Here is a 55,389-nt window from a genome sequence, read left to right on the forward strand (position 1 = left end):
GACGAAGCTGGCGGCGTCGTCGTGGGCTTCACGCACCACTTTCGAGTCGCGGATCGAGGTGGTGGTGTCGGAGGTGAAATCGATCGAACGGCCAAAGGCGCGGACGATGATGTTGCTGGTGGCCACCAGGGTGTGGGCCTGGGCCAGGTCGGCGAGCAGCAGCATGCCGAGGGTGGCGGCGATCAGCGGTTTACGCATGGAGCATCTCCGGAAATACAGGGGAGTCGAATGTAGTTATTGGACGAGAATCGCTTCGGCCAGTTCACGGTCGCCGACGCAAGGCCGGGCAAGGTCCTGGTGCAGCATGTCCAGCGCCGCCTGCAGGCGCGCGCCACGGATCTGGCCGTCGCTGGCGACGAATGCGGCGGCGTCGTCACGGGCGGCGGCGACCAGCTTGCGGTCGAACGGCGCGGCGGTGACCTGGCTGGTGACGTAGCCGCTGATGACCAGGCTCTGGGTGGTGGTATCCATGGCCTGGGCGCTGCTCATGCAGGCCAGGGCGAACAGTGAAGGCAACAGGTAACGCATGGGCGGTCTGGCGATGATCTCGGGCTGCGAAGGCTACCCCGGATCCACTGGCCGGGCCAGTGAATCCGGGCGGTGCGGGGCTCAGATGGCGAGGATGGCGCGGGCCAGCTGCGCGTCGCTGGCCTGCAGGTCCGGCAGTTGCTGGCGAATGTGCACGAACGCGCTCTCCAGCTTGGCGCCGCGGATGGCACCGTCGCTGCCGACGAAGCTGGCGGCATCGTCACGGGCGGCCTTGACGATCTTGTCGTCGCGGAACGAGGAGGAGATGTCGGAGGTGGCGTCGGTGGAGGCGGCTACCGCGCCCACCACGGCGTCGGTGGTGACGACGAAGCTGGTGGCATTGGCCGCGCCGGCGAGCGACAGCAGCAAGGCGGCGCCAAACAGGTGATAACGGGACATGGTCGGGGACTCCTGCACAGGGTCTGGATGGTTCTGCTTATCGGACGCTCGCTTGGCTCGTCACGGTACTTTTCTCTGCCAGGCGCGTAAGACAAGCGTAACACGCGCTGGTTCGGGCGTTTGGTTCGAGAAAAAGATCACAAATAGTAACTGTACCTGCCAATATGAGAATTTATAAAACTGTTATGGCTTGCTACGCAAGCGCTCTATTCCGGGCCTTGAAACAAAAAACCCGTTGCAGTTTCCTGCAACGGGTTCTTGTGAATTCGCGGTGCCGGCCTGGGCCGGCGACCGGCGCTTAGCGCCAGAAAGGCTTGCTCAGCTCTTCGTAGCGCTGCGACTCGCTGATACCGGCGTCGGCCAGCAGGCGGGAGTCCAGGCGCGCCAGTTGGCGGCGGCTGGCCATGCGGCGCTGCCACAGTACCAGGGTGGACAGGACGCGCAGCGGCAGGGCGGCGTTGGAAGCTTGGGCGTTTTCGAAAACCAGGTCGGAACTGAGGGTACGTTCCATGATGTGTCATCCTTCCGCTTGTGGCGGCATTAGGGAGTGATTTAACTGGTGGCCATCTTCCTCCTCTCTCGTCCAGAACAGTAGGTACAGTTCAGGTGTATTGTGAGGGGGCAGTTAACTGTTGGACGGGACTGTTGCACTGGTTATTGAGGGAACTGTACTGGTGCGCACTGGTTTGGTGCGATTTTGTGGTGTTGGTGGGGAAATGGTAAGCAGGAAGTGATGTTTTAGGCGGTACAGTAGTACAGTTTTAGATATGTTTTGGCTTGAAGTGTTCGACGACAGAGTTGCAGCGCCTATGAAATCGAGCGCCGCCCGCGCGGCGCATCGCGGCACAAGGCCGCTCCTACATCTGTTTCGGGCCAATCAATCCTGTGCCACTACCTGGTCCGCCTTGTTTGTACGACGCGATTTCAATGTAGGCACCAAGGCAGGCAACCATGGCCTGACAGGTTCGGTACGTTGCAACAAATGTAGGAGCGGGCTTGTCCCGCGATGCGCCGCGCGGGCGGCGCTCGATCTCAAGGGCCCTGCAAGACCATCGCCAGGCACCTGTCCGCCATTACGCGCCATCACGCGATCCCCAACCCCCTCAAACCGACACCGCCGCCCCCCGCGCCCGCTCGGCCTTGCCCAGCAACCGCTTCATCCGCCATTCAAAGCCGAACGTCAGCGCCACCGCCGCGCAAGCCAGGCCCAGCGCCAGCCCCCACCAGATTCCCTGCGCGCCGCCGCCGAGGTTGAAGGCGAACAGCCACGCGCTCGGCGCCCCCACCAGCCAGTAGCACACCAGGCCGATCAGGAAGGTGGTCTTGGCGTCCTTCAGACCACGGATCGAGCCCATGGCAATGGTCTGCACGCCATCGAACAGCTCGAACCAAGCCGCCACCATCACCAACTGTACCGCCAGCATGAAGATCGCCGCGAACGCTGGGTCGTTACGGTCGATGAACAGCCCGACCAAGGCGTCCGGCAGCAACCAGAACAGTGCGGCGAAGGCGAACATCAGCGAGGCACCGAAGCCGATCCCCACGCGCCCGGCGCTGCGGGCCGCCAACAGGTTGCCGGCACCATAGTAGAGGCCGACGCGCATGGTCACCGCGTACGAAAGGCCGGTCGGGACCATGAAAGCGGTCGAGACGATCTGCAGGGCAATCTGGTGCGCCGCCAGTTCCGTGCTGCCCAGCACGCCCATGCACAGGGCGGCGAAGGCGAACAGGCCCACTTCGACCATATAGGTGCCGCCGATAGGCAGGCCCAGCCGCCACAGCTCGCGCAGTGCCGGCAGGGAAGGGCGCGACAGCCCCTTGCGCAGCGGATAGGCGGCATAGGCCTTGTGCCAGCGAATATAAAGCGCGAGGGCGATGGCCATGCCCAGGGTCACCACCGCGGTGACCAGGCCGATGCCCATCAGCCCGAGCTTGGGCAGGCCGAACATGCCCTCGATCAGCGCATGGTTGAACAGGTAGTTGAACACCGTGCCCACCAGGCTGATGACCATCACCGGGGTCGAGTGGCCCAGGGCGCTGGTGAAGCCGCGCAGGGCCATGAAGGTCATGTAGCCGGGGAGGGCGAGCGGCAGCAGGGTGAGCAGTTGCATCGCCGAGTCGACGTTCTCCGGTTTCTGGCCGAACAGCAGCAGCACCGGCTTGAGGTTCCACATCACCAGTGCCGAGACCAGCGCCAGGCCCCAGGCCAGCCACAGGCCGCTCTGGGCCAGGCGGGTGACGCCCTCGGTGTCGTTGGCGCCTTTGCGGATCGCCACCAGCGTGCCGACCGCGGCGATCACGCCCAGGCAGAAGATCGACACGAACGAATAGCTCGCCGCGCCCAGGCCGCCACCGGCCAGGGCCTGCGGGCTGATGCGGGCCATCATCAGGGTGTCGGTGAGCACCATCAGCATGTGCGCCAACTGCGAGGCGATCAGCGGCCCGGCCAGGCGCAGCAAAGCCTTGAGTTCGGTGGTGGGCGCGACATGCATGGGGGCGGTCCTTCTGGATGATTCGGGGAAGCGAGCGGTCGATTCTGAGGCCTCGGTCAGCTTTGCACAAAAGGATAAATGCGATCACTGACATGAGTCTGACTCATGGATGTATGATCCTGTGCATCCGACCTACGCCCCGCCTGACAGGTGCGCCATGACCCGCCAACTGCCTCCGCTCTATGCGCTGCGCGCATTTGAAGCCGCCGCCCGGCTCAGTTCCTTCACCCGTGCTGGTGAAGAGCTTTCGATTACCCAGAGCGCGGTCAGCCGGCATATCCGCACCCTCGAGGAGCATTTCGCCTGTCGCCTGTTCGTGCGCAGCGGGCGCAGCCTGCAACTGACCGAAGCCGCGCGCATGCTGCTGCCCGGTGTGCGCGACGGCTTCGCCTCGCTGGAGCGGGCCTGCGAGGCCTTGCGTGGCGAGGACGACATCCTGCGCATGAAGGCGCCCTCGACCCTGACCATGCGCTGGCTGCTGGCGCGCCTGAGCCGTTTTCGCCACCTGCAGCCGGGCAACGAGGTGCAGCTGACCAGCGCCTGGATGGATGTCGATCATGTCGACTTCAATCAGGAGCCGTTCGACTGCGCGGTGCTGCTCAGCGATGGCAGCTTCCCGGCGGACTGGGAGGTGCGCCGGCTGTTCTCCGAGCTGCTGATCCCTGTGGGCGCGCCGGACCTGCTCGACGACGCACCGTGGGACGAGCGGCGCCTGGCGGGCATCGAACTGCTGCACCCCACGCCGGACAAGCGCGACTGGCGCGCCTGGCTGGCGCGCATGGGGCTGACCGACAAGGTTTCGCTCAAGGGCGGGCAGGTGTTCGACACCCTGGAACTGGGCATGATCGCCGCGGCACGGGGCTACGGGATCTCCATGGGCGACCTGCTGATGGTGGCCGAGGACGTGGCCCAGCGCCGGCTGAGCCTGCCCTGGCCGACCGCGGTGGCCAGTGGCATGGACTACTACCTGGTGTGGCCGCGGACCCGGCCGGGCGGGGAGCGGCTGCGCAGGTTGAGTGTATTCCTGCAGGAGGAGGCGGCGGCGATGGACCTGCCGGCGGTGCAGGTGCTGTCGGCGCAAGGTTGATGATCATCGTGGGCGAGCCCGCTCCCACGCAGAGCCACAGGACACAGCGGCAAGAAAACGTTTGCGAATATCCCGGTCCCGCACTCAAGTATTTCCTACAGACGCCGATCAACTTGCACCAGCGTCCCGGAAGAGGACGCGATTCCCCGTCGATATGCAGCGGGCGGTCAGCGTGATCAGGACGATCCCGGCCTCTTGCCAGGAGCCTTGCCATGTCTCAACCGCGTGCCCGAATCGCCTCGCAGCTCGGGATCGCCCTCGCCATCGTGCTGGCGCTGGTGATCACCGGTAGCACCCTGTTCGCCCTGCGTTCGCTGGACGACGCCAACCTCACCACCCGCCAGGCGCACCTGGCCAGCGAGGCGCGGCTGCTGGCCGACCAGCTCGACACCTTCCACGGCTCGCTCAAGGACAATACCCAGCGCCTGAGCGGCCTGTTCGAGCGCCGATTCGCCTCGGGGCTGGCGCTGCACGCCGGGGAGACGGTCAACGTCGCCGGTGCCGCGACACCGGCGCTGTACCTGGGCGACCACCTGCTGAACAACGATTTCCGCCAGGTCGACGAGTTCCAGCAGATGACCGCCGGGGTCGCGACCCTGTTCGTGCGCAGCGGCGACGACTTCGTGCGCATCAGCACCAGCCTGACCAAGCAGGACGGCAGCCGCGCCATCGGCACCCAGCTCGATCGCCAGCATCCGGCCTACGCCAAGCTGATGGCTGGGCAGACCTACGTCGGCCGCGCCGTGCTGTTCGAGCGCAACTACATGACCCGCTATGTGCCGGTGCGTGACGGCGGTGGTCGGGTGATCGCGGTGCTGTTCGTCGGCTTCGACTACACCGACGCGCAGAACGCCCAGTTCGCCAACCTCAAGCGCTTCCGCATCGGCCAGACCGGCTCGCTTGCGTTGCTGGACGAGCAGGGCAAGTGGCTGGTGCCGCCGGCCGAGGTACGTGACGGCGAGGCGGCGGCCCAGGCGGTCAAGGCGATCAAGCCGGGAGTAGGGCAGTTCTGGGCCGGTGCCGGCGAGCCGTTGTTCAGCGTCACCGAGCCGTTCGCCGAGGGCCCGTGGACCGTGGTGGCAAGCATGCCCGAGGGCGAGATCCGCGAAGTGACCTGGAGCGTCGGCCTGCGGCTGGCCATCGGCAGCGTGCTGGCGATGCTGCTGGCCGTGGCCGCCACCCTCTGGCTGCTGCGGCGCAAACTGCGCCCGCTGGGCGACCTGGTGCGCCAGGCCGAGGCCCTTGGCGCCGGCGACCTGAATGCCCGCCTGAGCGTCACCAGCCATGACGAAATCGGCCAGCTGGCCCGCAGCTTCAACCAGATGGGCGAGGCCCTGGCGACCATGGTCGAGCATATTCGCGCCGCTTCCGACCAGGTCAGTGGCCGTGCCCGCTCGTTGTCGGGCCTGTCGTCCGGCGCCTGCGAGGGCATGGACCAGCAGTCCGGCGAGATCACCAGCATGGCCGGCGCGGTGGAGGAGTTCAGCGCCACCTCGATGAACATCGCCGACAACATGGCCGGTACCGAACGTATGGCCCGCGACAATGCCCAGCAGACCCGCATCGGCCGCAGCGCCATGGACGAAGCTTCGGTTTCCCTGCGGCAGATTGCCGAGGCCTTGGGCGGCACCGCCAGTGTGATGGACACCCTGGGTGCCCGTTCGCAGGAGATCGGCGGGATTGTCGGCGTGATTACCTCGATCGCCGAGCAGACCAACCTGCTGGCGCTGAACGCCGCCATCGAGGCGGCGCGCGCCGGCGAGCAGGGCCGTGGATTCGCCGTGGTTGCCGACGAGGTCCGTGGCCTGGCCGCGCGCACCCGCCAGGCCACCGACGAGATCTCGGGCATGATCGCCAGCATCCAGCAGCAGACCGGCCATGCCATCAGCACCCTGGAGCAGGGCAACCAGCTGATGCAGGAAGGCCTGGCGCGCAACGACAAGGTGGCCGAGGCCCTGGCCCGGATCGACGAGCAGAGCAGGGTGGCGGGCGAGCAGTTCGCCGTGATCAGCACCGCGACCCAGGAACAGAGCAGCACCGCGACGGTGCTCAGCCGCAACCTGCAGAGCATCGCCCAGGCCAACAGCGAGCAGCGCGATGTGGCCAATGAGTTGGCCATGACCGCCCGCGAGCTGGAAGGGTTGGCGGGGCAGTTGCGCCAGGAAGTGGATCGGTTCCGCGTTGGGCGCTGATTGAGCAAACAACATCATCGCGGGGCAAGCCCGCTCCCACGAGCGCACCAAGGCCTCCGTGGGAGCGGGCTTGCCCCGCGATAGCGATCGACGTTCTACATCGCCCCCAAGCCCAACGCCTGCGCACACGCCTGCAACGACCTGCGCTCGCTCTGCGCATACAGCGCCAGTTCATCCTGCACCTGCAACCCCAGCGCCTGCTCGAAGGCCTCGCGGTTGGCGTTGCTGCCGTAGTCGGCCTGCCCATCGTCCCCCAGGTTGGACTGGAAGATCCCCGCCGCACTCACCGGCAGGAAATCCTCATACACCAGCGCCTCGAAATGCACGTGCCCGGCGTCGATCAACCCCTGCAAGGTGGTCGGGCGATCCTGTTGCCCGCGCTCGGCCAGGCCTTTCTCGGTGGCGAAGTAGCGAAAGTACGCCAGCCCCTGCTCGCGCATCTGCCCCAGGTCATCCGGAAACTCGGCGAAGTGCTCCGCGAGCAGCGCCATATATCGCTCGGCATTGGCCTCCGCCGGCGCGCCGCCCAAGGCTTCACGGGTCGCATCCAGCAGCCGGTCGTACAGCTGGCGCCCCTTGGGCGTCAGCGCCGCGCCGCGCTGTTCGATCTCGCCGAAACGCGCCGTGTGGCTGCCCTGGGCATCGCTGAAAGCGACCTTCTCCTGCAGGGCCTTGAAGCTGGTCTGACGCAGCAGGATCGGCTGGCGCCGGGTGGGCGGCCCCTCGACCACGGCCTTGGGTGGAATACCCTTGGCCGGCATGCCGAGCTGGATCGCGTCGATGTCCAGGGTGCGCGGGGTCAGGTGGTTGATATGCGGGCCTTTGAACGCCACCACGTCGGCGATCAGCCGGTGCTGGTCGTGCAACTGCTGGTACTGCTCGGCGCTGACCGTGGCGTCCTGGTGCCAGCGGAAGGTGTGCAATGCCTCCTGGACGAAGGCCTCGGCATCGCTAGTGTCCAGGCCGCCGTCGCGTTCGCATTGGGCGATCAGCTCGAGCACGCGGGGGGTGAAGATCTGCCGTTTCTCCAGGATGCCCCGGGCCAGTGCGCGCAGTTGCGGGTTGTCGATCAGCTCCAGGCGCAGCAGCGAGGTGAACACGCGGAACGGGCTGATGTGCAGCGACTGTTCATGCACGGCGCGAAACGCGGTGGAGTGCACCGGCACGCCAGCCGAGCTCAGGTCGTAGTAGCCGACCGGGTGCATGCCCATGACCGCGAACAGGCGGGCGATGGTGGCCAGTTCCTCGGCGGTGCCCACGCGGATGGCGCCGTGGCGTTCCTGGTCGAGGCGTTCGATCTCGCCGGTCCAGCGCAAGGCCTCGGCCACCTTGGGCTGTGCGGCCATGACCTGCTGGTTGGTCTCGCTCACCAGCTCGAGCAGCGTGCCGTACAGGGGGACTTCCTGCTTGTACATGAGCGACATGGCGGCAGAGAACTGCGCGCGGATGCTGTCGGGGCTGACGAAATCATGGGCGGGCATCGCAAGCTTCCTGGGTTAGTGGAGGACACTTACATGAAAACTGGGAATGGAGCTGGCGTACAAGCGAAAAAAAGTGCGGGTTTCATTCCTTTTTTGATCGACCATGAGGGCCATGGGGCTGCTTTGCAGCCCTTTCGCGGCACAAGGCCGCTCCTACATGGGAACGCGCTCGCCTGTAGGAGCGGCCTTGTGCCGCGAAAGGGCCGCAAAGCGGCCCCGGCGATCTCAAGCCTGCAGTTGTTCGCGAACCCACTCCACCAACGCCCGCACCTTCGGCACTTCCGCCGCATGCTCGGCATACGCCAGGTAATGCGCGCCATTGCTCTTCATCGCATGGTCCCAGGCCAGCACCAGGCTGCCCTCGGCCAGCTCCCGGGCCACCAGGTACCGCGGCACCAGCGCCACCCCGCACCCCGCCTGGGCCGCGCTCAAGGCCATGTAGAAGGTGTCGAAGCGCGGCCCGTGGTAGCTGTTGTCGGTGTGCAGCCCTTGCTCCAGGAACCACGCGTGCCAGGCCTCCGGGCGCGAGGTGCTCTGCAGCAATACCAGCTCCGCCACCGCGCCCGCGTCAGGCAGCGTGCGGCCTTGCAACAGCTCCGGCGCGCACACAGGCACCACTTCTTCGCCGAACAGCTCGACGCAGGTCGCCCCCGGCCAGGTGCCCTGGCCATAGAAGAACACCACGTCGGCCGAGCCCTGCAGCAGGGCGAACGGCTCCATCTCGTTGCGGATATCCAGGTGGATGTTCGGGTGGCGCTTGCCAAAGCCTTTTAGGTGCGGAATCAGCCAGCGCACGCCGAAACTCGGTTGAGTGGCTACCTTCAATACTTCGGTCTGCGAGCCATAGCTCAGGACATAGCGGCTGGACATGTCCACCTGGGTGAGGATCTTGTTCACCTCGGCCAGGTACAGGCTGCCGGCGGGGGTCAGTTGCAGGCGTCGGCGGATGCGCAGGAACAGGTGGTGACGCAGCATCTCCTCGAGCTGCGCCACCTGCTTGCTCACCGCGCTCTGGGTCAGGTGCAACTCCTCGGCGGCGCGGGTGAAGCTCAGGTGGCGGGCTGCGGCCTCGAAGCACTGCAGGGCGGTCATGGACGGAACCAGGCGTTTGGACATAAGCGGTCTCGGCGGCTGAAATCATTACCTGGTGGAATGATATGCGGAATAAAGGTCGTTTGTTGCACCTGTGTAATCGGATTAATACTGACCCCTATCCTTTTCCACCCCTTCACCCGATGAAAGGAGAAGCACAATGGTTGCTGCATTGCTCGAGCGTCTTGGCGTTGCCGCCGCGGCTCACACCCAGGGCGACTACCCTGTTCACACCCCGATCGACGGCAGCCGCATCGCTTCGGTGAAGCTGCTCGGCAAGGCTGACACCGTTGCCCGCATCGACCAGGCGCAACAGGCCTTCGAAACCTGGCGCAGCGTGCCGGCCCCGCGTCGTGGCGAGCTGGTGCGCCTGTTCGGCGAGGTGCTGCGCGAACACAAGGCCGACCTCGGCGAACTGGTCTCCATCGAAGCCGGCAAGATCACCCAGGAAGGCCTGGGCGAAGTGCAGGAAATGATCGACATCTGCGACTTCGCCGTTGGCCTGTCGCGCCAGCTGTACGGCCTGACCATCGCCTCCGAGCGCCCGGGCCACCATATGCGTGAAACCTGGCACCCGCTGGGCGTGGTCGGGGTGATCAGCGCCTTCAACTTCCCGGTGGCGGTATGGGCGTGGAACACCGCGCTGGCGCTGGTGGCCGGCAATGCCGTGGTGTGGAAACCGTCCGAGAAGACCCCGCTGACCGCCCTGGCCTGCCAGGCACTGTTCGACAAGGCAGTGAAAGCCTTCGGCGATGCGCCGGCTGGCCTGGCGCAACTGGTGATCGGTGGCCGCGAAGCCGGCGAAGCCCTGGTCGACGACCCACGCGTGCCACTGGTCAGCGCCACCGGCAGCACCCGCATGGGCCGCGAAGTCGGCCCGCGTGTCGCGGCGCGATTCGGCCGCAGCATTCTCGAGCTGGGCGGCAACAACGCCATGATCCTGGCCCCGAGCGCCGATCTGGACCTGGCCGTGCGCGGCATCCTGTTCTCCGCCGTCGGCACCGCCGGCCAGCGCTGCACCACCCTGCGCCGTCTTATCGTTCACCGTTCGATCAAGGACGAAGTGGTCGCCCGCGTCAAAGCCGCCTACGGCAAGGTGCGCATCGGTGACCCGCGCAAGGACAACCTGGTCGGCCCGCTGATCGACAAGCAGTCGTTCGATGCCATGCAGGGCGCGCTGGCCAAGGCCCGCGACGAGGGCGGCCAGGTGTTCGGTGGCGAGCGCCAGCTGGCCGAGCAGTATCCGAACGCCTACTACGTGTCGCCGGCCATTGCCGAGATGCCGGCCCAGAGCGACGTGGTGCGCCACGAGACCTTCGCGCCGATCCTCTACGTGCTGGCCTACGACGACTTCGAAGAGGCCCTGCGCCTGAACAACGAGGTGCCGCAAGGCCTGTCGTCGTGCATCTTTACCACCGACATTCGCGAGGCCGAGCGCTTCCAGAGCGCCTCGGGCAGCGATTGCGGCATCGCCAACGTCAACATCGGCACCAGCGGCGCGGAGATCGGCGGGGCGTTCGGGGGCGAGAAGGAGACCGGGGGCGGGCGTGAGTCCGGGTCGGATGCGTGGAAGGGTTACATGCGCCGACAGACCAATACCGTGAACTATTCGCGGGAACTGCCGCTGGCCCAAGGCATCGTCTTCGATTGAACCTCGTGGGAGCGGGCTTGCCCCGCGATAGCGTACGATCAGACGACGCCATCGCGGGGCAAGCCCGCTCCCACGAAGACCGCTTCACGCTGCTTTCACCTGCAACAAGAATAATATCGCTGGAGCCGGGCCATGTCCGAACTGCGTCAAGAATGTCTGTGGGAACACATTACCCAGCCGACCGTCGCCGCCCAGGCCCTGGCCGGCGAGCACAAGGCCGATGTCTGCGTGATCGGCGGCGGCATTACCGGCCTGTCCGCGGCGATCCACCTGCTGGAGCAGGGCAAGTCGGTGATCCTGCTGGAAGCCTGGAAGATCGGCCACGGCGGCTCCGGGCGCAACGTTGGCCTGGTCAATGCCGGCACCTGGATCCGCCCCGACGACGTCGAGGCCACCCTCGGCCACAAGCAGGGCGGCCGCCTGAACAAGGTGCTCGGCGAGGCCCCGGCTGAAGTGTTCGCCATGATCGAGCGCCTGGGCATCGACTGCCAGGCCCGGCACCAGGGCACCTTGCACATGGCGCACAACGCCACCGGCATCGCCGATCTCGAGGCCCGCCACCAGCAATGGACCCGGCGCGGCGCCGACGTCGAGCTGCTGACCGGCGCGCAATGCCAGGAATACTGCGGCACCGACAAGATTTCCGCCGCGCTGCTCGACCGCCGCGCCGGCACCATCAACCCCATGGGCTATACACAAGGCCTGGCCGCCGCCGTGAACCGACTGGGCGGCAAGCTGTTCCAGCAGTCCTCGGTCGAGGGCCTGGAGCGTGACGGCGACGCCTGGCGAGTGAAGACCGCACGCGGCGCGGTGCGCGCCGACAAGGTGGTGATCTCTACCGGCGCCTACACCGAAGGCGACTGGAGCAACCTGCAGAAGCACTTCTTCCGCGGCTATTACTACCAGGTCGCCTCCAAGCCCCTGCACGGCGCCGCCGCCGACAAGGTCCTGCCCCATGGCCAGGGCTCGTGGGACACCCGCACCGTGCTCAGCAGCATCCGCCGCGACGACCAGGGCCGCCTGTTGCTCGGCAGCCTCGGCCGGGTCGACAACAAGCCGGCGTGGTTCGTGCGCAGCTGGGCCGACCGTATCCAGAGCCACTACTACCCGGCGCTGGGTAAGGTCGAGTGGGAGATGCACTGGACCGGCTGCATCGACTTCACCCCGGATCACCTGATGCGCCTGTTCGAACCGGCGCCGGGGCTGGTGGCGGTGACCGGCTACAACGGGCGCGGCAACACCACCGGCACGGTGATTGGCCGGGCGTTTGCCGAGTTCCTGCTCAAGGATGACCCGGACAGCCTGCCGATTCCGTTCTCGCCGATGAGGCCGGTGAGCGCGCCGTCCTTGCGCACGGCGTTCTACGAGTCGGGGTTCTCGCTGTATCACGCAGGGCAGTGTCTGCGGGTGGTGTTGTAGGCTTTGGCGCACCTGTAGGAGCGGCCTTGTGCCGCGAATGGGCCGCAAAGCGGCCCCAGCGATTCTTGCTTCAACGCTGAAACCCTGGGGCTGCTGCGCAGCCCTTTCGCGGCACAAGGCCGCTTCTACAGGGGCAGGCGGTGCTTGGCTATTTGTGAAGCCAGCTGAGGAACCCACCTTTCTTCACCACCGTCGGTTTCTGCAGCAGCAGTGACTCGCGTTTCTGCCGCCTGAACCGCTGAAGCTTGGTCAGCGCCGACTTCACATCCCCGCTCTCGGCCAGGCAACCGCGCACCTGTTCCTTGTCGATGCGATAGAGCATGCAGCCGCTCAGGGCGCGGAACTCGACCGGCGATGCCTCGTCGTCCACCAGCCCCTCCAGCCCCAGCACCTCCCCAGGCCCCATGCGCCCGCCTTCGATCAACCGCTCGCCATCGCGCACCGAGGCCAGCACCACGCCACGGCTGATCAGCAGCACATGCTCAGAGCGCTCGCCGATGCCGAGGATGACTTGGTCGGCCAGGTACTCCACCGTGGTCATGCGCTGGCTGAGGGCATCGCGCTCTTCGTTGCTCAGTGAGCGGAATACCCGCACTTCCTCCAGCAGCTCGCGCTGGCGACTGCGCACGGGGGCGCCAAGCTCGGTGTTCCAGGTCACGCCGCTGGCCTCCAGGTGGCGGTGGGCCAGGTCGAACAGCTGGTTGCGCACCTCGGTCTTGCGCGACATCTCGGCGATGAAGCCGCTGGCCTCGTACTCCACCGACTCCAGGCTCGAAGCCTTCACCGTGACCTTGGGCGCCGGCTTGTCGAGCAGGATGCTGGTGCCCTGCAGGGTCTTTTCCAGCGCATCGAACACCCGCTGCGGACGCACCTTGGCCGGAACCACCACGCTGATCGACACCCCATGCACCTCGGCCGGGCGGCTGAAATTGAGGATCTTGGCCTTGGCCGCCACCGAGTTGGGGATCACCGCCAGGCTGCTGTTGCCGGTGATCAGGCGGGTGGCGCGCCAGTCGATGTCGACCACCTTGCCCTCGGTGCCGTCGATCGAGATCGCGTCGCCGATCTGGTAGGGCCGCGTGGTGTTCAGCACGATGCCGGAGAACACGTCGGCCAGGGTGCTCTGCAACGCCAGGCCGATGACGATGGCCATCACCCCGGAGGTCGCCAGCAGGCCCTTGACCGGCAGTTGCATCACATAGGCCGCCGCTGCCACCGCCGCGACCAGGAAGATCAGCGCCCCGACCACATCCTGCAACAGGCGTCCGCCGTGGCTGCCGCGTGCCACCAGCAACAGGCCGAACACCACTGTCACCGTGCGTGCGCCGAACAGCCACCAGCCGATCGCCAGCACTGTGGCCATCAGGTTGCGCGGCACATCGTCGGCCCAGGGCGGCGGTTGCAGCGGGCTCATGCCCGCCGTCAGCAGCACCGTGCTGAACACCAGGAAGCACACCAGCCGCGTGGCGATGCGCCAGGCCCGGTGGTGCAGCGGAATCAGCTGCCAGAGCAGCAGGTCGAGCAGGATCAGCAAGGTGCCGAGCAACAGCGGGTATGACTGGATGAACGCCAGCATGGTGGTCTCGGTGCGGGGGAGGGCTGTGGGTAGTAATAGAGTAGGTTGCGGTGGCGGGCAATGACTGTCTGCGGTATCGCAATCGCGGGGCAAGCCCGCTCCCACGCAAACGACATGGCTTGCGTGGGAGCGGGCTTGCCCCGCGATAAGGCCAGTACAGGCAACGCTTATCAATCGTTCGTAAAATAGAACGCTACAGCCAAATTTCACTATCTACCGCCACAAAGGTTCCGGATTTAATCTTCTCCCATCAACGCGAAACACCCCACCCACTGAAGATCGAAACCCAAGGAGCACCGGCAATGAACAACTTCAAATACAACCGCCTGAACAAAGACGACGCCGCCGTACTGCTGGTCGACCACCAGGCCGGCCTGCTGTCCCTGGTCCGCGACATCGAGCCGGACCGCTTCAAGAACAACGTGCTGGCCCTGGCGGACCTGGCCAAGTACTTCAACCTGCCAACCATCCTCACCACCAGCTTCGAGCAAGGCCCCAACGGCCCGCTGGTGCCGGAACTCAAGGAAATGTTCCCGGATGCCCCGTACATCGCCCGCCCCGGCCAGATCAACGCCTGGGACAACGAAGACTTCGTCAAGGCAGTGAAGGCCACCGGCAAGAAGCAACTGATCATCGCCGGCGTGGTGACCGAAGTGTGCGTGGCCTTCCCGGCGCTGGCGGCCCTGGAGGAAGAGTTCGAGGTGTTCGTGGTGACCGATGCCTCCGGTACTTTCAACGAAATGACCCGCGACGCCGCCCACGACCGCATGAGCCAGGCCGGCGCCCAGCTGATGACCTGGTTCGGCGTGGCCTGTGAGCTGCACCGCGACTGGCGCAACGACGTCGAAGGGCTGGCGGCGCTGTTCTCCAACCACATCCCGGACTACCGCAACCTGATCACCAGCTACAACGCCCTGACCGCCGGCAAGTAAGCCGCCGCCAGCCTGGCACCCGCGAGGTGCCAGGCAAGGCAGCACATCCATCCAATCCAGCGCTCGTCTGCTGTTGCACAGTGGATGCAGGCCAGCTCATCTCCAGGGAATGTCAGCGATGAACACCGCAACCGAAGGCAACCGCAGCGTCGTCACGCTGGTGATCCAGCACAAGGTCCGTGCCCAGGCGCTGGCGCACTACGAAACCTGGCTCAAGCGCACCGTGACTACCGCTCGCCGACAGCCCGGTCATCTGGACGTCAATGTCATCCGCCCGGACGACGGCGGCCGCCATTTCACCACTGTGGTGCGCTTCGCCGACGCCGACCTGCTGCAGGCCTGGGTCAACTCCGCCGAGCGCCAGGCGTTGATCAGCGAAGTGCTGCCACTGCTGGAAGACGGCGATCAGACCCAAGTGCACGATGACCCGGAATTCTGGTTCACCCCGCCCAGCGTGGGCGCCGCGCAACCGCCGCGCTGGAAGCAGGCCCTGCTGACCTACCTGGTGATCTGCCCGATGACCCTGGTCATTCCGCAGTTGCTGGCGCCACTGTTTGCCCGCTATCCGCTGCTGGGTGGCCCGATCACCGGCAACTTGATCACCAACCTGTTCGTCATCCTGCCCGTGGTGTTCTACATCATGCCCTGGGTGACGCGCCGCTGTGCCGGCTGGTTGCGCCGCTGAGCGCCCGCCGTGATCCATTGCTAGCCTTCAACCGCCTGCCGATCACCCACCCGGACGGAGAGCACCATGAGCCAGGACCCTACCGATCAGAGCCGCCGCAAGTTCCTCGCCACCAGCACCGTGCTCGGTGCCGCCGGCGCGCTGTGGAGCGCATTGCCGTTCACCTCTTCCGCCCATGCCGCTATTTCAGGAGATCCCATGACCGCCGACCTCATCCTGTTCAATGGCCGACTGCACACCGTCGACCGCGAGAAACCCCAGGCCAGCGCCGTCGCCATCAAGGACGGCAAGTTCATCGCCGTGGGCAGCGACGCCGAGGCCATGGCCCATAAAGGCGCCAGCACGCAGATCATCGACCTCAAGCAGCGCACGGTGATTCCGGGCCTGAACGACTCGCACCTGCACCTGATCCGCGGCGGCCTGAATTACAACCTGGAGCTGCGCTGGGAAGGCGTGCCATCGCTGGCCGACGCTATGCGCATGCTCAAGGAGCAGGCCGACCGCACGCCGAGCCCGCAGTGGGTGCGGGTGGTCGGGGGCTGGAACGAGTTCCAGTTCGCCGAAAAACGCCTGCCGACCCTGGAAGAGATCAACCAGGCCGCGCCAGACACCCCGGTTTTCATCCTCCACCTTTACGACCGTGCGCTGCTCAACCGCGCCGCGCTCAGGGCAGTCGGCTACACCAAGGACACGCCCAACCCACCCGGTGGCGAGATCCAGCGCGACAAGTTCGGCAACCCCACCGGCATGCTCATCGCCCGGCCCAATGCCGCGATCCTCTACGCCACCTTGGCCAAGGGCCCGAAGCTGCCGCTGGAGTACCAGGTCAATTCCACCCGCCAGTTCATGCGTGAACTCAACCGCCTGGGGCTGACCAGTGCCATCGATGCCGGCGGCGGCTACCAGAACTACCCGGATGACTATCAGGTGATCCAGGAGCTGGCAGATAACGGTCAGCTGACCGTACGCATCGCCTACAACCTGTTCACCCAGAAGCCCAAGGAAGAACTGGCCGACTTCAAGAACTGGACGCAGAAGGTCAAGCCCGGTGACGGCAGCGACTTCCTGCGCCACAACGGCGCCGGCGAGATGCTGGTGTTCTCTGCGGCCGACTTCGAGGACTTCCTCGAGCCGCGTCCGGACCTGCCGCAGACCATGGAGCAGGAGCTGGAACCGGTGGTGCGCCACCTGGTCGAGCAGCGCTGGCCGTTCCGCCTGCACGCCACCTACGACGAGTCCATCTCGCGCATGCTCGACGTGTTCGAGAAGGTCAACCGCGATATCCCGTTCAATGGCCTGCCGTGGTTCTTCGACCACTGCGAGACCATCACGCCGAAGAACATCGAGCGGGTGAGGGCGCTGGGCGGCGGCATCGCGATCCAGGACCGCATGGCGTTCCAGGGCGAGTACTTCGTCGAGCGCTATGGCGCCAAGGCCGCCGAGGCGACCCCGCCGATCAAGCGCATGCTGGCCGAGGGCGTGCCGGTGGGCGCGGGCACCGACGCTACCCGGGTGTCCAGTTACAACCCCTGGACCTCGCTGTACTGGATGGTCAGCGGCAAGACCGTCGGTGGGCTGGAGCTGTATCCGGACGGTGGCTTGAGCCGTGATGTTGCCCTGCAACTGTTCACCCACGGCAGCGCCTGGTTCTCCAGCGAGCAGGGCAAGAAAGGGCAGATCAAGGTGGGCCAGCTGGCCGACCTGGCGGCGCTGTCGGCGGACTTCTTCAGCGTCGAGGAAGAGGCGATCAAGTGGATCGAGTCGGTGCTGACCGTGGTCGACGGCAAGGTGGTGTATGGCGCCGGCGACTTCGAGAAGCTGGGGCCGGCGCAGATCCCGGTGGTGCCGGAGTGGTCGCCGGTGGTGAAGGTGCCGGGGCACTGGCGGGCCGGCGCGCCGCTGGCCGCGGCGGTGCACCAGTGTGTCGGGCCTTGCGGGGTGCATGCGCACAGCCATGAGAAGGCGCGGCATTCCAGTGTGCCGGTGAGCGACTTCCAGGGGTTCTGGGGGGCGTTGGGTTGTTCCTGCTTCGCGTTCTGATGGCCTGATCGCGGGGCGAGCCCGCTCCCACCGAGACTACAGGGCTTCGTGGGAGCGGCGATGCGGCGGCCCGACTTGCCCCGCGATGACGTGCTACGCCATGTCGCTGATGGCGAACTCCTCCGCCAGATGATCGATCAACGACCGCACCGACGGCAGCAACCCCCGCCGCGACGGGAAGATCGCATGCACGATGCCGCAACGCGGATGCCAGCCTGGCAGCATCTCCACCAGCCGCCCCGCCGCCAGGTCCTCGCGCACCGCCACCCTGGGCAGGTGCGCGATCCCCACGCCCGCCACCACGAAATGCCGCAGCGCGAACAGGTCGTCGGTGACCATCCGTGGTTTGTGCGGGATCACCAGGCTGCGGCTCATGTCCTCACCCTGGAACAGCTCCCACTGGTATTCACGCTGGGCGCCGCCCCAATGGACGCTGGGTAGCTCGCTGAGCTGCTGCGGATCAAAGCCTTGCGCAAGCTGTTCGAGAAACGACGGGTGGCCGACCAGGCATTGGGTGCTGTTGCTCAGCACCTTCATCACCATGTCGGTGTTCTCCAGCGGCGGGAAACGCACCCGCAGTGCCACGTCGAAGCCCTCATGCAGCAGGTCGACGCGGCGGTTGGTGCTCTCGATGAACAGCTCCACCTGCGGGTACTTGAGCATGTAGCGGGTCAGCATCGGCCCGACCCAGGAGTTGAGCAGGGTGGTCGGGCAGCTGATGCGCACCAGCCCGCGTGGCTCACTGCGGTTGCGCTCGATGATCTCGGCGGCGCCCTCGGCCTCCACGCGCATGGCCAGGCAGCGGTTGTAGTAGGCCTGGCCGATCTCGGTCAGCGAGCAGTGCCGGCTGGTGCGGTGCAGCAGGCGCACGCCGAGGCGCTCCTCCAGGTCGGCGATGCGCCGGCTGAGCTTGGACTTGGGCATGTCCAGCGCCCGCCCGGCCGGGGCGAAGCCACCGTGCTCGACCACCTGGGTGAAGTAGTAGAGGGAGTTGAGGTCTTCCAAGGAGCACTGTCCATGCGATGGGCGGATTGTGGGGGCGGGCTTGCCCTCTATCGATTAAAAAAACAGAACGAGAAGGCCAATTTTCGCAGCCTACCGTGTCAAAGGTGATGAATCCACCCTCCCTGTTAGCGGGTTAGGTAAGAATATGTGAGCCCTGGCCCCATCAAAAGCATCCAGGTCGAGGTGTTAAGGCGCTTTTTTATATGGCGGGGAAGTCGTTTGATATCGTCGGGATCAAGTAATCCACGTCTGATAAAGTGCTGGGGGAAGAAGGCGAGCGGGGCAATGCCGCATACCAATGAAAGCCGAGAGCAGAAACCGCTTTCTCCCCATATTTTTTCGAGACGCTCGAGGGCGACACTTCTGTCCAGTGATTCAATTAGTGTCGGATAGTGCCTCGAGCACGCAAGTTGGATGTCAAGGACTACACCTGAAAGCCCAATCAGAAAAGGAAAGGCTTTAAGTGATAATTCCCATGCGAATTGCCAGGAGTCACTCATTGCTCAATGTGCTCGTAGATTACTTTGCCTTGGCAGTCCAATAAGAGGAGTAGAAGCCGATAGGTATGGTCATGATAAGCGATTTTGTAACTAAAACGAGATGAAAGTGTGGTCGATGGGATGAATTATGGTTGTTAGTGAGTACGTTCTCGATCATGTTGCATTCTCTGTTTTTATTGGTTGATTTTTATTGTTCGATTATTTATTTGGCGGACTAAATTATTGAGTATGTAACTGTGCCCCAGCATAGGCCGATGATGGCAAGCCAGCATGAGCCAATCATCCGTCTGCGCAAAAAGCTTGGAAGTGAATAGTATTCTTTCTGGTCGAGTATGTTGTTTCTGATGCTGAATGTTGGAAATAGTATGACTGCGCACAGCCTATATATAAGGCGGAGCCTGAATTTCAAAAAACGCAGGTTGAAGTTCTTAGCTGCTGTGTCCAGCTCTATTGTTTTCGGTAAAGCGGCTGTGAGCATGGAAAAGTTTTTTCCAACTGCCAAATGGCCACTCATGAAAATGCTCGTAAAACACAAGATTATGGGGCCTAGGGTGAAAGTTATTCTCAGCCCGAGCGATAGACTAGAGAATTCAGTCGGTGGTGAAATCATAAATCACCTCCCCCAAAGCCTCACCTGTGCCACCAATACTTGTAGCCCCTAGAAAAGATCCGGTACCCACTATGCCAATCATGCAAATAGAGCTACCAGCTCCTTTGGTTATTATTTTGGCAGCTATAGTACAGACTATGCGGCCGGTCATCTCTCCAACTTTCGCCCCGGCCCCGCCGCCTGCCATGCCGCCGATAAAACTACCCGTTTCTTTGAGTCGGACCTTCTTGCAGCTTTCGGTTTCGCCAGCTCTACATGCCTCATAGATTTTAAGTATGCTATTGCTGAAGCCTAGTCCGATACCGACATGGCCGCCATATTGAAGGAACTTAGAGGTTTTTGCTACTTCGTTCAAGTGCGACGCGTACCCGGGGATCTGTCCAGGAGCTCCTGCTTTTGACCAGTGATGCACGAGGCTCTTCGTCGATATTCCCAACCCTCTCTTCAATGACGAGTGATCGCCCAAACTCAGGTGTCTATTGAGAAATGCACTGCGCAGCTGCGATTCAAGCTGGTGGTAAAGTTTTTTGCGGGAGGCGAAGAACTGCGAGCTATTAAGATGCCCATGTTTCATAAACTCTTGTTGGTGGAGCCGTTCAATACCTTTTAGCGTATCCTCCACTCGCCCCAAACTGTAGGCCAGCATATCCTTACCTACGCCCATCGACTGGCTAGCACCATTGAGTAAACCGGCGATTTCACCGATGTGCTGCATCATGAAATCCGCTTCGCTCTCGTCCAGCCCAGTCAGTGCCACTCGCGCCCGCTCGGCGGCAGTCATCAATTCAGCCTCTTCACGCGTACAAGCATGCCCGTTGTCCGGATCACCGATCACGAAGATCTCGCCCGCCTTGAACCCTTGTGCAAAGGTCGGATTGAGGCGTTGCAACCGGGCGATGGGGGCTGCGTTGCCAGCGTCGAACAGTTTCATGAGCAGCTGTGCAAAGGTGCTGTGACGCTGGACGATGTGGAAGCCTGGCTCGAGGCTCCCCGGCATCGCCGAGACGGAGGACCTGGAGTTGGCAAAGGCTTGCGCTGGCGAAGGCGAGGGCCTTTGCGCTGGTCGTGCCGTGGCTGCTTCGGGTGGAGGTGCGGTGGCAGCCTGTGGCGCGGCTTGATGTTGTGATGGGGCGATGACGTAATTGCTGCCGGGTGGGCAACCACACTTTACCGGTGTGCCATCGACCACGCTGGGGATACCGTCCTGTCGCCAGCGTGTTTCGCCGTTGACGAGCGTACCTTCTTCGCCGCAGCGGGGGCAGGCGGTGGTCTTGTCGCCTTGCAGCAGCCAGCGGCGGCCACCGACCTTGCCTCTGGCCTGGCTGGCGATGCAGATGGCGCCAGTGCTGGTGAGGTCGCCATCCAGGCCTTGGCCTTTGCCGAAGATGCTGACGCGTGTGTTCATGGGTTACTTCCTTGATAGGGAAGCACTGCACGCTAGCAGCTGGAAACAGGGTATTTTCGCGGGCTGGCCAGTTAGGGAAATGTCCTACGCAGGTTGCAGATGTGGACTGCCGGAGCTTTACAAGGTTTGTCGAGAGTAATGCTCTGTTGGTGGGGACCGACCGTGTGTAGGGCGGTCCCTTTCAAGGCATTGGTTGTTGTGCGATCAGTTGGACGATTGGCTCTCGATACCTTCGAGCATCGCTTCGGTCAGCCCTTCGGCCATCTCCACTGCATGCAGGCTGGCCCACAAAAGACTCTTGCCCGTGTCGTCCATGTGGTCGAGGGCTTTGTAGCCGACATCGTAGGCACTGCGCAGGTACTCGGCGACATGCACCAGGGCATCGTGGGCGTTGATGTTGGGGTTGACCGCGAACAGCGGTGGGTGGCCGGCGTCGCATTTGCCGAAGGGGTGGTGGCGGGTGTCGGGGAGGGGTGGGTCGGGGACGATTTTTTTCATTGCAGTGATCCTCTAAGGGTTGAACCGCAACCGTCCGTTTCCACACAGAGGGTGGCAGTCGTACGCGGGGTGGAAACCGGTTAGAGGTCAACCCGGCAGGCCAGAAGGCCTCCCGCGCACAACTGCCATTGAAGGCAATAACCCTAACCGGATTTCCACGTCCGATCGCTGAACCGACAGCGACCCGGTCAGCCTAGAGGGCATGATTTCCCCGGACAATCAGAAGGGGATCGACAGACTTTGTAGGGTATTTCTTGGGCTGCAGGCTGCCCAGTAGGAAAGGTTTTCAGAACACGTAGGACTTGGCTGAGTTCAGCAGATTCGAGCGTTTTTTGAACACGTTCATTCGAGTTTGTCGGAAGCTTCTCGATTGATCTGCACTGCCGCTGTTGTATGGTTTCAGGCGAGCGCGAAACCAGTTGCTATCCAGTGGCGAGAACTGGCGTAGGAACCCCGTTGGTGGCTGGATCATCAGCGTAGGGTGAGACCTCGATCTGCCGTTTGAACTGGGGGCCGCTTTGCGGCCCTTTCGCGACACAAGGCCGCTCCCACAGGGATCGCGACCTCCTGTGGGAGCAACTGTCTTGCTCATGCCCCTCGATCTGGCGCGATCGCTGTGGGAGCGGCCTTGTGTCGCGAAAGGGCTGCGTAGCAGCCCCAAGATTTCAAGACGAAGTGACAACTATGCACAACCCACCCCACCCCGGCGAAGCCCTGCGCGAAGACGTCCTGCCCGCCATCGGCATGAACGTCTCCTCCCTGGCCCGCCACCTTGGCTATTCACGTGGTCAGTTATCCACAGTGCTCAACGGCCATGCAGCCATTTCAGCCGACCTGGCCTATCGCCTCGAACTGGCCGGTCTTGGCAGTGCTCGGCAGTATCTGGCCGAGCAGGCGGCTTACGACCTGTGGCAGGCCGCGCACCGCGAGCATCCACCCATCGAGCGGCTGGCGTTCGTCTGAGCGTCAATCCTCATCCGACGCAAACAACCGCTCCAGCTCCACCCGCGCCTCCTTGGCCGTCTGCATCACCTTGGCCCGGTCGTCGCGCACATGCCCCTGGGCCTCCAGCACCTGCTCGTCATGCTCGGTGAAGCGGGCGATGCGATCCGCCGCCTGCGCTTCCGTCAGCCCCAGCCCGACCAGCGCCCGGCGGCTCATCTCCAGACTGGAATGGTAAGTCTCGCGAATCGGCTCGGCGCCCACGTCCACCAGCTTGTGCACATGCTGGCGGTTGCGCGCCCGGGCGATGACCTTCAGGTGCGGGTACAGGCGCTTGACCCGCTCCGCGGTGCGGGTCGCGGCCTCGGGGTCGTCGATGGTGATGATCACGTACTCGGCTTCGGCGACCTTGGCCGCATGCAACACCTCGGTGCGCGACGGATCGCCGTAGAACACCGGCACCTGCTCGAACATGCGGGTCATCTCGATGGTGTCCACCGAGGTTTCCAGGGCGACGAAGGGGATCTTCTGCGCCCGCAGGATGCGCGCCACGATCTGACCCATGCGGCCCATGCCGACGATCACCACCCGTGGCGTGCCGGCGTCGATCTGCGTGTACTGCTCGGGCACTTCCCGGGCGGGTTGCGGACGCTTGAGGGCGCGGGCGCAGCCAATCATCAGCAGCGGGGTGAGGGCCATCGACAGGGTGATGGTCATCAGCAGCAGGTCGTAGGTCAGGGTGTCGAACAGGCTCTGGTCCTTGCCCAGCTTGAACACCACGAAGGCAAATTCGCCTCCGGCGGCCAGCACCATGCCCAGGCGCAGGGCGCTGGCGCTGTTGAGGCCCCCGGCGATGCGGCCGACGCCGATCAGCAGCACCAGTTTCACCGCGATCAACAGCACGGTCATGCCCAGCAGCACCAGCGGCATCTCCAGCAGCAGACGCAGGTTGGCGCCCATGCCGACGCTGATGAAGAACAGCCCAAGAAGCAGGCCCTTGAACGGTTCGATCTGCGCTTCCAGTTCGTGGCGGTATTCGGAGTCGGCCAGCAACAGGCCGGCGAGGAAGGCGCCCAGGGCCATGGAAATACCGGCCTCCTCCATCAGCCAGGCAGTGCCGATCACCACCAGCAACGCGGTGGCGGTGGACACCTCCGGCAGGCCGGTGCGGGCAACGGTGCGAAACAGCGGGCGCAGCAGGTAGCGGCCGCCGACGATGACGATGGCAATGCTGGCGAATACCTTCAGGCCATGCTCGAAGCTGTCGCCTTGGCTGGTGTCCGGGCCGCTGGCGGCCAGCAGCGGCACCAGGGCGATCAGCGGGATCGCGGCGATGTCCTGGAACAGCAGGATGGCGAAGGCCAGGCGGCCGTGGGGCGCGTTGAGCTGCTTGCTCTCGGCCAGGCTCTGCAGGCCCAGGGCGGTGGACGACAGCGCCAGGCCCAGGCCGAGCACGATGGCCGCCGGCAGGCTTTGGCTGAAGCCGAACAGGGCGATGGCGCCGAGCGCCGCGCCGGTCAGGACCACCTGCGCGGTGCCGACGCCGAACACCGACTTGCGCATCAGCCACAGGCGCCGGGGCGACAGCTCCAGGCCAATGATGAACAGCAGCAGGACAACGCCCAGCTCGGAGATGTGCGCGACGCTCTCGGTGTCGCGGATCAGCCCCAGGGCCTGCGGGCCGATGGCCACGCCGGCCAGCAGGTAGCCGAGCACGGCGCCCAGTTGCAGGCGCTTGGCCAGGGGCACGGCGACCACGGCGGCGAGGAGGAAGATGACGGCGGTTTGTAGAAGGCTGCCTTCGTGTGGCATTGCTCGGACTCCTTGAACTGCGTGCGGCAGCGTTTGATGCAACAGCTTATGTCATCGATGAAAGAGGCGGGCATTTTCGGGTGAGATGGGAAACAGGACAATCCCGGGGTTACAGGAAGCAGCGTTCTGAAAGTGGGACCTTTGTTGGGCCCATCGCGGGGCAAGTCGGGCCGCCGCATCGCCGCTCCCACGCAAGGTATAAAACCTTCGTGGGAGCGGGCTTGCCCCGCGATGGTGATCGGCCACTTACTGCAGATGGGTTTTCAAGGCCTGTGCCGCCTGGTCCATGGCACTGCGCACACTGGGCACGCTGCTCAGCACGTTGAGCAGGCCGTAGTCATGGATCAGGCCGTTGTAGCGCACGGCGGTCACCGGTACCCCGGCGGCGTCCAGCTTGCGGGCATAGGCTTCGCCTTCGTCGCGCAGCACGTCCATCTCGGCGGTCTGCACCAGGGCCGGCGGCAGGCCTTTCAGCTGCTCGAGGCTGGCGCGCAGCGGCGAGGCGTGGATATCGTCGCGCTGGCGCGGGTCGGTGGTGTAGTTGTTCCAGAACCACTGCATCATGTTGCGGGTCAGGAAGTGGCCTTCGGCGAACTGGTTATACGACGCGTTGTTGAAGTTGGCGTCGGTCACCGGCCACAGCAGGGCCTGGAAGCGCAGCTTGGGCGTGCCGGCCTCCTTGGCCTTCAGTGCCACCACCGCGGCCATGTTGCCGCCGACGCTGTTGCCGGCCACCGCCAGGCGGCTGCCGTCCACGCCGATCTCCTTGCCGTGTTCGGCGACCCAGCGGGTGGCGGCATAGGCCTGGTTGATCGCGGTGGGGAACCTGGCTTCCGGCGATGGCGTGTAGTCGACGTAGACCGCCGCAGCACCGGAGCCCACCACCAGGTCACGGATCAGGCGTTCGTGGGTGGGGTAGTCGCCCAGCACCCAGCCGCCGCCGTGGAAGAACATGAACACTGGCAGTTCACCCTTGGCGCCTTCGGGCCGCACAACGCGGATCTCCAGCGGCTGGCCATCGGCCTGGATGGTCCGGCGTTCGACGCGGATCCCCGACAGGTCGACCTTCACCCCGGCCTGGGCACCGCTCAGCACCGCACGGGCATCCTTGGGCGCGAGGGTTTCAAGCGGCTTGCCGCCACCAGCGGCCAGGGCCTCGAGGAAGCCCTGGGTGGTGTGCTCGACGCCAGGGCTGCCAGCGGCGAAGGCGCTGTTCACGGCGAGGGCCAGCAGGCCGGCGGTCAGGGTATGGGACAGTTTCATGTTCTAGCTCCTTTAGGGTTCGAGCCGTGGCTCAGTTCTGGTTGGCGAGGACGGTGGGTTGCACGTAGCTCACGGCGCGCAGCTGGCCGCTGCTGTCGCGGTAGGTCAGGGTGGCGGTGCTGGCCTGGCCCTGGGCGCTGGAGGGTGCATCGATGCTGATGACCTTGGCGATGTCCAGTTCCATGCCGTAGCGGTACGGGGTGGCTTCGCTGGCGAAGCTGCCGGCGCTGGTGCCGAGGGCCAGGGTGGTGACGGTGAGGGCGAAGGCTTTGCGAAGGGTCATGATCGTTCTCCGGGTTTTGCTGAGTGGGGTTGGCGACTGCTTGCTGCTTGAGATGAATATTGCGCGCAAATATTTAGCGCGCAAAATATATTTCCGCTATGGCGCTGATTGAGTGCGTCTTGGCAAGCTTCTGTGGGAGCGGACGGGCAGCCTCAGGCGCTGGGTCGGTACTGCAATGCTTCCGCCAGGTGCGCCCTGGCGATGGATTGCGCGCCCTCCAGGTCCGCCAGCGTGCGGGCTACCTTCAGTAGCCGGTGCGCCGCCCGCAACGACAGCGTCAGCCGTTCGCAGGCCTGCTCCAGCCAGGCCTGGTCAACCGGTTCCAGCGGGCAATGCCGGCGCAGCCCCTTGAGGTCGAGGAAGGCGTTGGCGCAGCCCTGCCGACGCTGCTGCAGCGCCCGTGCCTCGGCCACTCTCTGGCCAACGCTGGCGCTGGTCTCGCCACTGGGCTGGTGGGTCAGCACGGTACTTTCCCGAGCCACCGTCAGGTGCAGGTCGATGCGGTCGAGCAGCGGGCCGGACAGCTTGTTGCGGTAGCGCTGGACCTGCTCGCTGCTGCACCGGCAGCGGCCGGTGGGGTCGCCCAGGTAGCCGCAGGGGCAGGGGTTCATGGCCGCCACCAGCTGGAAGCGCGCCGGAAAACGCACCCGGTCCTTGGCCCGGGCCACCACGATCTCGCCGGACTCCAGCGGCTCGCGCAGCACCTCCAGCACGCGCCGTTCGAACTCGGGTAGCTCGTCGAGAAACAGCACGCCGTGGTGCGCCAGGGTGATCTCACCGGGTTGCGGCCGGCTGCCACCGCCCACCAATGCCGGGCCGGATGCGGAATGATGGGGGTGACGAAAGGGTCTCTGCGGCCAGCTGTCGAGCGGTGCATGGCCACTGACCGAGCGGATCGCCGCCACCTCCAGCGCTTCACGCTCGTCCAGCGGCGGCAGCAGCCCGGGAAGACGACTGGCAAGCAAGGTTTTGCCGGTTCCCGGCGGGCCGGTGAACAACAGGTTATGCGCCCCGGCCGCGGCTACCAGCAGGGCGCGCTTGGCCGCGATCTGGCCCTGGACGTCGCTGAGATCCGGATAGGGGCGCTGTTCCAGCAGCAGGCCATTGGCCGCGTAGGGAGACAGCGCTGGCTGGCCGTTCAGGTGGGCCACCAGCTCGCGCAGGTGCCCCATCGCATACACCACCAGGCCGCTGGCCAGGCTGGCCTCCTCGGCATTCTCCCGCGGCACCACCAACGCTCGGCCCGCATCCCGGGCCGCCAATGCCGCAGGCAGCACGCCCTGTACCGGGCGCAAGGCGCCCGACAGGGCCAGCTCACCCAGGCATTCGATATCGTCGAGGGTGGCTACCGGCACCTGGCCATTGGCGGCGAGGATGCCCAGGGCGATGGCCAGGTCGTAGCGGCCTCCGTCCTTGGGCAGGTCGGCGGGGGCGAGGCTCTGGGTGATGCGTCGGGCCGGGTAGTCCAGGCCGGAGTTGACGATGGCGCTGCGTACCCGGTCCTTGCTCTCCTTGACCGTGGTTTCCGGCAGGCCGACCAGGGTAAGCGTGGGCAGGCCGTTGGCCAGGTGGGTTTCGACGCTGACAGCGGGGGCCTGCACGCCCACTTGGGCGCGGCTGTGGACGAGGGCGAGGGACATGGGCACTCCGTGTTTGCAGGTGATGGCCGCATCCTGCGGCCTGGCAAAGCTTAGTGGTGCTCCTGGGCGGGTGGACGAGAAGAGTGCGTCGAGGTTTTTCCGGGTCAGCCCGGCTTTCTGACTGTTGTATCTGGACAGGGCGAGGCTAAGGTCTAGAATGTGGTTACAACGTAGCTACAAAGTGCTTTAGTAGGCAGGGCTTTCAAGTGTTCTACGTTAGAGTTGCAGCGCCTATCAGATCGAGCGCCGCCCGCGCGGCGCATCGCGACGCAAGGCCGCTCCTACATTTGTTTCGGGCCAATCCCTCCTGGGCCATCACCTGGTCCGCCTTGTTTGCTCGACGCGGTTTCAGCATGGGCACCACTGACGCTCCACCTGTCTCAAGACATGCACCAAGGCGGGCAACCATGGCCTGACAGGTTCGGCACGTTGCAACAAATGTAGGAGCGGCCTTGCGTCGCGACGCGCCGCGCGGGCGGCGCTCGATCTCATAGGCGCTGCAAGGCATTCGGCGGACACCTGGAGGCCCTCACTCGGTCAATAGCCTCGCGCCCAAAGACCTTGAATGCGATGGTTTTAAGGAGGAATTTCATGGCCCACACCGAAGTCGTTCGCACGCGCATCGATAGCGAACTTAAGACCAACGCGACAAGAATCCTGGAGGAAATGGGCATCACCGTTTCCCAGGCCATCCGCATGATGCTGGTCCAGGTCGTACAGACCAAGGCGCTGCCGTTCGAAGTGAAGGCCTTGTCGTTGAATGATAGAGCCCTTCAGGTAATGGAAGCCCAGGACCGTGAGCGTACCGTGCAGACGCATGACAACGCCGAGGCGTTGTTCAAGGACCTGGGTATTTGAACCCAGGACCTACTCGAACAGGTAGTTGTGTGGGTCAGCCTAGTCCCCAAGACTGTGGACGCCTGCCGCCCGAGGCTGCCTGCCGCAGATCACCGGAATCCCCGAACCCCGCGCCCGTGCCAGCAGCTCCTCGGTGTCGTCGCCGCCCGGCAGCGCCAGCACCAGGTCGGGCCGGCTGTCACGCAGCATGAAGACGTTGCGCAGGCGCTCGGCCAGCTTGCCGTGCAGCTGCCAGTTGGGCGGGTAGCGCACGATGTCGGCGCCCTGTTCGCGGGCCCAGCCTTCGATCTCGCCACCCAGGTGCTGGCTGCCGCCGTGGATCAGCACCCGGATCGGTTGCTGGCGCTGGAGGGCGTCCAGCGCCTGGCGGCAGCGTTGGCTGTCGGCGTAGTTGCGCCCTGCGCAGATCAGTACGCGCATGCCCACCCCCTCAGAACCACTGGCCGAAGCGGCGGATGTACAGGGTCTTCATGCCCTGGGCCACCAGGCAGTAGCCCAGCAGGGTGGCGGCCAGCCACGGGAAGTATTCCCAAGGCAGCGGCACCAGCCCGACCATCGCCCCCAGCGGCGAGAACGGGATGTAGATGCCCAGGCACATCACCAGGCCTGTGGCCAGGATCACCGGCAGCGCCGCGGTGCTCTGGAAGAACGGCACCTTGCGGGTGCGCAGCATGTGCACCACCAGCGTTTGCGACAGCAGCCCCTCGATGAACCAGCCGGACTGGAACAGCGCCTGCATTTCCACGCTGTTGGCGGCGAACACGTACCACATCAGGGCGAAGGTGGTGATGTCGAAGATCGACGAAGTGGGGCCGATCCACAGCATGAAACGGCCGATGTTGCGGGCATCCCACTTGCGCGGCTCGCGCAGGAATTCCTTGTCCATGCGATCCCACGGCAGCGACAGCTGGGAGAAGTCGTACATCAGGTTCTGCAGCAGCAGGTGGATCGCCAGCATCGGCATGAACGGGATGAACGCGCTGGCCACCAGCACCGAGAACACGTTGCCGAAGTTGGAGCTGGCGGTCATGCACAGGTACTTCATGATGTTGCCGAAGGTTTCGCGGCCCTTGAGCACGCCTTCTTCCAGCACCATCAGGCTCTTTTCCAGGAGGATGATGTCGGCCGACTCCTTGGCGATGTCGGTGCCGCTGTCCACCGAGATGCCCACGTCGGCATCGCGCAGCGCCGGGGCGTCGTTGATGCCGTCGCCGAGGAAGCCCACGGTGTGGCCGTTGGCCTGCAGCGCCTTGAGCACCCGCGACTTCTGCAACGGGGTGAGCTTGGCGAACACCGTGCGCTCCTCGACCAGCGCCTTGAGCTGGGTGTCGTCCAGGCGCTCGATGTCCTGGCCGAGCAGCGGCTGGCCGGGTTCCAGCCCCACTTCGCGGCAGACCTTGCAGGTGACCACCGGGTTGTCGCCGGTCAGCACCTTGACCTTCACCCCCATCTCGCGCAGGGCGGCGATGGCCGGGCCGGCGGTTTCCTTGGGCGGGTCGAGGAAGGTCAGGAAGCCGCGGATCACCAGCTCGCGCTCGTCATCGGTGTGGTATTGGGGCTTGCCGGCGGCGGCCGGAATGTCGCGGGTGCCGACCAGCAGCACGCGAAAGCCTTCCTGGTTGTAGGCGCTGGCGGTGGCCAGCAGCTGCTGGCGTCGCCCGGCGTCCAGGGCGACCCGCTGGCCGCCTTCTTCCACATGGGTGGCGATGGCCAGCATTTCCTCGACGGCGCCCTTGCTCACCAGCAGGTGATCGCCCAGGGCATCCTTGACGATCACCGACAGGCGCCGGCGGACGAAGTCGAAGGGCAGCTCGTCGACCTTGGCGTAGGCGTAGGGAGGCTGGAAGCGCTGGTCTTCGCCGGCAAAGCGCAGCACGGCCTGGTCCATCAGGTTCTTCACGCCGCTCTGGTGGTGGCTGTTGAGCCAGGCCAGTTCCAGCAGGCGCGGGTCCTTGTGGCCGCTGGGGTCGACGTGGTGCTCGAGGATGATACGGTCCTGGGTCAGGGTGCCGGTCTTGTCGGTGCACAGCACGTCCATCGAACCGAAGTTCTGGATGGCGTTGAGGCGTTTGACCACCACCTTGCGCCGGGCCATGGCCACGGCGCCCTTGGCCAGGTTGGCGCTGACGATCATCGGCAGCATTTCCGGGGTCAGGCCCACGGCCACGGCCAGGGCGAACAGGAAGGCGTCGCTCCAGTCGCCCTTGACCACGCCGTTGAGCATGAACACCACCGGCACCATCACCAGCATGAAGCGGATCAACAGGCGGCTGACGCTGTTCACGCCACGGTCGAAGGCGGTCTGGCTGCGCGAGCCGACGATGGCCTTGGCCAGCGAACCGAAGTAGGTGCGCTTGCCGGTGGCCACCACCACGGCGCGGGCGCGGCCGCTGACCACGTTGGTGCCCATGAAGCCGATGTTGGGCAGATCCAGCAGGCCGCTTTCATCGTTGGCGCTGTCGGCGGCGGACTTCTGCGCGACATGGCCGAGGGTGTCGTACTTCTCCACCGGCAGCGCTTCGCCGGTCAGCACCGCCTGGCTGATGAACAGGTCGCGGGACTCGATCAGGCGGATATCGGCGGGGATCATGTCGCCAGCGGCCAGTTGCACGATATCGCCGGCCACCAGTTCGTTCATCGGCACTTCGCGCAGGCGCGCCGGCTGGTCATGGCGCTCGCGGCGCAGCACGGTGGCGGTGGTACGGACCATGGCCTTGAGCGCATCGGCGGCCTTGCCCGAGCGGTACTCCTGCCAGAAGCGCAGCAGGCTGCTGAGGCTGACCATGGTCATGATGATGATGACCTTGGTCAGGTCCGCTTCTTCCAGGTCGCCTGCGCGTACCGGCAGCCAGTAGTCGGTGACGAAGCTGATGCCGGCGAGGGTGAGCAGCACGTAGATGAAGGGGTTGTGCAGGGCCTTGAGCAGTTGCACGAGGGCCGGTTGCGGCTTGTCGTGGGCAACCTGGTTGGCGCCGTCGCGCTGCAGGCGCTTGGCGGCTTCGTGCTCGGTCAGGCCCAGCTCGCTGGCGTCGAGGTTGGCCAGGGTCACGGCCAAGCCGTTGCGTGCCTCGCGGGCGGCGCGCATGGAGAGGCGGGTATCTTCGCCTGCTTTGCTGCGGGTGTTGCGGTCTTTTACGGTCATTTGGCTGTGCTCCTGCCGCAGGAGGCGGCACGACACACAGTCGACTCACGGTGGGGAAGGTGAGTGAACGTGTCCCGTGTCGCAATGATTCAAACAATGAAAAACGTGGTTTTTCCGACGTTTACGTGTTCGCTGGCGAATGCCGGAAATTAGATCGGCAGCGAACTTTCGACTGGCTGTTTCCATGGTCGGTTAATTCCTTTGCTAAATAGCGGGCAATAGAACTCCAACGAACTTTAATTATTTAAAATTCGGAAGTTTCTGACGATTTATATGGCGTCGGTTCAGCGAACGGACAGCCTCGCGCGCGTCACTGCAGGCAGTAACGGGCGCGCTATCGACTGGGCGGTTCCAGGGACGAGGACAGGCCCCAGCCGAGGACAGGACGGTGCGGGGCCTTGTGCGCACAGGCGCGCAGGCGTGGGATGGCGATATCGAGGTTCATGAGCTTGCCTCCGACCGGGCGGGCACCCGGGGCGGCAAGCTACGGCGGAGCAACAGGCTCTGGCGCGGCTTGCCCGACCTAGGGGCGGGCCCGGAGTTCCGGTTCAAGTGCCTGGCGGCCAAAGGCCGCCAGACAGCGACTAGATACTGTGTCCATTGAATTCTTCGTGAGTTGAAATAAAGGCCCGCTTTTCGGGGCGGGTGAACTTTATGCAAAGCATAGCGGGGAAGTCAACCGGGAAGGCGTAACTTAAATATGTTTCATCTGCTGCAAGGTGAATTAATCCAGCGTGGTGCTCAAGTGCAATCGCGGGGCAAGCCCGCTCCCACGCTGGTCATGCTATCAACTCGGCGCTCTGTGCAACGCATCATCGGTTTTCAGGGTTTGGCGCCCAGGATGACGTGCGAGGCCTTGATCAGCGCGGTGGCCTTCACGCCCGGCTTCAGGCCGAGCTCCTGCACCGCTTCGCGAGTGACGATGGCATACACCTCGGTGCCGGTACCTTCGAAGACATTGCGCGCACTGACTTTCATGGGGAAGCACTCCGTGTGATCAATCACCACGCACGAGGCATTCAGGCGCGTACGTAAACCCAGGCGGTCAGCCCCGAGGCGAGGCCGACGGCGATACGCTTGTAGTCCGACACTTCGTAGCGGTCGGCGGCGGCCAGCTCTTGTTCGCTGATCTGGAAGACCATGCCGGCGACGCTGTCTTCGGCCCGCTCGCTGGGGGAGACGATGGGGTGGTGGCTCTTGCCGCTGGTGGCCAGCACTTGCGGGTCGGTGATCTGCACCCAGTCCCGGCGATAGCCCGGCATGCGGTCGGCCTGGCCGGTCAGTTCACGGCCGAAGTTGGCCAGTTGCACGGCCTTGTCCTGCAAGGTGCCGTAGGAGAACAGCAATACCGGGTAATCGCTGGACGGCTGCATGGCTTATTCCTGAGTAGGCGGGGCGATCCTTGCTTCCAGCTCGGCGAACTGCCGCTCGAGGGCTTCGAGGCGGGCGCGGGTGCGGGCCAGCACCACCATCTGGCTGTCGAACTCCTCGCGGCTGACCAGGTCGAGCTTGCTGAAGGCACCCTGCATCAGCACCTTGAACTGGCTTTCCAGTTCGGCGCGGGGCGCGGCGGTGTCACCGCTGAACAGGCGCGAGGCCTGGTCGCTCAGGGCATCGAGGAAGGCTTTGGGCGCGAGCATGTCTGGTATCCGCTGATCACTGAAAGGGCAGCAGTGTAGCACGGGGCTCCGGGCCACTTGCGTTGCACGCTTTTCGCGCAGGGCGGCCAAAGGTCGCGCACCGATTTTGTGCGCTTTTTCCCTGCTGGCGATTGGCCAATCCCTGCCGGTTCACGCAACTACCTGTTTTCCCGTGAATTGCGCCAACTGGCAAGGTTTCTGCAAAGACCTGACTGAGCCATGCACTGATGCAGTCCCTTGTGACCAGGCAGTGCGCAGGCGGAGCCGGAAGGTTCTTCGTCACAGCCGGATCGTGCGTCGGCGGGGAGGATGGAGCCGACGACGCGTTACAAAGCCAGGCGCTGCGCTTAGACTTGAGACGGGTTTGTTTTCCTGGGGCAAGTCCACCAAATCGGGAGAGAGTTTCATGAAGCTAGTCACTGCCATCATCAAGCCGTTCAAGCTGGACGACGTGCGCGAGTCGCTGTCGGAAATCGGCGTGCAGGGCATCACCGTGACCGAAGTCAAAGGCTTCGGCCGGCAGAAGGGTCACACCGAGCTGTATCGCGGCGCTGAATATGTGGTCGATTTCCTGCCCAAGGTGAAGATCGATGTCGCCATCGACGACAAGGACCTCGATCGGGTGATCGAAGCCATCACCAAGGCGGCCAACACCGGCAAGATCGGCGACGGCAAGATCTTCGTGGTCAATCTGGAGCAGGCGATCCGCATCCGTACCGGCGAGACCGATACCGACGCGATCTAAGCGCCAAACCAAGCCTCACCAAACCCAACGCCCCAGGAGAAAACAACATGACTCTGCGCAAGATCGCAGGGCTAGGAGCCCTATTGTCCCTCGTAATGCCAGGGCTGGCCCTGGCCGAGGAAACTGCCGCCCCCGTGCTGAACTCCGGCGACACCGCCTGGATGCTCACCTCGACGGCACTGGTCCTGTTCATGACCATCCCGGGCCTGGCCCTGTTCTACGGCGGCATGGTGCGCTCGAAGAACGTGCTGTCGGTGATGATGCAGTGTTTCGCCATCACCGGGTTGATCAGCATCCTGTGGGTCATCTACGGCTACAGCCTGGCTTTCGATACCGCCGGTATGGAAAAGGGCGTGCTCAACTTCAATTCCTTCATCGGTGGCTTCTCCAAGGCCTTCCTCAACGGCGTTACGCCGTCGGGCCTGACCTCGGCCGCCGCGCTGTTCCCCGAGGCGGTGTTCATCACCTTCCAGATGACCTTCGCCATCATCACCCCGGCGCTGATCGTCGGTGCGTTCGCCGAACGCATGAAGTTCTCGGCGATGCTGATCTTCATGGGCGTGTGGTTCACCCTGGTCTATGCGCCGATCGCGCACATGGTCTGGAGCGGTGACGGCGCGCTGATGTGGGACTGGGGCGTGCTGGACTTCGCCGGCGGCACCGTGGTGCACATCAACGCCGGTATCGCCGGCCTGGTCTGCTGCCTGGTGCTGGGCAAGCGCAAGGGCTACCCGACCACGCCGATGGCCCCGCACAACCTGGGCTACACCCTGATGGGCGCGGCCATGCTGTGGATCGGCTGGTTCGGCTTCAACGCAGGTTCCGCTGCCGCGGCCAACGGCACCGCCGGCATGGCCATGCTGGTGACCCAGATCGCCACCGCCGCCGCCGCCCTGGGCTGGATGTTCGCCGAGTGGATCTTCCACGGCAAGCCAAGCGCCCTAGGCATTGCTTCGGGCGTGGTCGCCGGCCTGGTCGCCATCACCCCGGCCGCCGGCACCGTCGGCCCGATGGGCGCCCTGGTGATCGGCTTGGTGTCCGGCGTGGTCTGCTACTTCTGTGCCACCAGCCTCAAGCGCAAGCTGGGCTACGACGACTCTCTGGACGCCTTCGGCGTGCACGGCATCGGCGGCATCATCGGCGCCCTGCTCACCGGCGTGTTCGCGGCGCCTGCCCTGGGCGGCTTCGGCGCGGTCACCGACATCGCCGCGCAGTTCTGGATCCAGGCCAAGGGCGTGATCTTCACCGTGGTCTACACCGCCATCGTCACCTACGTGATCCTCAAGGTCCTCGACCTGGTGATGGGGCTGCGGGTCAGCGAAGAAGAAGAGTCGGTCGGCCTCGACCTGGCTCAACACAACGAGCGCGGCTACAACCTGTAACCGCGATGCTGGAAAACTTGCCCGGTTCGCCGGGCATTTTTTTGCCTGTAATTTGCCGTTTGGCCTGGGGCAAACGGTTTCCCTGCGCTGATCGCGACCCGGGGTTAAAACTTACAAGCCATCGGGTGTTTCTGGTGCTTTGCTTTTTCTGCGAGCGCGCTAGAATGCGCGCCGAAGGAAGCTGGACGAGTAGTCCACACACTTCGCTACCCTTTGCTAGGCTTGCCAATAGCCTGTGGCCAGCAAGGGCTCAAAAATTTTGTCAGGCCTTGCCAGGAGCAGGGCCTGCAGGGTGCCGGGCCCCCCATGAGGGGGTGGACACCCAGGGCAGTGGCCAATCCACGGCCAGTTGAATTTTCACTGGTGGCTGCCGGTCTACGGCTGCACCGGTCTATAACTAACCTGCTTTTCGCAAGTCATGAGGTAGAACATGAGCGACGACGATCTGGAAAATGATGACCTCGAGGTAGGCGACGAAGACGAGGCTGATGACGGCCTTGAAGCGGCTGCTGACGACGGCGCGGAAGACGCCGGCGACGACGACAGCAGCCCGGCTCCGGCGGCCAAGGGCAAGTCCAAGGCGGCGGTCTCGGTAGACGAGATGCCGAGCATGGAAGCCAAGCAGAAAGAGCGCGATGCGCTGGCCAAGGCGATGGAAGAATTCCTGTCGCGCGGTGGCAAGGTGCAGGAAGTGGAGGCCAACGTGGTCGCCGATCCGCCCAAGAAGCCGGACAACAAGTACGGCAGCCGCCCTATCTGAGTGGCTGAACGCAAAAAAGCCCGCCGTCGCTGCGGGCTTTTTTGTGGGCGACTGTTAGTCAGACCAACGTGGGAGCGGGCTTGCCCCGCGATGGCGGTTTGGCGCTGATACCGCCATCGCGGGGCAAGCCCGCTCCCACGAACAACCTATTTGGCTGCAGAGTGCAAAGCCCGGTCAGCGCCAGCGCGCCAGCACGTCGGGCAACTGCGACAGCCGCTGGATCTCCGCATCCGGCGCCTGCTCGCCACTCCAGGGCTTGTGCTGTGGGTTGAACCACACCGCGCGCAAGCCGGCGCGCTGGGCGCCGGCGATGTCGTCGCCCGGGTGGTCGCCGACGTGCACCGCCGCCCCGGCGTCCACCTCGCCGCGCTTCAGCGCTTCGAGGAACGGTGCCGGGTCCGGTTTGCCGATGCCCAGGTCCTCGGCGCACAGGGCGAAGCGGAAGTAGTCCGCCAGCCCCAGGCGGCGCACGTCGGCATTGCCATTGGTGACCACGCCGAGGGTGTAGTGGTGGCGCAGGATCTCCAGCACCGGCTGTACCTCGGGGAACACCTCCACCTGGTGCCGGGCATGCAGGAACACCTCGAAGCCCTCGTTGGCCAGCTCCTGGGCGTGTTTCTCGCTGTAGCCGACTTCTTCCAGGGCGTGGAACAGCACCCGCCGGCGCAGGGCGCTGATGCGGTGCTTGAGGCCCGGTTCGGCCTGCACCAGGCGCTCGCGGATGGCGAACAGGTGCTCCACCGGCACGCCGCCGAGGATCGGCGCGTTGGCTTCGAGCCAGTCGCGCAGGACGACTTCGGCGCTGGCGATGACCGGCGCGGTGTCCCAGAGGGTGTCGTCCAGGTCGAAGGTGATCAGCTTGATGCTCATGAGTCCGTGTCCTTGCTGCGTTTGGCCCGAGGGTGGGCGCTGTCGTACACCGCGGCCAGGTGCTGGAAGTCCAGGTGGGTGTAGATCTGCGTGGTGCTGATGTCGGCGTGGCCGAGCATCTCCTGCACCGCGCGCAGGTCCTGGGACGACTCCAGCAGGTGGCTGGCGAAGGAATGGCGAAGCATGTGCGGGTGCAGGTGCTGGCCGAGCTCGCGCTCGCCGGCGGCCTTGACCCGCAGCTGGATGGCGCGGGGGCCGAGGCGCTTGCCCTGGCGGCTGAGGAACACCGCGCCGTCCCGTGGGCCGGCAATGCCACGCAGCTTGAGCCACGCCTGCAGCGCCTCACGGGCCTTGCGGCCGACCGGCAGCACGCGGCTCTTGCCGCCCTTGCCGTGCACCTGCACCAGCCCGGCGGCCAGGTCCAGGTGTTCGAGGTCGAGCCCGGTCAGTTCCGACAGGCGCAGGCCGGACGAGTAGAACAGTTCGAGGATCGCCTGGTCGCGGCGGGCGATGAATTCATCGTCGACGCCGCCATCGAGCAGTTGCAGGGCGCGGTCGGTGTCCAGCACCTTGGGCAGGCGCCGCTCACCTTTGGGCGGCGCCAGGCCGTTGGCCGGGTCGTGCTGGCAATGGCCTTCGCGGTTGAGGTAGCGGTACAGGCCGCGCACCGCCGAAAGCAGGCGCGCCAGGCTGCGCGAGGACTGGCCGTGGTGGTGCTGGCGGGCGACCAGCTGGCGCAGTTGCTGGACCTGCAGGGCGCCCCAGCCGGCGATACCCTGGGTGTTGCAGAATTCGATGACTTTCTCAAGGTCGCGACGGTAGGCCAGCAGGGTGTGCTCGGACACCTGGCGCTCGTTGCGCAGGTGAGCGCAATAAGCCTCCAGCTGGCGTTCCATCAGCGCACCGAGCGCAGCGTCTGGGTGAAGCGCGGCACCACGCGGCCGAGCACTTCGGCGATGTAGCTGAGGAACAGAGTGCCGACACTGCTCTTGTAGTGCTGCGGGTCGCGGCTGCCGATCGCCAGCACGCCGTGCAGGCCCTGGTACTCGAGGGTGGCCACGGCGCTGGAACCGACTTCCTTGTGCTGGGCATCGCCGAACAGGAAGGCCAGTTCATGCTCGCGCAGGCTGCCGCTGATGGTCTTGCCGCCGCCGATCAGCCCGCCGATGGCATGCTGCGCCTCGGCACCGGAAACCCAGCGGCCCACGGGCGCGGCGTTCTCGCCGAACAGGATCAGGCTGACGAAGGGCACCTGGAACTCCTGGCGCAGGCTGTCCTCGACCGCCATCACCACCTCTTCGAGGGTGCCGGCGTCGAGCAGGTCGAGGATCAGCCGGCGGGTCTTGTCGAACAGCCGGTCGTTGTCGCGGGCCACGTCCATCAGCTGCGACAGGCGATGGCGCATCTCGATGTTGCGGTCGCGCAGCAGCTTGAGCTGGCGCTCCACCAGCGACACGCTGTCGCCGCGCTGGTGGGGGATGCGCTGTTCGAGCAGCAGTTCGTCGTGCTCGGCGAAGAAGGTCGGGTGGGCGCGCAGGTACGCGACCACCGCTTCGGCATCGAGCTCACGGGCCTGCGGGGATGCAACGTTAGGCTGATCGGTCATGGCGGATACTCGCTTAGAGACGAACTTGTCCTTCGAACACGCGGACGGCGGGGCCGGTCATCAGCACCGGCTTGCCTGGGCCGGCCCACTCGATGCTCAGGCGTCCACCCGGCAGGTCGATGGTCACCGGCGAGTCCATCCAGCCCTGGCTGATCGCCGCCACGGCCGCGGCGCAGGCGCCGGTGCCGCAGGCCTGGGTCTCGCCGGCGCCACGCTCCCATACCCGCAGGTTGGCGCGGTGGCGGTCGACCACCTGGATGAAGCCGGCGTTGACCCGCTGCGGGAAGCGCGGGTGATGCTCGATCTTCGGGCCCAGTTCATGGACCGGCGCACTGCGCACGTCGTCGACGCGCAGCACCGAATGCGGGTTGCCCATGGACACCGCGGCGATCTGGTGCACCTGGCCATCGACTTCCAGCGCATAGCTGCTGGCCTGCTCGTCGGCGATGAACGGGATCTCGGCCGGGGCGAAGCGTGGCGGCCCCATGTCGACGCAGATCTGGCCGTCGTTGCGCACATCGAGCTCGATGATGCCGCCCTTGGTCTCGACGCGAATGCGCTTCTTGGCAGTCAGGCGCTTGTCCAGCACGAAGCGGGCGAAGCAGCGCGCGCCGTTGCCGCACTGCTCGACCTCGGAGCCGTCGGCATTGAAGATCCGGTAGCGGAAGTCCACATCCGGGTTGTTAGGCGCCTCGACGATCAGCAGCTGGTCGAAGCCGATGCCGGTGTTGCGGTCGCCCCATTGCTTGGCGTGCTTGGGTTGGATGTGCGCGTGCTGGCTGACCAGGTCGAGGACCATGAAGTCGTTGCCCAGCCCGTGCATCTTGGTGAAACGCAGCAGCATGGGCTCACTCCGGCAGCAGGCTTTCGCCGGCGAACAATTCGGCGACGGTCTCGCGGCGACGCACTTCGAAGGCCTGGTCGCCATCGACCAGCACTTCGGCGCAACGGCCACGGGTGTTGTAGTTGGAGCTCATGACGAAACCATAGGCGCCCGCGGAGCGGACGGCCAGCAGGTCGCCCTCGGCCAGGTCCAGTACGCGGTCCTTGCCCAGGAAGTCGCCGGTCTCGCAGATCGGGCCGACCAGGTCGTAGACCCGGCCTTCGCCTTCACGGGGCTTGACCGCGCTGACGTCCATCCAGGCCTGGTACAGGGCGGGACGGATCAGGTCGTTCATGGCCGCGTCGATGATGGCGAAGTCCTTGTGCTCGGTGTGCTTCAAGTATTCCACGCGGGTCAGCAGCACGCCGCCGTTGGCGACGATGTAGCGGCCCGGCTCGAACACCAGGGCCAGGTCGCGCTCGCCGACGCGTTCGCGAATGGCCGCGATGTAGTCGGCCAGCAGCGGTGGCTGTTCGTCGCGGTAGCGCACGCCGACACCGCCGCCGAGGTCCAGGTGGCGCAGGTGGATACCGCACTCGGCCAGGCGATCGACCAGTACCAGCAGGCGGTCGAGGGCGTCGAGGAAGGGCTCGACGGTGGTCAGCTGCGAGCCGATGTGGCAGTCGACGCCGACCACGTCCAGGTTCGGCAGCTGCGCGGCACGCACGTAGATCGCCTCGGCGTCGGCGATGGCGATGCCGAACTTGTTCTCTTTGAGACCGGTGGAGATGTACGGATGGGTGCCGGCGTCGACGTCCGGGTTCACACGTAGCGAAACCGGTGCCGTCTTGCCCATTTCGGCGGCAACGACCTGGAGGCGCTCGAGCTCGTCGGTGGACTCGACATTGAAGCAGTGCACGCCCACTTCCAGGGCGCGGCGCATGTCGTCACGGGTCTTGCCGACCCCGGAGAACACCACGCGATCAGCGCGCCCGCCGGCGGCGAGGACGCGCTCCAGCTCACCGCCGGAGACGATGTCGAAGCCCGCGCCCAGGCGCGCCAGCAGGTTCAGCACGCCCAGGTTGGAGTTGGCCTTGACCGCGAAGCAGACCAGGTGCTCGACCCCGTGCAAGGCGTCGGTATAGCTGCGGTACTGGGCCTCGATATGGGCGCGCGAGTACACGTAGGTGGGCGTGCCGAAGCGTTCGGCGATCGCCGTCAGGGCCACCCCTTCCGCGAACAGCTCGCCGCCGCGGTAGTTGAATGCGTCCATGGGATTTCCTTACTGCGCGGGCGACTCTTCTGGCTGCTCTTGCGGCTGCACCAGCACCGGTTGCGGCTGGACAGGCTTGGCATGCTGGTGCGATTTGCGCGGGCCCTTGCCGTCCTTGCCGTCTTCAGGCAGGTACAGGGGGCCTTTCTGACCGCAGGCCGAAACGAGGCAGGCAACCGCGACCAGCGCCGCGAGGGAGGAAATCAGGCGTTTCATGGGTGAAATCCTTGGAAATATGCAGTATTGCGGCCGAGTATACCGAGCGCCCACCTGATTGCCTATGCAAGGGGCGCCCCCGCTCGGCGGGCGTGGGCGACCGAAGGACATGCGGCTTTTTCTTACAGCGATTAGCTTGTAGCTTGAGGCGTTCGCCCTTATCGTGCCCGGCTTGCGTGTGTACAGCCATTTTTCGAGGTCCCTGCAATGAGTTTGAGCGAAGCGCGTTTCCACGACCTGGTCGATGCGACCCAACAGGCCCTGGAAGACCTGTTCGATGAAAGCGGCATGGACCTGGACATGGAGAACTCCGCCGGCGTTCTCACCGTCAAGTTCGACAACGGCAGCCAGCTGATCTTCAGCCGCCAGGAGCCGCTGCGCCAGCTGTGGCTGGCGGACAAGTCCGGCGGCTTCCACTTCGACTACGACGAAGAGAGCGGCAAGTGGGTCTGCGAGAAGAGCGAAGAACTGCTGGGCGAGATGCTCGAACGCATCGTCTGGGAACGCGCCGGCGAGAAGCTGGACTTCGACGAGATCTGAGATGAGCGACCTGCCCCGGCCACCCAAGCCGCTCTACAGCAACGTGAGCCCGGCGGTGCCGTCACCTTGTATCAGCATATGTCGGCTGGATGAGCACAAGGTCTGCACCGGCTGTCACCGCCATGTCGAGCATATCCGCGAGTGGCGCTCGGCCGATGACGAGCGGCGTCGGCAGATCTGCCGCGAGGCGCTGGCCCTGAAAACGCGGGCATCGGCATAGGCACAACGAAGGTGTGGGCTTGAGTATTTGCCCCGCTGTGGTAGTGTCAGGGTCTGCGTCGATGACGCCACAGCCTTTTGTAAACCCCGCCCTTGGGCGGGGTTTTGCTTTATCTGCCTGTTGAAAATTGCCTGTTCAAAGGAGTCTGACTGGATCATGAGCACCAAGCCTTCCCTCACCCTCACCCGCTTGGACGTGCAGCGTCTCGAGCGCCTGCTCGACGACCTCGATGAAAGCACCCCGGGTGTGCTCGCCCTGCAGGACGAGCTGGACCGTGCCGAGCAGGTGGTCGGGCATGAGGAGGTGCCAGCCGGCGTGGTGACCATGAACTCGCGGGTGCACTGCCGCGAGATCGCCAGCGGCAAGGACTATCACTTGACCTTGGTGTATCCGAAGGATGCCGGCCCCGAGGGTAATGTCTCGATCCTCGCGCCGATCGGTTGTGCCTTGCTGGGCCTTTCGGTGGGCGACCAGATCGACTGGCCGGCGCCGGGCGGCAAGACCCTCAAGCTGGAACTGCTGGCGGTCGAGTACCAGCCGGAGGCGGCAGGGGATTTCGATCTCTGATGCCGCGCCAGTTCCGTGTAGGAGCGGCCTTGTGCCGCGAAAGGGCTGCGTAGCAGCCCCGGGATCTTCGCATCATGCAAAATGTCCGGGGCTGCTACGCAGCCCTTTCGCGGCACGAGGCCGCTCCTACAGAGGTGTACGTGAGCGCCGAGAGAATCAGGGCTCCAGCCGCGCCTGCAGTTGTTCCAGCCCATCGTTGAGCGCCTGCTCCAGCTCGCGCTTGTAGCGCAGGTACAGGCTGGTGGACCCCTGCTCGTCCTCCAGCAGCTCGGACAGGTCGAGGTCGGTGATGTAGCAGCGGTAACGGCCGCTGCTGCGCCGCTGACCCAGGATCTGCCGGGCGACCACGGCATACAGCTGGTCGCCATGCTCCAGTTCGGAAAACTCCTGCTGGTCGCAGTAGAGCGTGGCATGCACCCCGTCGCCGGTACCCGCCTGGAGGATCGCCTGAACTTCGTAGTAGGCCTGGTTCTGGCTGTCCATTGGCGTCTGTCGCGGCTCCAGACTGCGTGCCTTGCCGAGGCCGGAGGGCAGCAACTGGTAGTAGAGGATGTCCAGGGACACCAGCGGCAGGCTGTCCAGGGGCAGCTGGGCATCGCGGCGCATCAGCATCGACTGCAGGAAGCGTTGCAGCGGCAGCAGCAGGTGCTGCTCGTCCTGCAGCGGCAGCCGTTGCTGCCACAGCGCGTTGTGCTCGTCGAGCACGTACAGGTCGGCCCAGCCTTCGAACAGCCGGTAGAACACCTGGATGCAGCCGGGGCGACCCTGGGCCAGGATCAGCGGCAGGTCGTGGTCCTGCAGGGCATGGGCGTCCAGGTGCAGCGGGCTGTAGCGGCTGCGCTCCTCGCCGAGGGCCATCAGCACCGCGTCGTGGTCGGCGAGGCTGGCCAGGGTCACCTGCCCGGGCTGCAGGTCGAGGATGTGGGTGTGCTGGGCCACCTGCAGCAGGTAGCGGTGATTCAGACCCTGGTCGAGCAGAAGCTGCACGGTGTCGAAGATGTCCTCGACCCGCTGGCTGATGGCCTGGGCGCGGTTGTGGCAGTAGCAGCGCACCCGCACCCGCGGGCGGTGGCTGCGCTGGCCCAGGCTGTTGAGGAAGTCGCGCAGGCAGCGCACCAGCGCATGCTCGCCGTCGTAGCGCTGCACCAGCACCTCGTTCCAGCTGTTGAGGGTGATCTGGTCGAGGGTCAGCACCAGGTTTTCGCGCACCCCGGCGTAGCTCAGCGAGTCGGTGCGCTCGGTGGTCATCAGGATGTTCAGGTCGCGGTGATGGCGCAGTGGATCGACCCCGACATTCACCAGCAGCAGGATCTCATCGGCCACGCTCGGTTGCAGCAGGCGCACCTCGCTGACCGTCTCCAGCGGCAGGGGGATGCTCTGTTGCAGGCTGCCGATCAGGTTGAACAGCTCGAACTCGCTCAGGTCGCTGGCGCCAGGGTGCAGGGCCAGGCGTGTGCCGCTGTCGATCACGCCGTTGCGATGGGCCCAGGTGAGCAGTTCGAGCAGCTCGCGGCAGCGCTTGATCGGGCTGAAGTGTTCCCACTCGTGCACGCCCAGGTTGCCGTTGTACAGGCCCCAGTGATGGGTGCCCGGTTCCTTGCGGTTGGGCGAGTGCACCAGGGTGAGGGTGTCTTCGGCCAGGTCCGGGGCGATGCCCGGGTTGATCACCTCGATCTTGCCGGCCCGACGCTCGAAGGCGGCATACAGGCGCCGGCCGAGGACGTTGAGGTCGCGCTGGTCGGCGCGGCTGTTGGCGTTCTGCAGGCGGGCGAACTGGGTCAGGAAGCGGTAGCTGTGGTTCAGCTCGGCCACCAGCTCGCGGCGCTCGACCGCCACCTGGCGCACTTTCCACTGGCTGCGGCTGTCGAGCAGCGCCAGCTGGCGCTCGTCCCAGCCCCATTCCTCGGTCAGGCGCCCGAGCAGCTGGCGCTGCCAGCCGCCGTTGCGGGTGCGGCCAAGGTCGCTGAGCTTCTTGTTCACTTTCAGGTACAGGCTGCGCCGCACCAGTTCCAGGCGCGCCGATTCACCGCGCTGGAGCAGGTAGCGTTCGATGCGCCGGTAGACCATGACGTAGGGGTCGAGCTCGTCCAGGTCCAGCTGGTTGGCGAACACGGCCTGCTTGTAGTCCAGGCTCAGGCAGCGCACCTGTGGGTGTTCGCTGGCGTAGGCCTCGGTGAGCAGCAGCTTGAGCAGCGATTTGTAGGGCGAGTCGATGCCCTTGAACAGCTGCCAAAGCCCGGCGCCGACATACTCGCCAGGCGGTATGTGCGCCAGGTTGCCGAGGTCCAGGGCGTCGGTGATGCGGATGAAGCGCTTGGCCAGCAGGGTCTGGGTGAAGTCCCGGTAGTTATGCTCCTGGTACACCGGCACCAGCCACCACAGCGGTGTGCGTCCGGCCAGCCAGATGGCGGTGCGGTAGAACTCGTCGAGCAGCAGGTAGTGCTGGGTGGTGCCGCAGTCGTCGGAGCTGAGCTGGCTGTCGCGCTCGCCCTGGACGAAGCCGCGAGGCTCGATCAGGAACAGGTGCGCCTCGGCGCCCTGGCTGGCGGCCCAGGCCTCGAGCAGCTGGCACTTGCGCCGCAGGTCGGCCAGGGCCTGTTCGTCCAGGTCGGGGGCGTGGCAGACCCACAGGTCCATGTCGCTCTGCTCGGCCTGAGCCAGGGTGCCCAGGCTGCCCATCAGGAACAGGCCGTGGATCGGTTGTGGCGGCTTGCCGTGGCGTGGCTTGTAGGTGAACGAGCGGGTCAGGCGCTGGGCCTCGGCCAGCAGGTCGCTGTCGGGCTCGAAGCCGGACACGCCAGCGGGGGTGGTGCCCGAGACATAGCCCGGCAACAGCGGGTGATTGACGTGGAAGAACAGTGGCAACAGGGTCAGGACCTGCTGCTGGCGCGTGGACAACCCCTCCATGGCCCGTGCCAGGCGGCCCTGGTTGATCTTCAGGAAGCGCGCGCGCAGCTTGGACAGCTCCTTGCGGTCGATGCCTTGGTCAAGATCGGGGCGGATTTCATGGGGGTGGTTCATTGCGCACTCAGGCAGGCAGGGGAGCACTGGCGAGTTTAGCCTGAGTGGGGCGGTCGGATAAGGGGTTGGTGGCTTTTTGACGTCAGTTTTACAACGTTCGTCTGGGGCTCATCGCGGGGCAAGCCCGCTCCCACGTGGGGCGGGCTTGGTGAACTCAGGCAGGCTGTGGGGTCTTAAGTACCCTGAGGAGCAGCTGCATACTTTCGGCGGCGTCAGTACCCAGGCTGGTGAGGTAGCCGCCGTCGGGTTGGTCAGTGAGACCTTTGTCGTGCAGGCGCTTGGCTGCGGCGACCAGTGCCGGGGAGGCGTCGCTACAAACCTTGATGCCTTCCTGGTGACTGTCCAGGTTGAACTGGGCAAGCACTTCCAGTTCGGCGATCAGTTCGGGGTTGAAGGGCATAGGCTACTCCTGACTTCGAGACAAGGATGGAAGTCAGGAGTGTAGTCAGGTTTATTCGATGTCGCCTTGATCCGCCTCAGGTGGCAGCTCCGGCAGGGCGCGCAGGGCGGTTTCATACCATTCGGTGTTGAACGGGCGGTCTTCGTCGAGCATGGCGTCGATTTCGATGGCCAGCACGTGGGCCATGAGGTTGAGGATGTCCTCGCGCTCGTAGCCGACCAGGGTCAGCTTGTTGAAGGTGGCCTTGGCCGCCGCGGGTTCGCCGCTTTCGATCTGGTTCTCGATGGCCTGGGTGAGGGTGGCCTCGGTGAAGGCTTCTTCGTCGTTGCCGTCGATCTCGTCGTGCTCGCTCATGGCGGTACTCCTGTGGTGAAGCGCACAGTGTGCCATGTCTGCGTTGGCAATGCCCGGCCATCAGCGCCAAGCATGGCACTGGTCAAGGGACGGGCAGGGGGCTATAACAGCCGGGCCAACCCCATACGGCCTTGGAGGCTGTCTCAATGCTCAAGCTTCATGGATTCGCGGTCAGCAACTACTACAACATGGTCAAGCTGGCCTTGCTGGAGAAAGGCGTGCCCTTCGAAGAGGTGCCGTTCTTCGGCGGTCAGTTGCCTCAAGCCCTGGCCATCAGCCCTCGCGGCAAGGTGCCGGTGCTTGAGACCGAGCACGGTTTCATCAGCGAAACCGGGGTCATCCTCGACTACATCGAGCAGACCCAGCCGGGCAAGGCGCTGCTGCCGGCCGATGCCTTCGGGCAGGCCAAGGTGCGTGAGCTGTTGCGGGAGATCGAGCTGTATATCGAGTTGCCGGCGCGTACCTGCTATGCCGAGGCGTTCTTCGGCGCGGCGGTGGAGCCGCTGATCAAGGAGCGGGCACGGGCGGACCTGCTGGCGGGCTTTGCCACCCTCAAGCGCAATGGGCGGTTCCAGCCTTACGTGGCCGGTGAGCAACTGACCATCGCTGACCTGATGTTCTGCTTCTCGGTCGACCTAGCCTGCGCGGTGGGCAAGAAGGTGCTGAACATCGACTTCCTGGCGGATTTCCCGCAAGCGACGGCGTTGCTGGAGAAGCTGCGCGAGAACCCGCACATGGCGCGGATCGTGGCGGACAAGGACGCGGCGATGCCGGCGTTCCTCGAAATGATCAAGAGCAAGCGCTAACGTTCTAAACAATCGCGGGGCAAGCCCGCTCCCACAAGCGTGGGAGCGGGCTTGCCCCGCGATTCGAGCTGAAGACAGTCGCTTATCGCGAAGCCAGCAAGGCCTTGCCACGCGCAACGGCAGCGCGCACCTGGGCCGGTGCGGTACCGCCGATGTGGTTGCGGGCGTTGACCGAACCTTCCAGGGTCAGCACGGCGAACACGTCCTGCTCGATCTGGTCGCTGAACTGGCGCAGTTCGTCCAGGCTCATCTCGGCCAGGTCCTTGCCGGTATCGACACCGTACTTCACCGCATGGCCGACGATCTCGTGGCAATCACGGAACGGCAGGCCGCGGCGCACCAGGTAGTCGGCCAGGTCCGTGGCAGTGGAGAAGCCGCGCAGGGCCGCTTCGCGCATGATCGCGTGCTTGGGCTTGATCGCCGGGATCATGTCGGCAAAGGCGCGCAGCGAGTCGCGCAGGGTGTCGGCGGCGTCGAACAGCGGCTCTTTATCTTCCTGGTTGTCCTTGTTGTAGGCCAGCGGCTGGCCTTTCATCAGGGTCAGCAGGCCGGTCAGGGCGCCGAACACGCGGCCGCTCTTGCCGCGCACCAGCTCCGGCACGTCCGGGTTCTTCTTCTGCGGCATGATCGAGCTGCCGGTGCAGAAACGATCAGGCAGGTCGACGAACTGGAACTGGGCGCTGGTCCACAGCACCAGCTCTTCGGAGAAGCGCGACAGGTGCATCATCGCGATGCTCGCCGCCGAGCAGAATTCGATGGCGAAGTCGCGGTCCGAGACGCTGTCCAGCGAGTTGCCGCCCACGGCCTCGAAGCCCAGCAGCTTGCAGGTCAGCTCGCGGTCGATCGGGTAGGTGGTGCCGGCCAGGGCGGCGCTGCCCAGGGGCATGCGGTTGGCGCGCTTGCGGCAATCCACCAGGCGCTCGTAGTCGCGGCTGAGCATCTCGAACCAGGCCAGCAGGTGGTGGCCGAAGGTCACCGGCTGCGCGGTCTGCAGGTGGGTGAAGCCGGGCATGATGGTCTCGGCCTCGCGCTCGGCCTGCTCCAGCAGGCCCTGCTGCAGGCGGGTGATCTCGGCCAGGATCAGGTCGATCTCGTCGCGCAGCCACAGGCGGATGTCGGTGGCTACCTGGTCGTTGCGGCTGCGGCCGGTGTGCAGTTTCTTGCCGGTGATGCCGATGCGGTCGGTCAGGCGCGCCTCGATGTTCATGTGCACGTCTTCGAGGTCGACGCGCCAGTCGAAGGTGCCGGCCTCGATTTCGCCCTGGATGGTCTTCAGGCCATCGATGATGGTGTCGCGCTCGGCATCGCTGAGGACGCCGACCTGCGCCAGCATGGTGGCGTGGGCGATCGAACCCATGATGTCGTGGCGGTACAGGCGCTTGTCGAAATCGACCGAGGCGGTGAAGCGGGCGACGAAGGCGTCGACGGGCTCACTGAAGCGGCCGCCCCAGGACTGATTGGTCTTGTCGGTGCTCATGGATTCACTCGTTGAAGGCGTGAACGGAAAAAGTGCGCCGATCATAGCAGGGTTGCGCCCGCCGCCGCAGGGCGCTGGTCGCGAGAATCGTCCGGTTACAAGGGGGTGCGGCATATTCAACGATTGAACGGCAGTGTTCCACGGAGCGTCTACAGTTGGACAAAGGACTGGTGCTGAATCTGCCAGACCAGTGAATCTTTGGCCTTCGCACCGGTCTGTAGCGTGACCGCGTTTTGGTCGCCCACACTTGTCTACGCTATACCCGTGCGAGACTCACTCAGGAATCCAGCGCAATTATGAATGTCCTGATCGTTGATGATGAACCCCAGGCCCGCGAGCGCCTGAGCCGGCTGCTTGGCGAGCTGGAGGGTTACACCGTGATGGAGCCCAGCGCCACCAACGGCGAGGAGGCCCTGACCCTGATCGAAAGCCTCAAGCCCGATGTGGTGCTGCTGGATATCGGCATGCCGGGCCTCGATGGCCTGCAGGTCGCCGCCCGGCTGTGCGAGCGCGAGTCGCCGCCGGCGGTGGTGTTCTGCACCGGTGACGATGAATACGGCAGCGAAGCCTTCAGGGACAGCACCCTGAGCCACGTCGAGAAGCCCATCCAGCCGCAGGCCCTGCGCGATGCCCTGCGCCGGGCGGAAAAACCCAACCGTGCCCAGCTGGCGGCGTTGACCCGCCCCGCCGGCGACGCCGGTGGCGGTCCGCGCAGCCATATCAGTGCTCGTACCCGCAAAGGCATCGAGTTGATCCCCATTCCCCAGGTCATCTACTTCATCGCTGACCACAAGTACGTCACCTTGCGCCATGAGGCGGGCGAGGTGCTGCTCGATGAGCCGCTCAAGGCCCTGGAGGACGAGTTTGGCGAGCGCTTCGTGCGCATCCACCGTAATGCACTGGTTGCCCGTGAGCGCATCGAACGGCTGCAGCGTACGCCGCTGGGGCATTTCCAGCTCTATCTCAAGGGTCTGGAAGGCGACGCCCTGACCGTCAGCCGCCGTCATGTGGCGGGGGTGCGCAAGATGATGCAGAGCCTGCACTGAAAGGCTTCAGGGAACGTGGGAGCGGGCTTGCCCCGCGATAGCAGTGCAAGATCCGCCATCGCAATCGCGGGCCAAGGCCGCTCCCACGCAAATCGCGACCAGTATCTGCGCAGGGAGCGTGATTGCTGATCTGAATCTGCGGGCACATCCGGAGGAGCTGTTATCATCGACCGCATTTCTCTGGATCGGTGCGTTTCATGTCCACTCGCGAAATCCGCATTGCCACCCGTAAAAGTGCCTTGGCCCTGTGGCAGGCCGAATACGTCAAAGCCCGCCTGGAACAGGCGCATCCCGGCCTGCTGGTGACCCTGGTGCCAATGGTCAGCCGTGGCGACAAGCTGCTCGACGCGCCGCTGGCGAAGATCGGCGGCAAGGGCCTGTTCGTCAAGGAGCTGGAAACCGCCCTGCTCGACAACGAGGCCGACATCGCCGTGCACTCGATGAAGGACGTCCCCATGGACTTCCCCGAGGGCCTGGGCCTCTACTGCATCTGCGAGCGTGAAGACCCGCGCGACGCCTTCGTTTCCAACACCTTCGCCAGCCTCGAGGCCTTGCCGGCCGGCAGCATCGTCGGTACCTCCAGCCTGCGCCGTCAGGCCCAGTTGCTGGCGCGCCGGCCCGACCTCGAGATTCGCTTCCTGCGCGGCAACGTCAACACTCGCCTGGCCAAGCTCGATGCCGGTGAGTACGACGCCATCATCCTCGCCGCCGCCGGCCTGATCCGCCTCGGCTTCGAGGACCGCATCACTGCCTCCATCAGCGTTGACGACAGCCTGCCGGCGGGCGGCCAGGGCGCGGTGGGCATCGAATGTCGCAGCGCCGACACCGAGATCCATGCCTTGCTGGCGCCGTTGCACCATGCCGACACCGCCGACCGGGTGGTGGCCGAGCGTGCCCTGAACAAGCGCCTCAATGGCGGCTGCCAGGTGCCGATCGCCTGCTACGCGGTGCTCGAAGGTGAGCAGCTGTGGCTACGCGGCCTGGTTGGCCAGCCCTCCGGCGGCACCTTGCTGGTGGCCGAGGCCCGAGCGCCGCGTGCCGATGCCGAGCGCCTCGGCGTGCAGGTCGCCGAAGACCTGCTTGGGCAGGGCGCCGAGGCGATCCTCAAGGAAGTCTACGGCGAGGCCGGCCACCCGTGAGCCCCTGGCGCCTGCTGCTGACCCGGCCTGAAGAGGACTGTGCGGCGCTGGCGCAGACCCTGGCCGACGCGGGCATTGCCAGCGCCAGCCTGCCATTGCTGGTGATCGAGGCGATTGCGCCGGACGCTGCGCAGGTGCAGCGCCTGCGCGCGATCGTCGAGGCCCAGGCCATCATCGTGGTCAGCAAGCCGGCGGCCCGCCTGCTGCTGGAGCAACTTGCCCAGGCGGGAGTGATGCCGCCGTCCGCCGGCTGGTTCACGGTGGGCGAGGCGACGGCGCGGATCCTTCAGGAGCACCGGTTGCAGGTGGCCTTTCCGGCGGCCGGCGACGACAGCGAAGCCTTGCTTGCTCTGCCCGCGCTGCGCGAGGCTATCGCCGGGCCGGCACCCCGCGTCCTTATCGTTCGCGGCGTCGGAGGTCGTGAACTGCTGGCCGAGCGTCTTGCCGAGCAAGGTGCTAGTGTCGATTATCTGGAATTGTATCGCCGCTGCCTGCCGCACTACCCCGCCACGACCCTCGCCCAGCGCATCGATGGGGAACGCCTCAATGGCCTGGTGGTCAGCAGTGGGCAGGGTCTGGAACACTTGCATCGACTGGCGGGTGCGGATTGGCCGCGGTTTTCCCGCTTGCCGCTGTTCGTGCCCAGCCCCCGGGTGGCCGAGCAGGCCCGAGCGCTCGGGGCGAAAGACATTGTGGATTGCCGTGGCGCCAGCGCCGCGGCCTTGCTGGCAGCCGTGCAGCGAACCGCTGCGCCTGCCCCTTAAGGCGCTAAGCTAGAGAGCGATGCGCCACCATGCAAAGGATGGATACGTGAGCGAAACTGTCTTGTCCAACACCGAACAGCCCGCGGCGCCCGAGGCGCCGCAATCCGCCACCGCCAAGCCCGCCCGACGCTCCGGCAACGGCCTGGCGCTGCTGGCCCTGCTGCTGGGCGCCGCCGGCGTCGCGGTCGGCGGCTGGGGCGTCTGGCAGGTCCGCCAGCTGCAAGGCAGCGAGCAAGGCCAGGGCGAGCACCTGCAAGCCCTCAACCAACGCGCCGACGCGCTGCAGCAGCGCGAGCAGCAGCTCAGCGCGCAGTTGGCCAGCCTGCCAGCGGCCAGTGAACTGGAAGACCGCCGGCGCCTGGTGGCGCAACTGCAGGGCGACCAGCAGCGCCTGAGCCAGCGCCTGGAGACCGTGCTCGGCGAGAGCCGCAAGGAGTGGCGCCTGGCCGAGGCCGAGCATCTGCTGCGCCTGGCCACCCTGCGCCTGTCGGCGTTGCAGGACATCACCAGCGCCAAGGCGCTGGTCGAAGGTGCCGATGAAATCCTCCGCGAGCAGAGCGACCCTGGCGCCTTCGCTGCCCGCGAGCAGTTGGCCCGCAGCCTGGCGACGCTGTCCAGCACCGAGCAGCCGGATCGCACCGGGCTGTTCCTCAAGCTCGCCGCGCAACGCGAACTGGTGCAGCAGCTCAGTGCCCAGTCGCCGGAATTCGACAGCAAGGCCGACGCCATGGGCGCGCTGACCGCCGATGGCGACGGTGCCAGTCGCTGGTCGCAGTGGTGGGCGGAGATCTCCAAGTATTTCCAGATCGAGTTCAATGCCGACGACAACGTCCGCCCGCTGCTGTCCGGGCAGTCGCTCAACCAGTTGCGCCTGGCCCTGAGCCTGACCATCGAGCAGGCGCAGTGGGCGGCCCTCAACGGCGAGGCCAAGGTCTATGCCCAGGCCATGGACGATGCGCGCAGCGTGTTGCTGGCCAACTTCAATCCGGACAATCCGCAAAGCAAGGCGATGCTCGACAACCTCAACCAGCTGGCCGAACAGCCGGTGTCGGTGGTCACGCCTGACCTGAGCGAGAGCCTGGCCGCGGTGCAGGCCTACATCCAGCGTCGCCACCTGCCGGCCGCCGCCGAGGGGGCCAAGCCATGAAGCGTGTCTACCTGCTGGCGGTGCTGGCGATCGTCGTCGCCGCGGCGCTGGGCATTGCGATCGCCAAGCACAGCGGCTACGTGCTGATCGCCTACGGCGGTTTCCGCTACCAGTCGGGGCTGTGGGCGGCGCTCGGCGCGCTGGTCGGCATCATCCTGCTGCTGTTGCTGCTGCGCTACCTGGTCGGCCTGGTGCTGACCTCGTCCGGGGTGGTCAACCCGTGGTCGCGGCGCAACCGCAGCCGGCGCACCCGCATCGCCGTCGAACAAGGCCAGCTGGACCTGGCCGAGGGGCGTTGGGCCAGTGCCCAGCGCCACTTGCAGCGGGCCGCCGAGTCCGATCGCCAGCCACTGCTCTACTACCTCGGCGCCGCTCGCGCCGCCAACGAACTGGGACGGGTCGAGGAGCGCGACAACCTGCTCGAACGCGCCCTGGAACGCCAGCCGCAGGCCGAGCTTGCCGTTGCCCTCACCCATGCCCAGCTGCAGATGGACCGGGGCGAGAGCGAGGGTGCGCTGGAGGCCCTGCAGGCGATGCAGGAGCGTCACCCGCACAATGCCCAGGTGCTGCGCCTGTTGCAGCGCCTGCACCTGGAGCGCGGCGACTGGCCGGCGTTGATCCGCCTGCTGCCGGACCTGCGCAAGCACAAGGTGCTGCCGACGGCGGAACTGGCCGACCTGGAACAGCGCGCCTGGGGCCAGAACCTGGGGCTGGCGGCGACACGTGGCGAGGATCCGCAGGCGGCACGCCAGGCGCTCGAGCGCGCCTGGCAGCAGCTGACCAATGCCCAGCGTCAGGAACCGCAACTGGTGTCGGCCTACGCCGAGCAACTGCGTCAGGTCGGTGCCCAGGGCGAGGCCGAGCAGGTGCTTCGCGGCGCGCTCAAGCGCGACTACGAAAGCCATCTGGCGCGCCTTTACGGGCTGGTGCGCGGCGATGATCCGGCGCGCCAGCTGCAGACGGCCGAAGGCTGGCTGAAGGAGCATCCGCAGGACCCGAGCCTGCTGCTCACCCTCGGCCGACTGAGCCTGCAGAACCGCTTGTGGGGCAAGGCGCGTGATTATCTGGAGAGCAGTCTGCGCATGGAGCGCAATCCGGAAACCTGCGCCGAGCTGGCGCGCTTGCTGGCCGGGCTCGGCGAGACCGAGCGCAGCAATCAGCTGTTCCAGGAGGGCCTGGGGCTGCTGGATGAGCGCCTGCTGGCGTTGCCGCTGCCGGAGGGTGTTCGGGCCTGAGGCCCAACCCTTTCAGGTGTTGAGAAGGGGCGTTCGACTTGGACTTGCCGGGGTCGCTTTGCGACCCTTTCGCGGCACAAGGCCGCTCCTACAGGTGATCGCGCCATCCTGTAGGAGCGGCCTTGTGCCGCGAATGGGCTGCAAAGCAGCCCCGGCAATCTTGAATTGAAGCGGCCATATCCGAGAAAACGCAAAAACCTTGAAAGGGATGGACCTGTCGCGCATCGCGGGCATACCTGCTTGTGCCGGTGCGATGTTTTGCCAGCGGCGCGTTGCATTCTCTGATGAGCGATGACTCAAGACGCCCTCTGCGCAGAGGGCGTCGAATCGTCCTTCGTCCGCGTCGGAATATTCCCACGTTTCACGAAAATGATTCCCTAGCCATTCAGCGACTTGTCTGCACTGTAGCGCCTTGATACAAAGCGCCCCTTTCCTCTACCGTTTCAAACCACTTCCTTCATTTTCGGATCACTTCTGCCCATGTCGCTGGCCTGCTTGCGCAGCTCGTTCCTTCCCGCCTTCCTGGCCGCCGTGGCGGTGCTGGTCGCATCGTTTCGTCTCGAAAACGTGGTCGGCCTGGACCCCTGCGCGTTGTGTTTCAGCCAGCGCCTGATGCTGGGCTGTTTTGCGCTGGCCTGCCTGGTCGCTACGCTCCACGCCGGCGCCCGCCGCTGGCATGCCTGGCTGGCGCTGCTGTTCGCGTCGGCGGGCGCCTTGCTGGCGGGGCGGCATGTCTGGCTGCAGGCCGAGCCGCTGCCGGTCAGCGGTTGCCACCTGCCCCTGGCGCACCTGGTCGAACGCCCGTGGAGCGAGATCCTGCAGGCGTTCCTGCTGGGCAGCCCGGACTGCGTGTCGGTCAACTGGAGCTTCCTCGACCTGACCCTGCCGGAATGGAGCCTGCTGGCGTTCCTGTTGCTGGCGGCGGTGCCGTTGTCGTGGCTGGTGCTGTATCGATTGCGCCAGGACGCGGCGGGTTGATCCACGGCAATGCACCAGGTGTTGCGCGACCAGCGGTGGCCGGCAACGGGATTAAACGCTTGTATGAACTTTGTCTGCTGCGTACCTTGAAGGGCAGGTCGCGCGGGAATAATCTCCCAGCACGCTTACCGAAAATACAACTGCTCGATGCCGTTTGCTGACGTCACCTTTGTGCCACGGTGTTGTGTCGCGAGGTGCAGCGGCATCTACCCAGAAGGGAAGAGATCGCCATGCTCGATAGTTGCCAGAACGCCCAGGAACGCTGGGGCGGTGTTCACAAGCTGATCGATCGTTGGCTGGAGGAGCGCCAGGAGCTGGTGCATGCCTTCCGCGCCTTGCGCGATGCCAAGCCGGCTTTTGCCGACAAGGACAAGAACCGCGATTTTTGCGCGCTCCTGGTCGACTATGTCTCGGCCTGGCACTTCGAAGTCAGCGAGCAGCTGGTCAGCGAAGCCAAGGCCTTTGGCGATACCAAGGCCCTGGAGCTTGCCACACAGATCAACCCGCGTATCGATGACAGCACCCAGATCGCGCTGGCTTTCAACGACCATTGCGAGAAGGGCGAGTGCACCGACCCCGAGCGCTTCGCGGACAAGCTGGGCAAGCTGGGCGGCCTGTTGCGAGAACGCTTCGAGCTGGAGGACTGCCTCATCGAAGTGCTGCATACCGCGCACAAGGAAGAGGACGCGCTGCAGGCCTGATTCAGTCGGCCACGTCCAGCAGTTCGATCTCGAACACCAGTGGGGTATAGGGTGCGATCAGGTCACCCGCACCGTCGGCGCCGTAGGCTTGCGCCGACGGGATCACCAGCCGCCACTTCGCCCCCGCTTTCATGCGTGGCAGCGCCA

Annotated in this window: 53 protein-coding genes and 1 pseudogene (2 of these 54 cut by a window edge); 23 read left to right on the plus strand and 31 right to left on the minus strand. The window is 65.1% G+C overall.

Going from position 1 to position 55,389, the window contains the following annotated elements:
• From VUG52_RS00550 to VUG52_RS00570, 5 genes are all read right to left on the minus strand, one after another.
• Window positions 1-198, minus strand: partial view of a DUF2388 domain-containing protein gene (locus VUG52_RS00550; protein ID WP_011531558.1) — the 5' portion only. Its footprint begins 123 nt before the window's first position; only the first 198 of its 321 coding nucleotides appear in the window; it begins with the start codon at window positions 196-198; the stop codon falls past the left edge of the window.
• A 36-nt stretch (window positions 199-234) separates the two neighbouring features.
• Window positions 235-528 (minus strand): DUF2388 domain-containing protein, encoded by a 294-nt coding sequence (locus tag VUG52_RS00555; protein ID WP_050703224.1) that lies wholly within the window; start codon window positions 526-528, stop codon window positions 235-237.
• A gap of 81 nt (window positions 529-609) precedes the next feature.
• On the minus strand, window positions 610-927 hold the full coding sequence (locus tag VUG52_RS00560) for a DUF2388 domain-containing protein (protein WP_050703225.1): 318 nt from the start codon (window positions 925-927) through the stop codon (window positions 610-612).
• A gap of 298 nt (window positions 928-1,225) precedes the next feature.
• Window positions 1,226-1,438, minus strand: coding sequence for a DUF1127 domain-containing protein (locus VUG52_RS00565; RefSeq protein ID WP_011531561.1), 213 nt, complete (start codon window positions 1,436-1,438; stop codon window positions 1,226-1,228).
• 592 nt (window positions 1,439-2,030) lie between these two features.
• Window positions 2,031-3,419, minus strand: coding sequence for a NorM family multidrug efflux MATE transporter (locus VUG52_RS00570; RefSeq protein ID WP_050703226.1), 1,389 nt, complete (start codon window positions 3,417-3,419; stop codon window positions 2,031-2,033).
• A gap of 157 nt (window positions 3,420-3,576) precedes the next feature.
• Here VUG52_RS00570 and VUG52_RS00575 point away from each other — a divergent pair, with 157 nt between their 5' ends.
• Both VUG52_RS00575 and VUG52_RS00580 read left to right on the plus strand, forming a co-directional pair.
• Complete coding sequence (locus VUG52_RS00575; RefSeq protein ID WP_050703227.1) at window positions 3,577-4,506, plus strand: LysR substrate-binding domain-containing protein; 930 nt, start codon at window positions 3,577-3,579, stop codon at window positions 4,504-4,506.
• A gap of 212 nt (window positions 4,507-4,718) precedes the next feature.
• Window positions 4,719-6,698 (plus strand): methyl-accepting chemotaxis protein, encoded by a 1,980-nt coding sequence (locus VUG52_RS00580; RefSeq protein WP_050703228.1) that lies wholly within the window; start codon window positions 4,719-4,721, stop codon window positions 6,696-6,698.
• A gap of 95 nt (window positions 6,699-6,793) precedes the next feature.
• Here VUG52_RS00580 and hglS read toward each other — a convergent pair whose 3' ends face one another.
• Together hglS and VUG52_RS00590 are read right to left on the minus strand one after the other, a co-directional pair.
• Complete coding sequence (gene hglS / locus VUG52_RS00585) at window positions 6,794-8,179, minus strand: 2-oxoadipate dioxygenase/decarboxylase HglS (RefSeq protein ID WP_050703229.1); 1,386 nt, start codon at window positions 8,177-8,179, stop codon at window positions 6,794-6,796.
• A 225-nt stretch (window positions 8,180-8,404) separates the two neighbouring features.
• Window positions 8,405-9,295 (minus strand): LysR family transcriptional regulator, encoded by an 891-nt coding sequence (locus tag VUG52_RS00590; protein ID WP_050703230.1) that lies wholly within the window; start codon window positions 9,293-9,295, stop codon window positions 8,405-8,407.
• 136 nt (window positions 9,296-9,431) lie between these two features.
• Between VUG52_RS00590 and amaB the strand changes: the two genes are divergently transcribed.
• Together amaB and amaA are read left to right on the plus strand one after the other, a co-directional pair.
• Window positions 9,432-10,922, plus strand: coding sequence for an L-piperidine-6-carboxylate dehydrogenase (amaB, locus tag VUG52_RS00595; protein WP_220689958.1), 1,491 nt, complete (start codon window positions 9,432-9,434; stop codon window positions 10,920-10,922).
• 132 nt (window positions 10,923-11,054) lie between these two features.
• Window positions 11,055-12,341 carry an L-pipecolate oxidase gene (amaA, locus tag VUG52_RS00600; RefSeq protein ID WP_050703235.1) on the plus strand — a complete coding sequence of 429 codons (1,287 nt, stop codon included), beginning with the start codon at window positions 11,055-11,057 and terminating at the stop codon, window positions 12,339-12,341.
• Window positions 12,342-12,489: 148 nt separating this feature from the next.
• Here the strand turns inward: amaA and VUG52_RS00605 are convergent, their stop codons facing one another.
• Window positions 12,490-13,917: a mechanosensitive ion channel family protein gene (locus VUG52_RS00605; RefSeq protein ID WP_050703236.1), complete on the minus strand. Its 1,428-nt coding sequence runs from the start codon at window positions 13,915-13,917 to the stop codon at window positions 12,490-12,492.
• Between the two features lie 302 nt (window positions 13,918-14,219).
• On the opposite strand from VUG52_RS00605, the gene ycaC reads away from it, so the two are divergent.
• The 3 genes from ycaC to VUG52_RS00620 all read left to right on the plus strand — a co-directional run bounded on the left by ycaC (window position 14,220) and on the right by VUG52_RS00620 (window position 17,574).
• The gene (gene ycaC / locus VUG52_RS00610; protein ID WP_050703237.1) at window positions 14,220-14,849 is read left to right on the plus strand and encodes an isochorismate family cysteine hydrolase YcaC; all 630 of its coding nucleotides are present in this window, start codon (window positions 14,220-14,222) and stop codon (window positions 14,847-14,849) included.
• Between the two features lie 118 nt (window positions 14,850-14,967).
• A complete protein-coding gene (locus VUG52_RS00615) occupies window positions 14,968-15,534 on the plus strand; it encodes an antibiotic biosynthesis monooxygenase (protein WP_052896212.1) in 567 nt (188 codons plus the stop codon).
• A 66-nt stretch (window positions 15,535-15,600) separates the two neighbouring features.
• Window positions 15,601-17,574, plus strand: a complete 1,974-nt coding sequence (locus VUG52_RS00620) for an amidohydrolase (protein WP_050703239.1) — start codon at window positions 15,601-15,603, stop codon at window positions 17,572-17,574.
• Window positions 17,575-17,667: 93 nt separating this feature from the next.
• Here the strand turns inward: VUG52_RS00620 and VUG52_RS00625 are convergent, their stop codons facing one another.
• From VUG52_RS00625 to VUG52_RS00635, 3 genes are all read right to left on the minus strand, one after another.
• Entirely contained in the window at window positions 17,668-18,579 is a 912-nt protein-coding gene (locus VUG52_RS00625; protein ID WP_050703240.1) for a LysR substrate-binding domain-containing protein, read from the minus strand.
• A 1,090-nt stretch (window positions 18,580-19,669) separates the two neighbouring features.
• Window positions 19,670-21,094, minus strand: a complete 1,425-nt coding sequence (locus tag VUG52_RS00630; protein ID WP_050703241.1) for a PAAR domain-containing protein — start codon at window positions 21,092-21,094, stop codon at window positions 19,670-19,672.
• Window positions 21,095-21,298: 204 nt separating this feature from the next.
• On the minus strand, window positions 21,299-21,592 hold the full coding sequence (locus VUG52_RS00635) for a DUF6124 family protein (protein ID WP_220689957.1): 294 nt from the start codon (window positions 21,590-21,592) through the stop codon (window positions 21,299-21,301).
• A gap of 684 nt (window positions 21,593-22,276) precedes the next feature.
• On the opposite strand from VUG52_RS00635, the gene VUG52_RS00640 reads away from it, so the two are divergent.
• Entirely contained in the window at window positions 22,277-22,555 is a 279-nt protein-coding gene (locus VUG52_RS00640; protein WP_050703243.1) for a HigA family addiction module antitoxin, read from the plus strand.
• Window positions 22,556-22,558: 3 nt separating this feature from the next.
• On the opposite strand, the gene VUG52_RS00645 is transcribed toward VUG52_RS00640, so the two are convergent.
• The 4 genes from VUG52_RS00645 to VUG52_RS00660 form a co-directional block, all read right to left on the minus strand.
• Entirely contained in the window at window positions 22,559-24,346 is a 1,788-nt protein-coding gene (locus tag VUG52_RS00645) for a monovalent cation:proton antiporter-2 (CPA2) family protein (protein WP_050703244.1), read from the minus strand.
• A 246-nt stretch (window positions 24,347-24,592) separates the two neighbouring features.
• Window positions 24,593-25,609: an alpha/beta hydrolase gene (locus VUG52_RS00650; RefSeq protein ID WP_050703245.1), complete on the minus strand. Its 1,017-nt coding sequence runs from the start codon at window positions 25,607-25,609 to the stop codon at window positions 24,593-24,595.
• A 31-nt stretch (window positions 25,610-25,640) separates the two neighbouring features.
• A complete protein-coding gene (locus VUG52_RS00655) occupies window positions 25,641-25,892 on the minus strand; it encodes a DUF2790 domain-containing protein (RefSeq protein WP_050703246.1) in 252 nt (83 codons plus the stop codon).
• A gap of 152 nt (window positions 25,893-26,044) precedes the next feature.
• Window positions 26,045-27,532 carry a YifB family Mg chelatase-like AAA ATPase gene (locus VUG52_RS00660; RefSeq protein ID WP_220689960.1) on the minus strand — a complete coding sequence of 496 codons (1,488 nt, stop codon included), beginning with the start codon at window positions 27,530-27,532 and terminating at the stop codon, window positions 26,045-26,047.
• 591 nt (window positions 27,533-28,123) lie between these two features.
• On the opposite strand from VUG52_RS00660, the gene VUG52_RS00665 reads away from it, so the two are divergent.
• A complete protein-coding gene (locus VUG52_RS00665; protein WP_262974016.1) occupies window positions 28,124-28,390 on the plus strand; it encodes a type II toxin-antitoxin system RelB/DinJ family antitoxin in 267 nt (88 codons plus the stop codon).
• Between the two features lie 39 nt (window positions 28,391-28,429).
• On the opposite strand, the gene VUG52_RS00670 is transcribed toward VUG52_RS00665, so the two are convergent.
• The 5 genes and pseudogenes from VUG52_RS00670 to VUG52_RS00690 form a co-directional block, all read right to left on the minus strand.
• Window positions 28,430-28,810 (minus strand): DUF2493 domain-containing protein, encoded by a 381-nt coding sequence (locus VUG52_RS00670; protein WP_050703262.1) that lies wholly within the window; start codon window positions 28,808-28,810, stop codon window positions 28,430-28,432.
• A gap of 10 nt (window positions 28,811-28,820) precedes the next feature.
• Complete coding sequence (mgtA, locus tag VUG52_RS00675; RefSeq protein ID WP_050703263.1) at window positions 28,821-31,532, minus strand: magnesium-translocating P-type ATPase; 2,712 nt, start codon at window positions 31,530-31,532, stop codon at window positions 28,821-28,823.
• Between the two features lie 822 nt (window positions 31,533-32,354).
• Window positions 32,355-32,525, minus strand: a pseudogene (locus tag VUG52_RS00680) (TOBE domain-containing protein); the annotation flags it as partial.
• A 26-nt stretch (window positions 32,526-32,551) separates the two neighbouring features.
• Window positions 32,552-32,905: a gamma-glutamylcyclotransferase family protein gene (locus VUG52_RS00685; RefSeq protein WP_050703264.1), complete on the minus strand. Its 354-nt coding sequence runs from the start codon at window positions 32,903-32,905 to the stop codon at window positions 32,552-32,554.
• A gap of 3 nt (window positions 32,906-32,908) precedes the next feature.
• Complete coding sequence (locus tag VUG52_RS00690; RefSeq protein WP_050703265.1) at window positions 32,909-33,172, minus strand: accessory factor UbiK family protein; 264 nt, start codon at window positions 33,170-33,172, stop codon at window positions 32,909-32,911.
• A gap of 406 nt (window positions 33,173-33,578) precedes the next feature.
• Between VUG52_RS00690 and glnK the strand changes: the two genes are divergently transcribed.
• The 3 genes from glnK to sutA all read left to right on the plus strand — a co-directional run bounded on the left by glnK (window position 33,579) and on the right by sutA (window position 36,059).
• A complete protein-coding gene (gene glnK, locus VUG52_RS00695; protein WP_002555808.1) occupies window positions 33,579-33,917 on the plus strand; it encodes a P-II family nitrogen regulator in 339 nt (112 codons plus the stop codon).
• A 47-nt stretch (window positions 33,918-33,964) separates the two neighbouring features.
• Entirely contained in the window at window positions 33,965-35,299 is a 1,335-nt protein-coding gene (locus tag VUG52_RS00700; protein ID WP_050703266.1) for an ammonium transporter, read from the plus strand.
• A 430-nt stretch (window positions 35,300-35,729) separates the two neighbouring features.
• The gene (sutA, locus tag VUG52_RS00705; RefSeq protein ID WP_023632536.1) at window positions 35,730-36,059 is read left to right on the plus strand and encodes a transcriptional regulator SutA; all 330 of its coding nucleotides are present in this window, start codon (window positions 35,730-35,732) and stop codon (window positions 36,057-36,059) included.
• A 174-nt stretch (window positions 36,060-36,233) separates the two neighbouring features.
• Here the strand turns inward: sutA and VUG52_RS00710 are convergent, their stop codons facing one another.
• The 6 genes from VUG52_RS00710 to lptM are packed head-to-tail and all read right to left on the minus strand — an operon-like array spanning window position 36,234 to window position 40,847.
• A complete protein-coding gene (locus tag VUG52_RS00710; RefSeq protein ID WP_046853674.1) occupies window positions 36,234-36,929 on the minus strand; it encodes an HAD family hydrolase in 696 nt (231 codons plus the stop codon).
• A complete protein-coding gene (xerC, locus tag VUG52_RS00715) occupies window positions 36,926-37,825 on the minus strand; it encodes a tyrosine recombinase XerC (RefSeq protein ID WP_050703267.1) in 900 nt (299 codons plus the stop codon). Before xerC ends, VUG52_RS00710 begins: the two co-directional genes overlap by 4 nt.
• Window positions 37,825-38,535, minus strand: coding sequence for a DUF484 family protein (locus VUG52_RS00720; RefSeq protein WP_050703268.1), 711 nt, complete (start codon window positions 38,533-38,535; stop codon window positions 37,825-37,827). Before VUG52_RS00720 ends, xerC begins: the two co-directional genes overlap by 1 nt.
• A gap of 13 nt (window positions 38,536-38,548) precedes the next feature.
• On the minus strand, window positions 38,549-39,379 hold the full coding sequence (gene dapF, locus VUG52_RS00725) for a diaminopimelate epimerase (RefSeq protein ID WP_050703269.1): 831 nt from the start codon (window positions 39,377-39,379) through the stop codon (window positions 38,549-38,551).
• 4 nt (window positions 39,380-39,383) lie between these two features.
• Complete coding sequence (gene lysA, locus VUG52_RS00730; RefSeq protein WP_050703270.1) at window positions 39,384-40,631, minus strand: diaminopimelate decarboxylase; 1,248 nt, start codon at window positions 40,629-40,631, stop codon at window positions 39,384-39,386.
• Between the two features lie 9 nt (window positions 40,632-40,640).
• Window positions 40,641-40,847, minus strand: a complete 207-nt coding sequence (lptM, locus tag VUG52_RS00735) for an LPS translocon maturation chaperone LptM (RefSeq protein WP_050703271.1) — start codon at window positions 40,845-40,847, stop codon at window positions 40,641-40,643.
• A 207-nt stretch (window positions 40,848-41,054) separates the two neighbouring features.
• On the opposite strand from lptM, the gene cyaY reads away from it, so the two are divergent.
• The 3 genes from cyaY (at window position 41,055) to rnk (ending at window position 42,174) form a co-directional block, all read left to right on the plus strand.
• Entirely contained in the window at window positions 41,055-41,387 is a 333-nt protein-coding gene (gene cyaY, locus VUG52_RS00740) for an iron donor protein CyaY (protein ID WP_028688616.1), read from the plus strand.
• A 1-nt stretch (window position 41,388) separates the two neighbouring features.
• Window positions 41,389-41,607: a DUF1289 domain-containing protein gene (locus VUG52_RS00745; protein WP_050703272.1), complete on the plus strand. Its 219-nt coding sequence runs from the start codon at window positions 41,389-41,391 to the stop codon at window positions 41,605-41,607.
• A 156-nt stretch (window positions 41,608-41,763) separates the two neighbouring features.
• Window positions 41,764-42,174, plus strand: a complete 411-nt coding sequence (gene rnk / locus VUG52_RS00750; protein WP_050703273.1) for a nucleoside diphosphate kinase regulator — start codon at window positions 41,764-41,766, stop codon at window positions 42,172-42,174.
• A 156-nt stretch (window positions 42,175-42,330) separates the two neighbouring features.
• On the opposite strand, the gene VUG52_RS00755 is transcribed toward rnk, so the two are convergent.
• The 3 genes from VUG52_RS00755 to VUG52_RS00765 all read right to left on the minus strand — a co-directional run bounded on the left by VUG52_RS00755 (window position 42,331) and on the right by VUG52_RS00765 (window position 45,949).
• The gene (locus VUG52_RS00755; RefSeq protein ID WP_050703274.1) at window positions 42,331-45,195 is read right to left on the minus strand and encodes a class I adenylate cyclase; all 2,865 of its coding nucleotides are present in this window, start codon (window positions 45,193-45,195) and stop codon (window positions 42,331-42,333) included.
• 154 nt (window positions 45,196-45,349) lie between these two features.
• Window positions 45,350-45,595 (minus strand): TIGR02647 family protein, encoded by a 246-nt coding sequence (locus VUG52_RS00760; RefSeq protein ID WP_050703275.1) that lies wholly within the window; start codon window positions 45,593-45,595, stop codon window positions 45,350-45,352.
• A gap of 51 nt (window positions 45,596-45,646) precedes the next feature.
• Window positions 45,647-45,949: a hypothetical protein gene (locus VUG52_RS00765; RefSeq protein WP_028688611.1), complete on the minus strand. Its 303-nt coding sequence runs from the start codon at window positions 45,947-45,949 to the stop codon at window positions 45,647-45,649.
• Between the two features lie 146 nt (window positions 45,950-46,095).
• On the opposite strand from VUG52_RS00765, the gene VUG52_RS00770 reads away from it, so the two are divergent.
• On the plus strand, window positions 46,096-46,755 hold the full coding sequence (locus VUG52_RS00770; protein ID WP_050703276.1) for a glutathione S-transferase: 660 nt from the start codon (window positions 46,096-46,098) through the stop codon (window positions 46,753-46,755).
• An 82-nt stretch (window positions 46,756-46,837) separates the two neighbouring features.
• On the opposite strand, the gene argH is transcribed toward VUG52_RS00770, so the two are convergent.
• Window positions 46,838-48,232 (minus strand): argininosuccinate lyase, encoded by a 1,395-nt coding sequence (gene argH / locus VUG52_RS00775; RefSeq protein ID WP_050703277.1) that lies wholly within the window; start codon window positions 48,230-48,232, stop codon window positions 46,838-46,840.
• Between the two features lie 296 nt (window positions 48,233-48,528).
• On the opposite strand from argH, the gene VUG52_RS00780 reads away from it, so the two are divergent.
• From VUG52_RS00780 to VUG52_RS00810, 7 genes are all read left to right on the plus strand, one after another.
• Entirely contained in the window at window positions 48,529-49,278 is a 750-nt protein-coding gene (locus tag VUG52_RS00780; protein WP_050703278.1) for a LytR/AlgR family response regulator transcription factor, read from the plus strand.
• Window positions 49,279-49,475: 197 nt separating this feature from the next.
• Entirely contained in the window at window positions 49,476-50,417 is a 942-nt protein-coding gene (gene hemC, locus VUG52_RS00785; RefSeq protein WP_050703279.1) for a hydroxymethylbilane synthase, read from the plus strand.
• Window positions 50,414-51,181 (plus strand): uroporphyrinogen-III synthase, encoded by a 768-nt coding sequence (locus tag VUG52_RS00790; protein WP_050703280.1) that lies wholly within the window; start codon window positions 50,414-50,416, stop codon window positions 51,179-51,181. Before hemC ends, VUG52_RS00790 begins: the two co-directional genes overlap by 4 nt.
• Window positions 51,182-51,227: 46 nt before the next feature.
• Window positions 51,228-52,328, plus strand: a complete 1,101-nt coding sequence (locus VUG52_RS00795; protein ID WP_050703281.1) for a uroporphyrinogen-III C-methyltransferase — start codon at window positions 51,228-51,230, stop codon at window positions 52,326-52,328.
• Entirely contained in the window at window positions 52,325-53,563 is a 1,239-nt protein-coding gene (locus tag VUG52_RS00800) for a heme biosynthesis protein HemY (RefSeq protein WP_050703282.1), read from the plus strand. The genes VUG52_RS00795 and VUG52_RS00800 overlap by 4 nt, the downstream gene beginning before the upstream one ends.
• A gap of 480 nt (window positions 53,564-54,043) precedes the next feature.
• Complete coding sequence (locus tag VUG52_RS00805; RefSeq protein WP_220689961.1) at window positions 54,044-54,541, plus strand: disulfide bond formation protein B; 498 nt, start codon at window positions 54,044-54,046, stop codon at window positions 54,539-54,541.
• A 230-nt stretch (window positions 54,542-54,771) separates the two neighbouring features.
• Entirely contained in the window at window positions 54,772-55,242 is a 471-nt protein-coding gene (locus VUG52_RS00810) for an Rsd/AlgQ family anti-sigma factor (protein WP_050703285.1), read from the plus strand.
• A 1-nt stretch (window position 55,243) separates the two neighbouring features.
• Here the strand turns inward: VUG52_RS00810 and VUG52_RS00815 are convergent, their stop codons facing one another.
• A protein-coding gene (locus VUG52_RS00815; RefSeq protein WP_050703286.1) for an FKBP-type peptidyl-prolyl cis-trans isomerase crosses the window boundary here: on the minus strand, window positions 55,244-55,389 show its end. It continues 520 nt past the right edge of the window; 146 of the gene's 666 nt are visible here — the last part of the coding sequence; the start codon falls outside the window, past its right edge; the stop codon is at window positions 55,244-55,246.

It is taken from the genome of Pseudomonas sp. LH21 (assembly GCF_036549575.1).
GTDB lineage: Bacteria > Pseudomonadota > Gammaproteobacteria > Pseudomonadales > Pseudomonadaceae > Aquipseudomonas > Aquipseudomonas peradeniyensis.

What these genes read in the sequence shown, in the direction of transcription:
- VUG52_RS00555 (WP_050703224.1), bottom strand. Translation starts at nt 528, where the DNA reads ATGCGTTACCTGTTGCCTTCACTGTTCGCCCTGGCCTGCATGAGCAGC.
- VUG52_RS00560 (WP_050703225.1), bottom strand. Translation starts at nt 927, where the DNA reads ATGTCCCGTTATCACCTGTTTGGCGCCGCCTTGCTGCTGTCGCTCGCC.
- VUG52_RS00565 (WP_011531561.1), bottom strand. Translation starts at nt 1,438, where the DNA reads ATGGAACGTACCCTCAGTTCCGACCTGGTTTTCGAAAACGCCCAAGCT.
- VUG52_RS00570 (WP_050703226.1), bottom strand. Translation starts at nt 3,419, where the DNA reads ATGCATGTCGCGCCCACCACCGAACTCAAGGCTTTGCTGCGCCTGGCC.
- VUG52_RS00575 (WP_050703227.1), top strand. Translation starts at nt 3,577, where the DNA reads ATGACCCGCCAACTGCCTCCGCTCTATGCGCTGCGCGCATTTGAAGCC.
- VUG52_RS00580 (WP_050703228.1), top strand. Translation starts at nt 4,719, where the DNA reads ATGTCTCAACCGCGTGCCCGAATCGCCTCGCAGCTCGGGATCGCCCTC.
- hglS (WP_050703229.1), bottom strand. Translation starts at nt 8,179, where the DNA reads ATGCCCGCCCATGATTTCGTCAGCCCCGACAGCATCCGCGCGCAGTTC.
- VUG52_RS00590 (WP_050703230.1), bottom strand. Translation starts at nt 9,295, where the DNA reads ATGTCCAAACGCCTGGTTCCGTCCATGACCGCCCTGCAGTGCTTCGAG.
- amaB (WP_220689958.1), top strand. Translation starts at nt 9,432, where the DNA reads ATGGTTGCTGCATTGCTCGAGCGTCTTGGCGTTGCCGCCGCGGCTCAC.
- amaA (WP_050703235.1), top strand. Translation starts at nt 11,055, where the DNA reads ATGTCCGAACTGCGTCAAGAATGTCTGTGGGAACACATTACCCAGCCG.
- VUG52_RS00605 (WP_050703236.1), bottom strand. Translation starts at nt 13,917, where the DNA reads ATGCTGGCGTTCATCCAGTCATACCCGCTGTTGCTCGGCACCTTGCTG.
- ycaC (WP_050703237.1), top strand. Translation starts at nt 14,220, where the DNA reads ATGAACAACTTCAAATACAACCGCCTGAACAAAGACGACGCCGCCGTA.
- VUG52_RS00615 (WP_052896212.1), top strand. Translation starts at nt 14,968, where the DNA reads ATGAACACCGCAACCGAAGGCAACCGCAGCGTCGTCACGCTGGTGATC.
- VUG52_RS00620 (WP_050703239.1), top strand. Translation starts at nt 15,601, where the DNA reads ATGAGCCAGGACCCTACCGATCAGAGCCGCCGCAAGTTCCTCGCCACC.
- VUG52_RS00630 (WP_050703241.1), bottom strand. Translation starts at nt 21,094, where the DNA reads ATGAACACACGCGTCAGCATCTTCGGCAAAGGCCAAGGCCTGGATGGC.
- VUG52_RS00635 (WP_220689957.1), bottom strand. Translation starts at nt 21,592, where the DNA reads ATGAAAAAAATCGTCCCCGACCCACCCCTCCCCGACACCCGCCACCAC.
- VUG52_RS00640 (WP_050703243.1), top strand. Translation starts at nt 22,277, where the DNA reads ATGCACAACCCACCCCACCCCGGCGAAGCCCTGCGCGAAGACGTCCTG.
- VUG52_RS00645 (WP_050703244.1), bottom strand. Translation starts at nt 24,346, where the DNA reads ATGCCACACGAAGGCAGCCTTCTACAAACCGCCGTCATCTTCCTCCTC.
- VUG52_RS00650 (WP_050703245.1), bottom strand. Translation starts at nt 25,609, where the DNA reads ATGAAACTGTCCCATACCCTGACCGCCGGCCTGCTGGCCCTCGCCGTG.
- VUG52_RS00655 (WP_050703246.1), bottom strand. Translation starts at nt 25,892, where the DNA reads ATGACCCTTCGCAAAGCCTTCGCCCTCACCGTCACCACCCTGGCCCTC.
- VUG52_RS00660 (WP_220689960.1), bottom strand. Translation starts at nt 27,532, where the DNA reads ATGTCCCTCGCCCTCGTCCACAGCCGCGCCCAAGTGGGCGTGCAGGCC.
- VUG52_RS00665 (WP_262974016.1), top strand. Translation starts at nt 28,124, where the DNA reads ATGGCCCACACCGAAGTCGTTCGCACGCGCATCGATAGCGAACTTAAG.
- VUG52_RS00670 (WP_050703262.1), bottom strand. Translation starts at nt 28,810, where the DNA reads ATGCGCGTACTGATCTGCGCAGGGCGCAACTACGCCGACAGCCAACGC.
- mgtA (WP_050703263.1), bottom strand. Translation starts at nt 31,532, where the DNA reads ATGACCGTAAAAGACCGCAACACCCGCAGCAAAGCAGGCGAAGATACC.
- VUG52_RS00685 (WP_050703264.1), bottom strand. Translation starts at nt 32,905, where the DNA reads ATGCAGCCGTCCAGCGATTACCCGGTATTGCTGTTCTCCTACGGCACC.
- VUG52_RS00690 (WP_050703265.1), bottom strand. Translation starts at nt 33,172, where the DNA reads ATGCTCGCGCCCAAAGCCTTCCTCGATGCCCTGAGCGACCAGGCCTCG.
- glnK (WP_002555808.1), top strand. Translation starts at nt 33,579, where the DNA reads ATGAAGCTAGTCACTGCCATCATCAAGCCGTTCAAGCTGGACGACGTG.
- VUG52_RS00700 (WP_050703266.1), top strand. Translation starts at nt 33,965, where the DNA reads ATGACTCTGCGCAAGATCGCAGGGCTAGGAGCCCTATTGTCCCTCGTA.
- sutA (WP_023632536.1), top strand. Translation starts at nt 35,730, where the DNA reads ATGAGCGACGACGATCTGGAAAATGATGACCTCGAGGTAGGCGACGAA.
- VUG52_RS00710 (WP_046853674.1), bottom strand. Translation starts at nt 36,929, where the DNA reads ATGAGCATCAAGCTGATCACCTTCGACCTGGACGACACCCTCTGGGAC.
- xerC (WP_050703267.1), bottom strand. Translation starts at nt 37,825, where the DNA reads ATGGAACGCCAGCTGGAGGCTTATTGCGCTCACCTGCGCAACGAGCGC.
- VUG52_RS00720 (WP_050703268.1), bottom strand. Translation starts at nt 38,535, where the DNA reads ATGACCGATCAGCCTAACGTTGCATCCCCGCAGGCCCGTGAGCTCGAT.
- dapF (WP_050703269.1), bottom strand. Translation starts at nt 39,379, where the DNA reads ATGCTGCTGCGTTTCACCAAGATGCACGGGCTGGGCAACGACTTCATG.
- lysA (WP_050703270.1), bottom strand. Translation starts at nt 40,631, where the DNA reads ATGGACGCATTCAACTACCGCGGCGGCGAGCTGTTCGCGGAAGGGGTG.
- lptM (WP_050703271.1), bottom strand. Translation starts at nt 40,847, where the DNA reads ATGAAACGCCTGATTTCCTCCCTCGCGGCGCTGGTCGCGGTTGCCTGC.
- cyaY (WP_028688616.1), top strand. Translation starts at nt 41,055, where the DNA reads ATGAGTTTGAGCGAAGCGCGTTTCCACGACCTGGTCGATGCGACCCAA.
- VUG52_RS00745 (WP_050703272.1), top strand. Translation starts at nt 41,389, where the DNA reads ATGAGCGACCTGCCCCGGCCACCCAAGCCGCTCTACAGCAACGTGAGC.
- rnk (WP_050703273.1), top strand. Translation starts at nt 41,764, where the DNA reads ATGAGCACCAAGCCTTCCCTCACCCTCACCCGCTTGGACGTGCAGCGT.
- VUG52_RS00755 (WP_050703274.1), bottom strand. Translation starts at nt 45,195, where the DNA reads ATGAACCACCCCCATGAAATCCGCCCCGATCTTGACCAAGGCATCGAC.
- VUG52_RS00760 (WP_050703275.1), bottom strand. Translation starts at nt 45,595, where the DNA reads ATGCCCTTCAACCCCGAACTGATCGCCGAACTGGAAGTGCTTGCCCAG.
- VUG52_RS00765 (WP_028688611.1), bottom strand. Translation starts at nt 45,949, where the DNA reads ATGAGCGAGCACGACGAGATCGACGGCAACGACGAAGAAGCCTTCACC.
- VUG52_RS00770 (WP_050703276.1), top strand. Translation starts at nt 46,096, where the DNA reads ATGCTCAAGCTTCATGGATTCGCGGTCAGCAACTACTACAACATGGTC.
- argH (WP_050703277.1), bottom strand. Translation starts at nt 48,232, where the DNA reads ATGAGCACCGACAAGACCAATCAGTCCTGGGGCGGCCGCTTCAGTGAG.
- VUG52_RS00780 (WP_050703278.1), top strand. Translation starts at nt 48,529, where the DNA reads ATGAATGTCCTGATCGTTGATGATGAACCCCAGGCCCGCGAGCGCCTG.
- hemC (WP_050703279.1), top strand. Translation starts at nt 49,476, where the DNA reads ATGTCCACTCGCGAAATCCGCATTGCCACCCGTAAAAGTGCCTTGGCC.
- VUG52_RS00800 (WP_050703282.1), top strand. Translation starts at nt 52,325, where the DNA reads ATGAAGCGTGTCTACCTGCTGGCGGTGCTGGCGATCGTCGTCGCCGCG.
- VUG52_RS00805 (WP_220689961.1), top strand. Translation starts at nt 54,044, where the DNA reads ATGTCGCTGGCCTGCTTGCGCAGCTCGTTCCTTCCCGCCTTCCTGGCC.
- VUG52_RS00810 (WP_050703285.1), top strand. Translation starts at nt 54,772, where the DNA reads ATGCTCGATAGTTGCCAGAACGCCCAGGAACGCTGGGGCGGTGTTCAC.